The sequence below is a fragment of the Kluyvera sp. genome (genome assembly GCF_047971185.1).
Taxonomy (GTDB): Bacteria; Pseudomonadota; Gammaproteobacteria; order Enterobacterales; family Enterobacteriaceae; genus Kluyvera.
The window spans coordinates 1-56,777 of record NZ_JBKDZH010000057.1 but is presented as its reverse complement, the minus strand read 5'-3'; the positions used below and the strand labels follow the sequence as shown (position 1 = coordinate 56,777).

Here is a 56,777-nt window from a genome sequence, read left to right as displayed (position 1 = left end):
CGACAAAAACATTCTTTTTTTGTGGTTATTAAATGGATGGGGCGGATTAGCGTTTTTATACCCTACAGACGGAACAAAACCATATAAACAAGGAGGATATGACGGCAGATCGGCTGGCGAATAAATGTTTATTCTCAAGCTACCTGCAGCAATATTAAGTTAATAAGAGAGCAATCATGAAATCACAATTCCGCATTATGGCATGCGTTATCGCCGCTCTGGCATCCGGCGCAGCAGTCGCGTCCGTGTCCACCAACCCAGGTTCTGAAGCAGGTACGCAGGGCACTGGCGGCCAGGTGAAATTTACCGGTTCAATCACCGACTCTTCTTGCAACGTGGATAGCACCACCGCGAACCAGACCGTTGACCTCGGCAAATGGGCGAAAAGCTATTTTACCGGCGCTGGCACTGAAACCACAAAAACCGCTTTCCATATCAAAGTAAAAGACTGTCCGACCTCCGTTGAACAGGTCGCAGTCCTGTTTGATGGCGATAAAGACACCAACAATAGCTCACTTCTGGCCGTGAAGTCAGGCGCGACCGGCGTGGGCATCAAGCTGTATGAAGATGACCAGGCGAAACAGATAGTTCCGGGCCATGTCTCTGAAATGCATGACATTGTTAAAGATGACGATCAGGACACCGGTGCAGCCGATCTGACTTTCTACGCGGATTACACCGCCACTGGCGCGACGGTAACCACGGGTGCCGCGAACGGCGTCGCTGATTTTAATATGGTTTACAACTAATTAAACCGTGAGCAGAAGGAAACTTCTGCTCCATCTCCGTTTTATTTAAAATGCTGGTTACTCCTATGAATCGATTTATCGCAAGCATAGCTCTTTCTTTATTCGTTTTATCAGCCACGGCTCAGGCTGGTATCGTCATGGGAGGAACCCGCGTAATTTATGAGGAAGGAAAACGAGAAGCCTCTATTTCGGTGACCAATGCCGATAGCGCTACACCCTATTTGGTACAATCGTGGGTCGAGAATTTCTCCCCAACGGATAAAAGCCAGCCGCCTTTTATTGTTACGCCTCCACTATTTCGTCTGGATGCGGAGCAAAAAAACATCCTGCGTATTAACTACACCGGTGCAAACCTGCCCCGCGATCGTGAGTCGGTATTTTGGCTGAACGTAAAAAGTATCGCACCGTCGAAAAAGAATGACGACAATAAATTACAGGTCAATATTAAGTCGAAATTTAAGATTTTCTATCGGCCAAAGGGCCTGGTGGGGGAATCCGCCGAGGCCTGGAAAGCCGTGACCTTCCGTCCTACCGGTTCCGGCATCGCTGCGCATAACCCGACGCCCTATTTTGTCTCCTTTTTCTCTATCTCGGTCGGCGGGCAGGAGCTGGACTCGCCGGGCATGATTGCGCCGTTTAGCGATAAATCCTGGTCGGTAAATCGCGCAGGCGTTGTGAAATGGCGTGCGATTAATGACTTTGGCGGCGTGACCGACTTCGCTCAACGGTAATTTTGCGGGCGCTTATCGTGAAAACGAACACCTCAAATACCCGGACCGATGATGTCGCGGCCGGCGTCAGCGTGCTGCTGGCCTGCGTACCGACCGCGCTATTCGCGCTATGCTATACCCATTCTTCCTGGGCCGATGACTACTTCGACCCGGCTGCCGTTGAGCTATCGGACCCGCAGCAGAAGACCGCTGATTTGCACTATTTTGCAAAGTCCGGTGGGCAGCAGCCAGGAAGCTACCCCGTCACTATCTGGGTCAACAACCAGCAGGTTGCCCAGCAAACCGTGGAATTTGTTGACGACGATGGCGAGCTGTTGCCGGTGCTTACGGCCGCGAAATTAGCGGATTATGGCGTCAATGTCAGCGCCTTCCCGGCGTTCGACACGCTGCACGATGGCGAAACGCTCACCCATATAGAGCGCTTTATCCCCGACGCCCGCAGCCAGTTTGATTTCACCCAGCAGCGCCTGAATCTCAGTATTCCGCAGGCGGCGATGAATCTGAAAAGCCACGGCTATGTCGATCCCTCCCGCTGGGATGATGGTATTCCCGCCGCATTCGTTGACTATAACCTGACCGGCGCGCAGTCGCGGCAGGAGAACAGCAATACGCGCACCAGCTACCTCAACCTGCGCAGCGGCCTCAATCTTGGCGGCTGGCGGCTGCGCAACATTGCCTCCATGCAGTATGACAAAACGCGTCGCTGGCGTTCGCAAAGTACCTATCTTCAGCACGACGTACGTGCGCTAAAAAGCCAGCTGCGCATCGGTGATACCTACACCAGCGGCGACGTCTTCGATAGCGTGCAGTTTCGCGGCGCGCAGCTGATGTCGGAAGAAGAGATGCTGCCGGACAGCCAGCGCGGTTTTGCGCCGGTGATCCGCGGCATGGCGCACAGCAATGCCAGAGTGACGGTTTCGCAGCACGGTTATGTGATTTACGAAACCTACGTGGCCCCCGGCGCGTTCGCGATTAAAGACCTTTACCCCACCTCCCAGAGCGGCGACCTGGAGGTGACGGTGAAAGAGAGCGACGGCTCGGAACGCACCTTTACTCAGCCGTTCTCCGCCGTGCCGTTTATGCTACGCCAGGGACGACTGAAATACAGCGTCAGCGCCGGGCGATTTTATTCCACGCAGCCGCAAATTCGCGAACCCCAGTTTGTGCAGTCGACGCTGTTTTACGGCCTGCCTGCCGACATTACCTTCTACGGCGGCACGCAGATGGCGGAGGATTATCAGTCCTGGTCCGCGGGGCTGGGGCACGGTTTTGGCGAGCTGGGATCGCTGGGGGTGGATTACACCAGCGCGGTGACGCGCACGCCGTCGAAACAGCGCTTTCACGGTAACTCCGCGCGCATCCAGTATCAGAAAGAGTTCGCCAGTATCGGCACCTCGCTCAGCCTGGCAAGCTATCGCTACTCCTCCAGCGGCTATTACGATTTCAGCGAAGCCAACGCGCTGGAAAGCGACTACGGCGTGGCGGATAACAAACGCGCTCGTGAAGAGATCTCATTGTCACAAACGCTGGGCAGCATCGGCAGCTTATCGGCTTCAGCCTGGACCCAGACCTATTGGCACGCTCAGGGGCATGATGAGACGGTTCACGTTGGCTTTTATAGCGCCTGGAAAGGCGTCTCCTGGGGCGTTGGTTACTACTTCAGCGAGTCCTCCGAGCATAGCAAAAGCGACCGTTCTTTCTCGTTCAACCTGAATATCCCGCTGGGCAAAATGCTGCCAGACAGTTCAGTCAGCTACAGCATGACGACGGACAACGCGGGCTATACCTCGCAGCAGGCTTCGCTGTACGGCTCGGCGCTGGAGAAAAACAATCTCTTCTACACCGTACAGCAGGGGTACGGCAACCGGGGGCAGGGGAGCAACAGCGGCGCGTCGCTGGATTATCGCGGTGGCTATGGTGAAGCGCAGGTTGGCTATCAGCACGATAACGTCAGCAATCAGGTGACCTGGGGCGCGTCGGGCTCGATCGTGGCGCATCCCCACGGCGTGACCTTCGGGCAGTATACCGGCGACAGTTTTGCAATCGTCCGCGCGCCCGGCGCTGACAACGTCGAGATCCAGAACGGCACCAACGTGCATACCGACTGGCGCGGCTACGCTATCGTCCCGACGCTGACCACCTACCGCAAAAATGATATCAGCCTGGATACCGAAACGATCCCGGACAACGCCGATGTAGAGCTGCTGGGGCAAACGGTGATCCCTGGCGGTGGGGCGATCGTTGAGGCCGATTATCAGACGCATATCGGTCACCGCGTCTTGTTTACCCTGCGTGGACGCGGCCGTCCGCTGCCGTTTGGCGCTAGCGTGCGGGTGAAAAATGCCGATGGCGCAGCCTCCGGAATGGTGGCCGAGCAGGGGCAGGTGTACCTGAGCGGCGTACCGGATGACGGCATGCTTGAAGTGCGCTGGGATGACCGTCACGCCGCGCAAACCTGCGTTGCTCACTTCCATCTTCCTGACAATCCGCAGCGTCAGCCGGTGCAAACCGTCAGCGCGGTGTGTTTATAAAAGGTCGCGAAAAATGAACAGATATTTTCCCCTCATCTGCTGGTTGATCTTGCTGGTGGCAGGCGTTAGCAGCCATCGCGTATGGGCTGAGAGCTGCAATAGCACCGTCGGTGAAATGACCATCAATACCCAGAACGTGCAGTATCTGCCATCACTGCCGGTCAATTCGCAGATGTCGCATTCGCTGGCCGATAACGGCAGCGGGATCCACTTTACCTGCGATCTCCAGGCGCCGGCCTCCGGCTGGAAACGGATTGTTTATCAGCAGGTTGATACCGGCGGCGCGGCCGTGGCGGTTAACGGCGTGCACATCTTCGCGACAAAGCTTGATGGGCTAGGCTACTCGCTTGGCTTCCAGTGCAACGGCGGGGCGGTGCACTATATCGATGGCAGTTCATCGCCGGCGGGAAAAAAGTCCGTCACCGTTTGCGACAGCGCCGATCTGCCTCCGCTACTGTCCGAGCGTGAGATTATCGTGAAGGCGTTTGTGACCTTCTACAAGACCGGGGAAGTGCAGCTCAGCGGCGGCAACCATACCAACGTTGAAGCGCAGGCGCAGGTGGGGAAACTGTTTCTGGAACAGCAGGGTACCTCGGGAAGCGGTGCCGTCGATTCGTCACCGACCTTTCTCGATTTGTCGGCGCTGAACGTCGATATTGGCGCCAGCGGCAGCTGCCAGGTGACGACGTCGACCATCAATGTGGCGTTGGGCTCGGTGAACAAATCTGAGTTTAAAGGGGTGAATACCACCGGCGGTAGCGCGAAAAACTTTGCGATTCCGGTGTATTGCTCGGAGCCGACGGACGTGCGCATCGGTTTCTTTGGCCTCGAGGCGGATGCCGGCCAGCCGGATACGCTGGCGTTAACCCGGGGGGACGGTGCGGCCAGCGGCGTAGGCATTAAACTGAGCTATGGGAGTAATGACGCTCCCGCCCCTGAGGCCGGAACGCCGGTGAAGCTTAACGAAGCGGCGAATCTGCCGGTACTGAAAAACGTCAAGGCCACTAACGCTGCCAATGCTGAACGCATCAACTTTACCGCCCAGTACGTGCAGACGGGCGGCACCGTCGGCGCGGGGATGGCGAATAGTATGGCGACCTTTACCCTGATCTATAACTGATTGGCTGGCGGCAAAAAAACGCCCGATGTGGCCATCGGGCGTGGGGGTAAAGCGTGGGAGAGACGTTATTCGCTGACTTTTCTCTCAAGGTCAGCGGCACCTTCTTTGGTTTTATCCCAGCCTTCCTGCGCGCCTTTTTTCGTCGCGTTCCAGCCTTTCTGGCTGGTCTCCTTGGTTTTATCCCAGCCTTTCTGCGCGCCTTCTTTGGTCGCATTCCAGCCTTTTTCCGTGCCTTCTTTGGTTTTATTCCAGGTTTTCTGCGCGCCTTCGCTCACCTGGCTACCCACGCTGTCGCTTTTACCTTCAGCGGCGTGCTTAGACTTCAGCTTCAGCTCTTCACCCTGATTTTGTGCCTGATGCAGCTTTTCTTTCGCGGTGTTGGCGTTTTCCTGTGCGGCGGCGACCGTCTCATCAGTTGCGTGTGTGGTTGCGGCAAAAACCGGCGAAGCCAGCATAAGAACGGATAATGCAATCATTGTCTTTTTCATAAATTCCTCATCTAACAATCTCAGTGTTATGAGCACGAATAAGCTTGCCACACCGGATATTATGCGTCTCCAGGAATAAACTGGAAGTTAATCAACGGGGTTTTCAGATTATTCGCCATTATTAAACACATAACCTCCGTCTTTGTGTGTGTATTCATTTTTTCTAACTCGATCACACTCCCTAAACGTTTCTGTTGTGAGCGGAAACATTTCAGAGTGATGATGAATTTGATTCATTTTTTTCAGGAGCAGGACGGGGCAGTATTTGCTGTGCCAGAGTATTGCTAACCGTATTTGTCATGCGCTCTCAGGCGTTTTAATAAAAAAAGATGACGGGAAAAGGGCTCTACTTATGCGTAAAGGAAAAATATTTGTCGCGCTTGCCGCGCTGGGCGCGGCGTTTGCCGTACAGGCCGAAAAAATCACTATCTGGTCATGGGACCCGCATTATAACGTCGCCATTATGAAAGATGCGGCAGATATTTATCAGAAAACCCATCCTGATGTGACCTTTGATATTGTTGATTTAGCCAAAGCCGACCTTGAACAAAAGCTGCAAACCATGCTCGCCTCTGGAATGACGAAGGCGCTGCCGGATATCGTGCTGGTTGAGGATTACAATGCCCCAAAATATCTACGGGCATTCCCCGGCGCCTTTGCCCCGCTGAATGGCAAAATAGATTTTACGCGCTTTGCGAAATATAAAGTCGACCTGATGACCGTAGAAGGTAAAACCTACGGCGTGCCGTTCGATACCGGCGTGACCGTGTGGTATTACCGCCAGGATCTGCTGCAACAAGCGGGCTATACCGACAAAGATCTGCAGGATATTAGCTGGGATAAATTTATCGAAATCGGTAAAAAGGTGCAGGAAAAAACCGGTAAGAAGATGATGGCAATTGACCCGAACGATGCCGGGTTAATTCGTATCATGATGCAGTCGGCCGGGCGCTGGTATTTTGATAAAGACGGCAAGCTGGATATCGCCAATAATCCGGCGCTGAAAGAAGCGCTGGAAACGCAGGTGAAGCTCAACGCCGCCGGGATCGTTAAACCGGTGATCGGCTGGGCCGAGTGGGTGGGGGCGTTTAACCGCGGCGACGTGGCGAGCGTCGTCACCGGCGTGTGGGCGACCGGCTCCATCAAAGCCGAACCCAAACAGTCCGGGCTGTGGCGCGTCGCCCCGATCCCGGCGCTGTCGGTGAAGGGCGCGACTCATGCCTCTAACCTTGGCGGCTCCAGCTGGTACGTGCTGGAGAGCAGCCCGGAGAAAGAACAAGCTATTCAGTTCCTTAACGACATCTACGTCAACAACATTGATTTCTATCAGCAAATTTTGCAGAAGAACGGCGCGATGGGCTCTAACCTGCTGTCGCGCGAAGGGGCGGCCTACAAGCAGCCGGATCCGTACTTCGGCAATGCGCCTATCTGGAGCACCTTTAGCGACTGGCTGAAGGTTATCCCGGCGGTGAACTACGGCATGTACACCTACGAAGCCGATGCTGCGGTTGGCGCGCAGCTGCCCGCGCTGAAGGACGGTGCGCCGGTGGAGCAGGTGCTGAAGAATATCGAACAGCAGGTTAACACTCAGATTCAATAAGGCTCATTCGGGCGAGGAAGGCCTCGCCCAAAATTTGAGGTGCTGTCGATGACCAACTTGCGAGCGAAGCGCGCCTTCTCGATTAATAGCTGGGGATTTGTCCTGCCCGCGTTGCTATTAGTGGCGGCGTTTATTCTCTACCCGGTGGTGAAGTCGCTGTGGTTCTCGTTTCACTCCGGCCAGGGGGCGATGATGAAATTTGTCGGCCTCGGCAATTTTCTCCGCCTGACCTACGATCCGGTCTTTCATAAAGCGCTCAGTAATACCCTGATCTTCCTGATTGTGCAGGTGCCAATCATGATATTGCTGGCATTAGTACTGGCTTCGGCGCTGAATATGCCGGGATTACGCGCGCGTGGTTTCTGGCGCACGGCGATATTTCTGCCCTGTGTAACCTCGCTGGTGGCCTATTCGGTGCTGTTCAAAAGTATGTTTTCCTACGATGGCGTGGTTAACCATTTGCTGGTTGGCATGGGCGTCATGGATGAACCCATTGCGTGGCTGACGGATCCTTTCTGGGCAAAGGTAGTGATTATTGTCGCTATTACCTGGCGATGGACCGGATATAACATGATCTTCTATCTGGCGGCGCTGCAAAATATCGATAAATCGATCTACGAAGCGGCCCGTATCGACGGTATTTCACCAACGAAGCAGTTTTTCTCGATCACCATTCCGATGCTTAAGCCGGTTATTCTGTTTACCACGGTGACTTCTACCATTGGTACGCTCCAGCTTTTCGACGAGCCGATGAATATTACCCTTGGCGGCCCGGCGGACAGTACCCTGACGCTGTCGATGTATATTTATAATTTGTCGTTTAAATTTATGCCTAACTTTGGTTACGCCACCACGGTTTCTTATTTCATCGTCTTTATGGTCGCGATTCTGGCGGTCATTCAGTTCTGGCTCGCCCGGGAGCGTAACGTATGATTCGCCTGCGCACGCTGAGAATGGCGGTGACTTATTGCCTGCTCGCCATTACCGCTTTTATCTCTATTTTCCCGTTTATCTGGATGGCGATTGGCGCCACCAATGAGAGCGTAGATATTGTGAAGGGCCGGCTGTTCTTTGGCACGGCGCTGCTGGATAACTACGTTAAATTCAGCCAGACCTTTGACGTTGGGCAACTGTTCTGGAATACCGGCAAAATTGCCATCGTCGGCACGCTGCTGACTCTGCTGGTTTCCTCGATGGCGGGCTACGGCTTTGAGATGTTCCGATCGGCGTTTAAGGAGCGGATCTATCAGGGGCTGCTGTTGACCATGATGATCCCCTTTGCCGCGATGATGATCCCGCTGTTTATTCTGATGGCGACTTTCGATCTGGTGGATACGCATATGGCGGTGATCCTGCCGACCATAGCATCGGTGTATCTGATCTTCTATTTCCGCCAAAGCTCGAAAGCTTTTCCCGCCGATCTGCGTGATGCCGCGCGAGTGGACGGCCTGAAAGAGTGGAAAATTTTTCTGTTTGTCTACGTGCCGGTGATGCGTTCGACCTATGCGGCGGCCTTTATTATTGCGTTTATGACCGCCTGGAATAGCTATCTATGGCCATTAATAATCCTGCAATCCAATGAACAAAAAACATTCACGCTGGCCCTCTCGTCGCTGGGCTCTGCCTATGTGCCGGATTTTGGCGTCATTATGCTGGCGGCGATTCTGGCCACGCTGCCGACGCTGGTGGTGTTCTTCGCCATGCAAAAACAGTTCGTGCAGGGCATGTTGGGGTCGGTGAAATAATGCAAGGAGTGAGTCATGGCTGAAGTCAGACTGGCCGGGGTAAAAAAGTCGTTTGGAAAAATCGACATCATTAAGGGCGTGGATCTGACCATCAACGACGGCGAGTTTGTGGTTTTCGTTGGCCCGTCGGGCTGCGGGAAATCGACGCTGTTGCGGATGATCTCCGGGCTGGAGGATCTCAGCGCGGGCGAATTGACCATCGACGGCGTGCGTATGAACGACGCGGAACCTTCCCAGCGCGGCATCGCGATGGTGTTTCAGACCTACGCGCTGTATCCGCACATGACCGTGCGCGACAACATGGCGTTTGCTCTCAAGCACGCGGGTGTGGCGAAAGAGGTGATTGAACGCAAGGTGATGGCGGCGGCGAAAGCGCTGGAGCTGGAGCATCTGCTCACGCGCAAGCCGAAAGCGCTCTCCGGCGGCCAGCGCCAGCGCGTGGCCATTGGACGGGCTATTGTCCGCGATCCGAAGGTGTTTTTGTTCGATGAACCGCTCTCTAACCTGGACGCGGAGCTGCGCGTGCAGATGCGTATCGAAATCGCGCGCCTGCACCGGGAGCTGAAAAGCACCACCGTGTACGTGACCCACGATCAGGTCGAAGCGATGACGCTGGCGGACAAAATCGTGGTGCTGCGCGCCGGCGTCATTGAGCAGATAGGCTCGCCGCTCGAGCTCTACGACAACCCGGCGAACCTGTTTGTCGCCGGGTTTATCGGCTCGCCGCGGATGAATTTTATCAACGCGATTGTGGTGTGGCAGAACGAGCAGGGGATCCGCGTGCGTTTACCGGAGTTTGACGACGCGCTGCTGGAGGTGCCGATTCGCCGCGCGGTGGCCCCGGGCAGCCGGGTGAAACTGGGGATTCGGCCCAAGCAGTTCCGCGAAAGCGGCGACGGTGCGTTGACGGTGACCATTGACCTGCTGGAACAGCTGGGCAGCGAAACCTTTGCCTACGCCCGCGGCGCGCAGGGCGGCACGTTGACGATTGAGACTCGACACGGCCGCGATCTGGTGGTGGGCGCGGAGTACCGCGCGCACTTTTCCAGCCGCGACGTGCTGGTCTTTGGCGAGGACGAGCAGCGCATTAACTGAATTCGGCCCGGTACACGGCTATCTGTCGAGGACGATCAGCGGCGCGTCATCATCAGCATGCGCGACGGAAATCTCCGCCTGGTAAAGGTTGCGCAGCGCCGATTCGGTCAGCACCTCCTGCGGCGCGCCGTTATCCACCACCTGTCCCTTTTCCAGCAGGATAATGCGGTCGGCGTAGCGCGCGGCCAGGTTGAGGTCGTGCAACACGCAGCAGACATTAAACTGACGCTCCTCTACCAGCTGGCGCAGCAGGCGGAACAAATGCTGCTGGTGATGAATATCCAGCGCCGAGGTCGGCTCATCCAGAAACAGCCATTTGGGCGACGGTTCCGGTTCCCAGAGCTGGACTAACAGCCGCGCCAGCTGTACCCGTTGCTGCTCGCCGCCGGAGAGGTGGCGGTAGTCGCGCGACGCCAGCTCGCGACAGCCGCACAACGCCATAATCTGCTCGCTCTCATCGCGCGGGTTACGGGTGCGGTGCGGGTGGCGGCCCATGCGAATCACTTCCATCACGCTGAACGGAAACGCCATGTGGCTGTTCTGGCGCATGACCGCGCGCGTCTTCGCCAGCTCTGCCGTTGGCCAGTCGGTTAACGGCCGCCCGAACAGCGAACAGCGGCCGCTGTCCGGTTGCAGATAGCCGGTAAGCTGGCGCAGCAACGTCGATTTGCCCGCGCCGTTAGGCCCCAGAATCGCCACGATTTCGCCGCCGGGCAGCGTCAGCGAAACGTTATTGGTCAGGCGACGCCCGTTAAGGCTGTAGGTCAGGTTCTGGGCGTTAATCATAGTGCTCTCCGGGTGCGCAGGATTAGCCATAAAAAGTACGGCCCGCCAATCAGGCTGGTTAGCAGACCAACCGGCATTTCAGCAGGCTGTACCAGCGTGCGGGCCAGCGTATCGGCCACCAGCAGCAGGCAGGCACCGGCGAGGGTTGAGCAGGGGATCAGCCAGCGGTGATCGGCGCCGATAGTCATGCGAATCAGATGGGGGATCACCAGGCCAATAAAGCCGATAACGCCGCTGACCGAGACGGCGGCGCCGACCAGCAGCGAGCTGAGTAAAAGCAGCAGCTGGCGCTGACGCTTCACGTTCACGCCGAGGTAGTGCGCCTCTTCGTCGCCCAGCTGGAGCAGATTGAGGGTGGTGGCCAGCCAGCCAGTGGCCACCATCGCCGGGAGGGCAAACGAGGCGGCGACCAGCAGCGTTGGCCACTGTGCCTGCCCGAGGCTGCCCATCATCCACAGGGTCAGCTGGCGTAGCTGCTGTTCATCGCCAACGTAGCTCAGTACGCCAATCGCCGCGCCGCACAGCGCGTTGATGGCGATACCGGCCAGCAGCAGCTGCATCATGCCGCCGTGAATGTGGCGCAGGCTAATCAGGAAAATAACCGCGCAGACCACCAGACTCCCGGCGACGGCGAAGATCATCTGCTCGTACAGCATCACCACCGCCGGTAACGAGATCGGGAAGATAATCGCCACGCCGACCATCAGCGCCGAGCCGCTGCTGACGCCGAGCAGGCCGGGGTCGGCCATCGGGTTGCGAAACAGCCCCTGCATAATCACCCCCGCCGTCGCCAGCGCGCCGCCGACTAGCACCGCCAGCAGCACGCGCGGCAGGCGAATATTGAGCCAGATATCGCGATACTGTTCATCCAGCAGGGAAGCCAGGGTTATTTTTAGCGCCCCCTGGCTGGCGCCGACCAGCACGAGGGTCGCCAGCATCAGCAGCAGGCCGATAAAAACGCTGAAGGAAGAGAGTGAATCCTTAAACACGCGAATCTCCATAACATCATTGCGGCGCTGACGGGCAGCGCCGCGAAGGGATTAAGCCGGTTTGAGGCCCGGCTCAACCAGGCTGTAGACCTGATGGCCCAGCGCTGGCTTGGCGGCCAGCGCCTGAATGTGCGCGGCAACGTCGGCACGCTGCACAAAACCGTGCACTTCCTGCTGCTGGAAGCGCTGCGCGTTGCCGGTAGCCTCGCCGCTCAGCAGCCCGCCGGGACGCAAAATGGCATAATCAAGTGCGCTGGTTTGCAGCCAGCTTTCCGCCAGGGTTTTCTCCCTTACCGCCTGACCAAACGCCGCTTTGGCGCGATCGGAAAGGTACGGCCAGCTGTCGCCGCAGCCCAGCGATGAGACGAGGATCATGCGGCGAATACCCGCTTTTTCCGCCTCATCAATCACCGTGCGGTGCGCCAGATAGTCTTGCGCGCCGCCCATCGAGGAAATGACCGTTGCCGTCGGGCCCGCCGCCTGGCAGGCCAGCGCCACGCGTTCGGCATAGCAGGCGTCGCCGATCACCACCTGAACGCCCCTGGCTTCCAGGCGAAGCGCGGCTTCTGGCTTGCGCACCAGCGCGACCACCGGGCGCTTTTCCGCCAGCGCGCGCTCAACCGTCAGCGCGCCAACGCCCTTGCCGCCCGCGCCGAAAATCAGCCATGGGCTCATCAGGCTTCCCCTTTCAGCGCAGCGGCCAGGGTGCGGAAGGCGTCAACCTGTTCGCTCAGCAGTTGGCGGTGGTCGTCACGGCCGAGGAAAATTTTGAACATCGCGCTGCCCGCCGCGTTGAAGAACAGAATGGAGGCGGTGTCCATGGCCATGAATTTGCGCTCAACGAGGGCAATATGGGTGCAGTTTTCGGCCTTGATGTGGCCGGTCATGCCTTTTTTACCGCGCAGGTTAAAGTAGCCGTGGCGGTGGAAGCCGGACGGCAGCTCGCCGGTAAATTCCAGAATAACGTCGGCGGTATGAACCAGCGTGGTGACTTTGCCCCATTCACAGACGGTATCCCAGACGGTGTCAAACTTGTCGCCGGTGACCAGGGTATGCGACGGCACGTTTTTCACTACCTCCAGCAGGGTGGTGTTGTATTGCCCGGCGATGGCTTCCAGGGTGCCGTCAGGCTCGGTTTTTAAAAAGTCCTGCAGTGAGATATTGCTCATCATTAACTCCTGTTATGGGGTTTCTACCGCAATGCGCGGTGCGTTAAGCTCCTGAATTAACTCATCAAGAGACTGTAAAATGTTGCTTGCCCAGAAGCGTCCTTCGTTGGTCAGGCGCAGGCAGGTGGACGCATCGCGGGTGAGCCCGGCGCGGTGCCATTGCGCCAGCAGCGGGGCAAGGCGCGCGGCGTGCGGCGTGAGCGCATCTAGCGGTACACGGGCGGTTTCCACGCCGGACTGCAGCGTATGACGCCATTGGAAGCCGCGATCGGCGGTGCGCATCATCATCATCAGCGGCTTTTTGCCCGCGGCGATCGATTCATGCCAACGATTCAGGTCGCGTTCCACCATCCACGAATAGCCGTTTACCGAGCCGCCGGCACCGGACCCCAGCGCCAGGCAGTCGGCGCCTTGCTTAATCAGCAGGTTATAGAGGTTGCGTTCGCGGGTAGTGCGCGCCCAGTGGCTGTTGCTGATGCAGCGCCAGCCCGCCTGGTCCATAAAATCACAGCCCTGAAGGTAGAGATCGCGACGTTCCGCGGGTTGCGGTACCTGCGTACGGCCATTTTCGACGGCCTTGCCGAGCGGGGTGTTCGGCAGTAGGTTGAGGGCATAGAGGTCGACGCCGTCCAGCCCGATATCGCGGGCGATCGCCAGGTCTTCGCCCCACAGCCTGGCGTCCTGCCCCGGCAGGCCAAACAGCAGGTCGCAGACCACCGCCGCACGATCGCGGCGCACCAGCCCTTCCATAAAAGTGATGGCCGTAGGGCCGTCGGAGGTGCGGGCCATTTTTTTACGAATTTTGCTGTTAAATGACTGAATACCGATAGAAAAACGGTTGGCCCCCGCGTCCAGACAGGCGTCGATGCGCGCGTCGTCGAAGTTCAGCACCCGTCCTTCAATGGTGATTTCACAGTCCGGCGCCAGCGGCAGGCGCGCGCGCAGGGCGGTGATAATACGCGCCAGGTCGCCCGCCGAGAGTGCGGACGGCGTACCGCCGCCAAAGTAGACCGCGTGGATCGGCGCGGACTGATGCAGCACGCTGTCGGCTTCCATCTCGATTTCGCGCAGCAGCGCATCGGTGTAGCGCGCGCAGCGATCTTCTTCATAGCGGTTCTGATAAAAACCGCAGAAGGTGCAGTGGGTGGCGCAAAACGGAATATGCAGATACAGCAGGCGCTTACGCGGCGGCGTGGCGTGGCTTAGCACCTCCAGCCAGGTGTGCGCCAGCTGCTCTTTAGCAATGGGGATAGCGCCACGCCAGGGCATGGTGGCCCGGCGGTCTTTGAAGGGCTGACCGCCCTCCAGCGCAAAATGCGGGGTGAGATCCAGCTCGTTTGTCGTATTCAGCATAACGGGTATTTCAACGTCCTTTAGTTTGGCCAGAACTGGCGGTGCAGCGTTTCAACGGCGTCGGCGACGCGCGGCCCCATCCCCAGGATCAGCGCCTGATCGAGAATGACGATCCGCTTGTTTTTCCACGCCGCGGTGCGGGTAATGCCGGCGATGGTGCTCAGGCGGTTGATGTCGCCTTCCACCATCTGTGAGGTGACGACTATTACCTGCGGATTGGCGGCAATCAGCGCCTCGGCGCTGTAGCTGCGATATTGCGGGTGCTGCGCCACGTTTTGTGCGCCCGCGAGCGTCATAATGGCGTCGGCGACGCTACCCTGGCCCGCCACCTGCGGCGCGCTGCCGCCCGCGCTGAGGATAAACAGCGCTTTCACCGGCGCCGGTTTGCTGGCGCTGCTCTGCGCCACCTTCTCCAGACGCTGACGGATATCGTCAACCAGCGCATTCCCCTGGTCCTCTACGCCCAGCGTTTTCGCGAGCGCGTGGATGTTGGCGTACATCTGGTCGACGGTGGCCGGCACGCGGGGCAGGGTGACAACGTCAACCTTCTGCGAGCGCAGCTGCTCTAACACCAGCTGCGGCCCCGCGTCCTGCCAGGTAATAAAACGGCTCGGGCGCAGCGACAAAATGCCTTCGCTGCTGAGCTGCTTCCAGTAGCCAATGTGCGGCAGCGCGGCGGTTTCCGGGGGATAAGAGGTGGTTTCATCCACCCCAACCACGCTGCTACCCGCGCCCATGGCATAAATCAGTTCGGTGAGCGAGCCGCCCGCCACCACAATGCGCTCGGCGGCCTGCGTGCTTAGCGCGCAGGTGAGCGCCAGGAGTCCAATCGCCAGTTTTTTTATCATCAGAAGTTCCATGCAAAGCCGATAGCCGCGTTAAAGCCCGCCGCAGGAATGGATTCGTGCGCCGTGCGGTAGCGTTTATCGGTGAGGTTATTCAGGGCCAGATTGACCTGATACTGGTCTTCAGCACCAAATTCGGTGTTAACCGCCAGGTTTAGCGTGGCCCAGCCTGGAGTGCGGACTTCTTTGCTGCCGGTGTCATCTTTGGCGCTGGAAGCCGCACGGATGTAGATATCCGAGGTCACGTTGGCCTGATTCAGCATCAGCGTGTGTTTTACCCCGATACGACCGTTGACGCTGGGTTCGCCGGTATTGGTGGTTTTTAGCGTCTGGCCTTCGTACTGACGGCGGATCAGGTTGCCGCTGACGTAAGGGGAAACGATCCAACCGTTGTACTCCGCGCTCAGCTCCATGCCCCAGGTTTTGGCGCGGTCGATATTGTCGTAGTAGTAATATCCGCCGCGCGAGGAGGAGGTGTTGCCGTTGCACTGAGACTGGCCGGAACAGGCGATACTGGCAATGTAGTCTTTCGCTTCCGAGTAGTAGACGGCCCCGTCCACCAGCCACAGGTTGCCGTTATAGCGGGCGCCCAGCTCGACGTTGTTGGAGTGCTCGGCTTCCAGATCCGGGTTGCCGTAGGTGGTTCCGCCGCCCGCTGACGTCTGCATAAACAGCTGCGAGAGCGTGGGGAAGACGTAGCCCTGGGCGAAGGCGGCACGCAGCTCAATGTTGTCGAAGCCGGAGTAGCGCAGGCTGGTGGAGGTGACCAGTTCGCGGTCGTTGGTGGATGAGGTTGGGATGGACGTATCGCTAATGACGCCAGCGGTCGCGGACTGACCATCGCCGCGGGTCAGCTTTGAGGAGAGCCAGTACTGGCGCGCGCCCAGCGTCCATGTCCAGTTATCCGCAAAGCGCCAGTCGTTCTGTGCAAACAGTGAGGTATTGCTCTGCTCGGACTCATAGTAGGAACGGGTTTGGGTGGCGGTATTGATCAGCCCGGTGGCGGATTGGCTCGTGGTATTACCGTTCGAGGTCTGGGAGACGCGATCGCGCTTATACTGCGCGCCAAGCACCAGTTCATTGTTGGCCGGCAGGGAGAAATTGCTCTGCAGCGTGATGCCCTGAGTGTACTGCTTATCATGGGTCTGAGTCTGGTTATGAACGGTCAGCACCTGAATCATCGGGCTTGGAATAGGCTGCGTCGTTTTTACTTCATTCTCAAACTGGCGCTCAATGGTCTGCTGATAGGCGTCAATGTGGATTTTCTTCAGGTAGTCGCCGTTGACGTCCACGTCGTAGAACAGGCCGACTTTCTCACGTTCCAGTTTTGGCAGCTTGACGCTGAAGGCATCGTACTCACCGTCCGGATCTTCAAAATAGGTCTGCGTAGCGAGCCGGTAGCGGTCGAGCGACAGCCCAACATGCTGGTTATCGAGGTTGTAGCCCAGCCACAGGGCCTGGCTGTTATTGCGGTTGTGGGTATTGGGCAGACGGCCATCCGGCGTTTTGCGATCGCCCTGATCGGAGTAGCTGCCGTTGATGCGGTAATCAAACTGACCGATGCTGCCCCAGGCAGCGGCAGACTCTTCCCAGCCGGCGGTAGAGGAGTTGTAGACCGCTTTTACGGTGCCAGCGATCGGCTTATCGCCGCTTTTTTTGGTGATAAAATTCACTACGCCGCCGATGGCCTGTGAGCCGTACAGGACGGAGTAGGGACCTTTCACCACCTCAATACGCTCCAGCGCCGACTCGTCAATCAGCAGGCCAACGCCATAGTTATCGCCGGCGCGTTGGTAGGTGACCTCCTGACCGTCGATCAGTATCAGCACGCGCGAAGAGGCTTCGCCGCGAATACGAATCTGCTTGCGCCCGGCCAGCGCGTTATCGGTGACCTCAACGCCGGGGATATCCTGGAGATCGTCAGCAATCGAGGTGCTGGTGGAATTTTGCAACGTCTGATGATCGATGACCTGAATGGTCGCCGGGCTTTCCCAGAGGTGACTTTCCGAGCGGTTCGCCGTGACGACGAGAGTCTCTTCTTTGCTGGTTTTGTGTTGAGCTGTGTGGGCTGTGGCAGCGGAAACGGCACCTGCGATAAACAGCGGCAGGGCGGAGAGTACGAATGACCCTCGAGTCAGTGTGTTACGCATCATTAACCTATAAATAAGTATGAGTATGATAATAATAATTACTATCAATTACATTTGCATATGAAGGTGTGCGTCGTCCAGCCTTGAAGATTCAAACAAAATACATCTTTGATTTGTGTCAATTTACACCGGGTGGGAAGGGGGGGATGGCGTGAAAAATGCCCACAGACGCCAGTCTGTGGGCGGTATGACGTTACGCGGTAGTGGGAACGAATCGGGTGCCAAAGTGTGTCCATCGAGGCAGGATGGCAAAGATAACCGCAAACAGCAGGCACGACAGGTTAAACAGCGTAAAGGGCATATAGTCCAGCGTGGCTACGCCCAGCGTTTTCGCCATAAACATGCCGGAGATGGTCCACGGAAACAGGCCTTCAAGCAGCGTCGCGCCGGACTCCATTGCGCGCGACATATTGACCATATGCAGCTTTTTCTCTTTGTAGCAGGGGTCATACATACTCTTGACGATAAAAAAGCTGATCACCGCGTTGCCGGTACAGGCCACCAGCACCGAACTGGTGACAATAGTGGCGAGCACGGTGCGCGTAATGGTGTGCAGCTTTTTGACCAGGCTGCTGAGAATGACCGCCAGCGCCCCCGAAACCTCGAGCGCGCTGGCAAAAATAAACGCGCACAGCATGACGACGATCGGGCTGACCATGGAATACATGCCGCCGCGATTGAGCAGCACGTTGATATTTCTGGCCGTGGCTTCATCCATCGCTATAGCCTGTAATCCCGGGAGCATCGTCGACTTAAAGCCGTTGATGGCCGCGGCGATCGTGTCAGCGAGTACGATATCCTGAAACAGGACGGCGAGCACAATGCCGGACAGCGCCGAAGCAACCAGAACCAGCACCGAGTCCCATTTGCGAACTGCGCCAGCAAATACCAGCAGCGCCGGACACAGCAGCAACGGGTTCAGCCAGAACGCGCCCCGCAGCGCCGATTTCATCACCTCTATTGCCTGCAACTGCTCAGGTGTGCCTGCCTGCAGATGATTACCGAGCAGGTAAAACCCGATACAGGCGACCACAAACGCCGGCAGCGCGGTATAGAGCATATTGCGGATGCTCTGGTAGAGATCCGCTTCAGCGGCGATGGCGGCCATATTGGTGGTGTCAGAGAGGGGAGAAAGCTTGTCGCCAAAATAGGCCCCTGAAATGACGGCGCCCGCGGTAATGGGCAGTGAGACGTCCATTGCCGTGGCAACGGCGATCAGCGCGACGCCGATGGTACCCGCGGTGCCCCACGAGGTGCCGGTAAAGGTCGAAATACAGACGGTCACCAGGAAGGCGGTAAGATACAGATAGGCAGGGTTAATCACTTCCAGGCCATAAAGTACCATCAGCGGGATGGTGCCGGAAACCATCCAGCAGCCTATCAGCATGCCGATAGAAAGCAGGATCAGCATCGCCGGCACCGCGTCCTTAATTTTCCCGACCAGCGCGTTCATCACCTGTTTCCAGCTACCGCCGTATAAGCGTGCGTAAAAGCTGGTAACAATGGTGATACAGATTAGCGTGAACTCTACCGGGTAGTTCAGCAGACCGATGCCGACGGCAAAAATGATAAAGATGACCGCAAGAAGCAATAACGCCGAGGTAAACGTTGGTTTTTTCTGCGTATGCATTGGATTAGCCTCTCATTCCGGCGATAGCGGTAAAGGCGCGATCCAGATCGGCAATCAGCAGTTCCGGGCTTTCCTGCCCAATCGACAGGCGAATAAGCCCCGGCGCAATGTTATGGGCTGCCAGCGCTTCCTCGTTGTAGCCGCGGTTTGGCGAGATGATTAAGCTTTCATATCCACCCCAGCTACAGCCAATCTTGAACAGACGACAGTTGTCGATAAAGCCTTTTACCTGCGCAAAATCGCCGTCTTTAATCTCAAACGCAAACAGGCCGGAGAACCCCATCATCTGCCGACGGATAATCTCCTGCTGCTGCCCATTGGCCAGCGCCGGGTGACGAATATTTTCGACTTCCGGCCGGGTTTTGAGATAGTCGATGATCTGTAGCACGTTCTCCTGGTGGCGCTGCATACGCACCGGCAGCGTGCGCAGGCCGCGTAGCAGTAGCCAGGCGGCGAACGGCGACAGTACGGCGCCCAGTAGCTGGTGGGAGAAGTCGCGGATCTCCGTCATGCGGTCGTGTGAGGTAATCACCGCGCCCGCGATCAGATCGCTGTGGCCGCCGAGATACTTAGTGCAGGAGTGGATCACGATATCGAAACCCAGCGTCAGCGGCTTCTGAAAGAGCGGCGTCGCCCAGGTGTTGTCAATCATCGTGGTAATACCGCGCGCCTTCGCCAGCGCGGCGATGGCGGAGAGATCGACAATATTCATGGTCATCGTGCCGGGCGATTCGGTGTAGATAACGCGCGTCGTGGGGCGGATATGACGTTCAATTTCGGCTATGTTGCCATCCAGCACAATGTCGTAGCTGATGTCATATCGGCTCGCCATCTGTTTAACCAGAGCTAGCGCTGGTCCGTAGACGTTATTGACGAAGATAATATGATCCTGGCTACGCAGGTTGGCCAGCAGCGCGGCGCTAATTGCCCCCATTCCTGAAGCGAAACAGCGGCAGGACTCCCCTCGTTCAAGCTTTGCCAGCTTCTCTTCAACCATCTGCACCGTAGGGTTTAAGCCGCGTGAGTAGATAAAGCGCTCCGCCTCGCACAGCATGTCATCGCAGTAGGATTGGTAGTCTTTCTGGACAAACAGGCTGGTCTGAACGATTGGCGCGCTGACTGCGCCAAAGTAGCGTTCATGGTGCTCGTCCTGTCCGGAGCAGGCGATTTGGTCGTCATGAAGATAGCGGTCATGGTGCAAAAAGAAGTGGCGAGTTTCCATGGAAAAATTCCTTATGTGTATGAGGTAAGGGTGAATGCCCTGGCCGCATCATGAAACGTTGTGTTCTTAAAAACTGTTATTAACTTCATATAAATTCAAGTATCCCTTGAATTGATGTGGTTAAAGTTGAAGATGGATCCGGGCCAGGGAGGGATAATTTAGGCTGGTGAAGCGAAACTGGGCCGTTGCGGTGATTGGTAAAAGATTAAAGATCGCGAGGATTAATGCAGATCTCAAGCAGGCGGAGCTGGGCGTGGCGGCGGGGCTGGATGAGGAGTCGGCGAGCGCACGTATTAGCTCTTACGAAAACGAGGTGCACGCGCCTGATTTTCGTCTGGTCTGTAAACTCGCCGCCGTGCTGGATGTGCCGGAGGCCTATTTTTACGCGGTGGAGGATGAGCTGGCGGAGTTGATTTTGCAGTACCATCGCTATCGAAAGCGCGGTTGGTAGCGGGATAACGGGAATGCCCCCCTGTTACGGCCATCAATATCGCTATCAGATTATTCTGCTAATACAGCGGGTTGCGGTTTTAAAACCGCCCACTATTATTGGGGGTTGGTGGTAAATATTCAGGAAACATATCCTTTTGTCGAACGACAAAAATAACAAAGAGTGACTAAGAGGGGCGACAGTGCGTCATTTATATTCTGGGATGGTAGTTGGACTCGCGTTACTGGCATCAGCGTGTGCGCCGGGGCCGGTGGGCACAAAACGTTATGAGCCGTATACCGGGCAAGATGCTGCGGTGGTTTACACTCAGCTCAACGAGCAGCACCAGGGGCTGATTTATTTCCAGCGTTTTGCGAAGGAAGGCGATTGCTACAAAGATCAGGAGCTGATTTATATCAGCAATAATCTTATGGAAGGCAAGGTGAACCGTTTTTATGAAAGCCGCATTCGCCCCAATACTCACTGGTCGCTATACGTGATGAACAATTCCAGCGGACATCAAATCACCACGCAAACCGCGTTTATTCCTGAAGCGGGCAAACATTATGTTGCTATCCCCTATCAGGGCGTCGTGGAAGTTCCACAGGATCTGAAGCTGTCCGGGAGCGATAACCTGGATAAAATTTATGAACAATACAAAGATAAACCCGCGCAGACATGGAATGTGCGTAATGGCGTTTGTAAGTTCTGGTTCGCGAAAATGATGGGCGCATAAGGTTAGCTTCGTTCGCGGGGGATAGGGCGCATTACGCACTAAAAGTATGGATTTTCCATCGGCAGCGTCCTATCCTGAGTGCAAACATACGAGGTTATCATTATGAAAGATGTTGTTGATAAGTGCAGTACTAAAGGGTGTGCGATCGATATTGGCACAATTATTGAAAATGACGATTGTACCTGTCCGATCGAGCGCGTTTTTCCGACGAAAAATGAAGCTGAGCTAGCGGTCGCGAAAATCAAGAAACTGGCTGCTGCTGCTGCCTCGGGCGAAGACGCTGAGGTTGTGTACCAGATTCAGAACGTTGGCAACGAGGCGAAGCTGGACGCGTCCGTGACGTTTTCTTGCCAGGCGGAAAAGATCATTTTTGAACTGTCATTAAGATCGGCATTCTGAGAATAAGTGCGCCTGCCGATGTTCAGTTGATGAACGGAGGCAGGCGTATTGTTATGTCGTGACTCTCAACGCCAGCCCGGTGGTAGCAGACCGCCCGTGGGGGGAGTTTGTCTTGGCATTGCCGGGTTTCCATCGTTTTAGGCACCTTAAGCTTTATGAGGTGCCTAAAAGGTTCGGATTTAATTAGTTGTCTTCGGATTTCGCCGCAAAAATTGAAGGCACAAAAAAGCCCGCAGGGCTTGCGCCGTGCGGGCTCTTAGGACTTCATCGGATGACTCTGGTAATCACCGATGGAGAATTTTGGGCTGGCGTCCCTGTGTTTTATTTTACACTTATATGATTTTTATGGTTATTTTTGTATCGTTATTAATTAAGGGTTCATTAAAGGGTCCTAAAAAAGGCGTCATCACTGATTTTACTTATTCCAGAGCTAAAATCTTAGATACTGCACGTTTAGGAGTTGAACTCACGAAACATAGCCTTTCCTCTCCAGAGGCTATTTCCCGTATGCAAAATCTTACCTCCAACTAAGTCTTCTCAAAGTGTTAAACAAGGATTATAAAGAGGAATAGTACAGAATTAAATCATGAATAATTTAAATCATTGATAAATAACTATTTATTAAAAAAACTTAAATAGACCAGAAAAATAGCACTTTTTGCAGAAGTCCTCCTAAGCCTATGCTGGCTTGCTTTCAAAATACTCTTCATAAATCTGACTAAAAAAACACCACCCCTTGATCAATTCGTGCTTTTTGATAGTTGATCGCCATAAGCGATCTGAAGATACTGCATCCATCAAAACAACAATGGAGAAATGTATGACAGAAAGAAAAAGATTTATCCGTATGCCTGAAGTGTTGGAAAGAACCGGATTTTGTAAAGCTTGGATTTATCGATTGATTAGTCGTGGTCAATTCCCTGCACCTATAAAACTAGGTGATCGAGCAATCAGGTTCGTAGAAAGTGAAGTTGATGAGTGGATCGACCAAATGATTTACGCGTCACGTAATAAAGCAGCATGATAATATTTTTATAAATGAAGTTAGGAGGTCATATATAATAAATATATAGGCCTGTGTTTGAATATAACGATCCCTTTAATAAAAATACATGAAAGTGTGGGGGGATATTTACTTAACGATTAAATAAGGAACCAAAAATGAAAAAAGAAAATAAATGTAATAGTCAGAACTCAGCAGAACTTACAGCATTGCTAGAATACTCTCGCTTTACCAAGAAAGTGCTTGCGAAGCCTGCTAATGAAGTATTCGATCTATTTACCGACAAATATTATATGGAAACCGTTTACGATGATATTATTGATAAAACGAAGAAGAGTATTGATCAAAGTCAGCATAGATACATAGATTTTGAAGAGGTTAGAATAAATATAATGTGCATGCATACAGAGGCCATTATGATTTGTTATATGTGAAAATAAAATAGCTCAAAATGGATTGTATAGCGTTTAGAGATTTTATATGAATAGTATTGATATCTTAAGCAAAAGGTCAGATATATTTCTGACCTTTATTAGGTTTTGCTATCATTAATCAATAATGATTTTGTGAAATATTTTATTTGTTTCTCTTGACTATTAAAATATAAGTCTTATAAAAAATAAAGATACAAAAAAAGCCAGATGATAAATCTGACTTTTTAAGGACTAAAAAAGTCAGCGAAAACTTTTTAAGTCTTGTAATCAGTTAGAGGATTAACGTGATTACAAATATAATAAAGTATTAAATAATATTTTCATATTTGTCAAATCTAAATCTGAGCTTTTTACAAGTCTTTTAAATACCACTTCCAGAAGCTTTAATGTCCTCGAAAGCAATCAAATTATAAACCTTTGTATCAGGTCTGCATATGTGGAGCAATTGAGCGCGAGTCGCTAATAAGAGATGTCCGTATGTTTTGTTGGTTGTAGGTATAGAAGGGGAAGCGACGTAATACCAACCCGAAGCGAAGTTCTAAACAGATAAGTGAAGTTGTATATGGAATAGCTATGAGAAAGCCCTACCTTTGTTGACAGCATTAATAGGGGATAACAATACATTAATCTGCATGAACGAATCTGGGGGTGTCGTAGGGTGTCCTACATTGGAAACGATGTAGAGCTTTAAGCCAGATCAACTTGGGTGAAGTCATATTTTTCATCTTGGTTTTCGCCAATCTTGATAGATTTTCAACAAAATAAGTTGAAAATTTCAGGAGGCGAAGCCTTGGATGAAGTCCCCTTTTCGGGGGCGAACACAAGGCAGTATATAACTCTCAGTAAGGCTGTTTTTATTTATAGCAAAGGTGCCTTGTTTTATGGCACCAATAAAATATAAAGTAGAACTAGATCTAAAAAAGATATAGGGCGAAGCCTAATAAAATAAAAAGAAAACCATATCTAAAAAATATAAGAAAAAAGTCTCGCGCCAGATATCCCGCCATAGAACTTTTCACGTTGTTATCCCTTCAAGATCCAAATCCTAAACAGAAAATGATCGGTATAAAAGATCGATATGTCAATATCGATAGTTTTTATCAATCAAAAGGTGCTAAATCGATCGTTGTTAATTGTTTTAAACGATCGATTATCATAATGTGATAGTTTTAGACTATCATGGTGCATTTTTTCGATCGGTACAAACGATATGACTAGACATAAAAATAATTGAATTCTAAGGCGTTTACAGATCAATCGTAGGTCTGTGCTATTGGTGAAGGAAAAGTTATGCGCAAATTTATGTTAGCGGCAGGTCTTGCCGTCCTGCTGTCGGGTTGTGGCGATGATGGCATCTATGGCAGCTACGTTAATCAACAATACGGTGTCAGGCTTGATGTTCAGAAAGATGTGATCAAGTTCAGAAATGGCGTTTTTACTGTTAAAAGCTGGGATGAAAGCCAAAAGCCTGTTTATATCGCAAGAACTCAAAACAAAGATCTTGGTTCTTGGACTTTTAAAATAGAAAAAGTCAAAGGCGGTGTAGTTTACCAAGGTGCGGTTTTTAAGAAAGATTAGAGGATTAGGAAATGGAAAACAATATCATTCAATGTCCCTACTGTCTAAAAGAAAGTCAGAAAGGGGTTCACGTATGCACGGGATGTCAAGCAACTATATTATACGGTGCTCCTCCGGGTTGGTGTGTTTTTTTAGTTATACTTGGCACTTTTATAATGTCTATTTTGATCGGGCTGAGTGCAGGGATAGTTGCATTTAATATAAGTTTGTTTGTCATTGCAATTTTTGGATTTATTATTAGCAAGTTGGCTTTTTCTGAACGGATTTCTTTTAGACGAAGGATGTAAAACTGCCCTGTCTTTCAAGGTGATGGCTCGCAGTGCGAACCATCACCTATCTAAAGTTTATTTCCTTCATTGCGTCATCAAGTAATAAATCGGAACCCACTGACATATAAGCCGTCAGCGGGACCCCGCGATCTATTACTTGACGACCTGACCCTCGCTGCAAATTTTACGCAAAGCTACCTATTACGCACAGATACCAGAAAGACAATATATTATTCATCCTATCTTTTATTTGCATTTAATTTGTCGTGCAGTGTATTTATTTATGTAGCCGCTATTGACTAGATCTTATTATCGGTTATTTATTTAAATATAGGTGTAGTTCAGCTTTGTTTTTTGTTTTTCGGAAACTGAGGCAAGGTGTAATAGCGTATCCGCTATTTACCCAATCCTTCGGATTGCCCCCACGCGCTACGCTTGGAGGGTTGTTAAAAAATCTACCCTTCCACCAATTCCCCTTATCAAAGGGGAGGCGGTAAATCAAACCCCAAAGATTTACTTTGGATATTATAAATAATATTAGGAGTTATAGATATGTCGCACGATTTTAGTATTGAAAGAAAAAAAGATGAAAAAATAGCTTTCTTCTTTGGTTATGCTGGTGCTGTTTTTTATAAGAGTTTTCATTGTGAAGAATATGATAATCATTTTTCAGGTAGTAATGAAGGTAAAACAATAAGTAAAAAGGGAGCAGAAAACGCATTGAATAAAATAATAAATAGTGAGGAAATCAAGAACTATCCAGATCCTGAACGTATCAATGACATTAAAGATTTTTATAATAATGTTGTTTTGAAATCAAAAGAAGAAGATGAGTTTTATATTCATTTTAGTTGAGGAAATTAATATATGATTATAGCAATAGCAATGATGTTTCTTTGTATAATGCTTGGCGGCTTCATGATCCGTAGTTGTATGGGTAAAAAAGACTCTTCAAGCGAAGCAAAGCAATCAATATCAGATGTTAGAAAAATGATAGATAAAAAAGCACTGATTAAATATAAGAGGAGGCATAGAGTGTGAATAGGGATGACATAGAGAAACAAATGAGCCAAAAAATGAACGTTGAATTGTTAGCACGATTTTTTTACTACATTGAACAAGATAAAGATATATCTTTTTGTGAAATAAATAGTGATGAACAAAGGTTGTGCTATTTTGTGGCTCATAGATATATACAAGAAAATAAAGCTGATGACCTTCTAGAATCGTTGATTGATGAAAATGATGAAGACTATATAAAAGCTATAAGAGATTATATGTTTACAGGTGGATAATAAATATGGATACAGATAGAAAGAGAGGACGTATAGAATTGAATCACGAAGAACGCAGAGATATCTCTATACAGTTTAGAGTAAACAAAGCAGAGTTTGAATATTTAAAATCCTTAGTGGAAGCCTCTGGACTTGAAAGAGGCCATTACATACGAAGAGAAATATTAAAATCTGAACCTGTTGTAAGAAGAAAAATGCCAGAAGTTAACCAGAAAACATATATTCAGCTTTCAGCTATTGGTAATAATATAAATCAATCAACTAAAAAACTAAATAGCAATGAGTATTTTGATAAAAATGAAGTTGATAAACTTATGTTTAATATAAAGCAAGTTAGCAGAAGGATATTAGAAATAAACAAGGATCTAAATTATGAAGGGATACGTGGCTAAATCAGGTAAATCATTTAAAAATAGAGTTAAGTATATATTGAAAGATGATCATGATTTCATTTGTAGCAATATGTCAGCAGATAAAAATAATGTTAGTGATTTAACTGATGAGTTTAAAGCTGTTAGCAGTTTTAGGCAAGATATAAAAAAAACTGTTTTTCATGCGTTTTTATCTCTTCCAAAAGATGAGAAGCTCACAGATGAACAATGGCAAGAGATAGCAAAAGACTATTTGAAAGAAATGAATATCGATATAGACAAACATCAATATATTTGTGTGCGTCATAAAGATACTGATAAAGACCATATCCATATAGTAGCGAATCGTGTCGGCCTTGATGGTTCTGTATGGCACGGTCAGCACTCAGCATTTAATACAATAACAGCTTGTGAACGTTTAGAAGTAAAACACGGCTTAACCATTACACAGGGACTTAAAGGTCAAAAATCAGACGTATCAGCACCAACCAAGAACGAGATCGAGCAAGCTCTTCGTACAGGTGAAAAACCAGCTCGTATCGTGCTACAGAACGCCTTACAGGCGGCTATGACAGGAAAACCTCACTTAGAGACGTTCGTAGAACGTCTGCAGGCCGTAGGCATTGAACCAAGGTTCAATGTTGCCAGCACTGGCAACGTGGCGGGGGGTTCATTCAGTGTAAATGACATAGCGTTTAAGGGATCTTCTTTAGGCAAAAAATTTAGCTGGAACACTATTAAAAAAAAGGTGAAATATGACAAAAATAGAGATGATGAACTCGTTAGAAGTTTCTCAGCAAGAAAAGATGATGAACCAAATAGTATTGGACGATCACTTATTGAACCAAATATCAATGACAGTAGAGCCACTGACCGAATCGATGATGATATTATCAGAATCAGTCAGCACAGCATTGAATCAGACACAGCAGACACTAACAAGGCTGAACAACTCGTTAGAAACAACAACAACAGCTTTAAACTCAGCGAAAAATATAATAGACCAACAAGCCCTAAAGTTAGAAGAACAACACAAAAAGCTGCACAAATACTCAACAGAGTTAAAAAACAATACAATAAAGAATCAATCAAAACTTATACTAAAAGTAGCCTCAATAGTTGGAGTCCTAAATTTAGCGGCGGTTCTATCAGTAGGATACTTGATCATGCAGAAACAGCCAACGCAGCCACAAATAAATTTAGACTCAAAAGCCGTGTCAAAATCAATAGTAGAGCAACTAAGATCGAAGAAATAAGAGATCGTTTAGGTATTAAAAAACCAGTTATTCAGCCAAAGAACAAAGAGAAAACTATTCATGAGGAAATAAAGAAAAAGCCAGCTTATTTAGCTGAGAATGAAATTAGATTTAAATCGAAGTTAAAATCAAGAATGAAAATTGAGATATCAAAATCATCACAACAAGAAGATGAACAGATTATTGAGCGCCAAGTTTTTAAGCCAAGATAAAAGAGATGTTATTTGGTTTTTATGAGTATTAAAGTAGGAAGATGGATTTTAAGTGGCCTATGTCAGACAGCCACTTAATCTGAAATATAAACATCGATAGGTAATTAAAATCTATTCTTCTTAAGAAGAGTTTTATGACGTTCAACTTCTTTTAAATACCATTTGAGACTCCATGCCCAACTCTCCTCTCTTGGTTTACAATCCGCGCATTTATCACAATTTGATTGTTTGAAGCTATTACCAAAATCATAACTGCCAGTACTGTCATATAATTGGCTTAATAAATTTCCTGTTCCTTGAGCATGTCCGTGTTTTAAGCAGATTAAGAGATGCATCCCGCCGAGAGAGTGCATTCTCAATGATTGGGCAAATATTCCTCCGGGGCGATAATGAACGAATAAATGCTCACAGTTTTTCATTATATTTGTGGGATCATAATTAGCAAATCCAATTTTAAGGAACTCATGATGTTCTCCTTGTGGGTCATCAGGGTCCATTCCTAGATTTTTGGCCATACTCAAGAAGTATTCTTTTTGCTCTTCAGTTGTAAGATCATAAAAATCTTTTTGACTGTCAAGACTGATAACATGATTTTCTATTTCTGTTAGGGCTTTCTCAAAATCAGGAAAAGTTGAAAGAATCATTTTCCGATGGGGTTGGGTTGCTTTAGGATTTTGTTTTAGTAAGGTGGCAGTAAGGAAGTATAATTTTTCAATTTTTTCAATATCTTTTGATAATACACAATATGTCATTACTAATAATGACATTCTTTCATACCAATCATCTAGAAAATCAATGGATTCCTTAGAACCTCGTGCTTCATGGATTCCTTTGAATATTAAAATTGATGCATAGATATCAACAAAAAAATCTGAGAGTATGTGATATTGCTGATCTCTTGTCATACGATTACATAACTCAATGATCTTTTGTAGGGAGATACAACAATCTCTATACATTATTTGAGTTTGATCATTGTAAATATAACGCTCTAAAGATTTTTCTTCGAAGTGATTGACTGAATGATGACTTGCATGAAGCTGATCCAGCTGAGCCTTAAATTTTGCTTTCCTTGATTTTCCTAAAGCAATTAATCTGTGAATCCGACTTTTTTGCTCTCTGGCTAATAGTATCAAATGCTGGCAAATATGAAAATTTTCTCTGTAAACTTCTCTCTTGATATTAGTATAAGGAGAAATTTGGAATGCTTGCAAATAATATAATACTGCGATAAATCTATCTTTTGCTGGAACTATTGGTGAATTGCTTATTTCGGTAGAACGTTCAAAAACAGAGTCATATTTTCTTTCAGATAAAAGATTATCCAGCTGCTGGTGATACGCTTTATATAATGCTTCACCTATATCTTCAATTTTCTTATCGAGTGATGACGGACTAATGATAGGATATCTGACAACAGAATCCTTAAGCCCCTTAATATTCAAGTGATCCCAACAATCCATGACAGCATCTAATATTTTATTTGCTGAAGCAATATCTTTTCTTACTAACGTATTCTCAATTGGGATATGAACTTGAATGGTTTCATTTTGATTAGATTTTGATGCCTTTTCTCTTAATATTTCATTGTTAGTTAAGGGTAGCCAAAATATTTTCTCAGAGGTGATTTCTACTACAGCTAAAATAACAGGCACTTTAAATTCAAAGTAATATCTCAAACGCTCTGTTTTCAGGGTAAATGATAATAAGCTATTATCATGAATAAAAGTTGAGTTCTCTTCACCCTTAATCTGAACTTTGAAAACACTCTCTTTTCCAAGAGCTTTGCCACTACCATCTTTGAGTTCAATTTCTCCATCAATACCAAAATCATTTTGATCTTCTTGGCTTCGGAAAATCCAATGGCTTGGTAAGTTGTATTCAAAAATACGTCCGGCTTCAGTTCCAATCTCTCCAGCGTTCATCAGGCCTCTCAATCTTGCTCTTCGTATAATTTCCTCTTTTTATATAATACCATTTTCAAGCGATAACATAGCGATGGACCTAAAATCATTGCTTGAAGTTTGAACCATAACAACGTGGCAAGAGGAAATCAGTAAACATTTTCTATTGTAAAATCATGTGCTGTAGAAAAATACAGCACTATTGTTGTTGCCATCATCAATCTACTTTCATGCTGCCATAGCTCTACGCTTCTGCGCCTGAACGTAATCTCCCCACCACTGCATCAACTGTGTTCTTTCAGCAAGATACTCAGCACGATTGTAAGCGGCTATGATTTCATTGTTCTTGGTATGAGCTAAGGCTGATTCAAGCACCTCTGTTCTAAATTTACCACTTTCTTCAGCAGCCGTTCTTGCTATAGAACGCATTCCGTGAGCTACCAGTTCACCACCGAATCCCATTCGGATGATTGCAGCATTAGCTGTTTGCTCATGCATGTGATTAAGCGGGGCTTTGATACTTGGGAAAACCCACTCTCTATGACCACTGATTGGTCTGATTAACTCAAGGATGCGCATAGCCTCTTTGCTCAGCGGAATCTTGTGAGGGCGCTTCATCTTCATAAACTCACCGGGGATGTTCCAGAATCGATTATCTTCGTCAATATCATTCCACCGAGCACGGACAGCTTCTCCCGGACGAACCCACGTAAGGAGTTGCCACTCAATTAGAAGACGTGTTTCGAGCCGTATAGACGCGTTAGATAGAGCAATTAAGAATCGGGGTAAATCATCTGGTGGTAAAGCTGGCATATTTTGCTTTTTGGGTTTGCTAAATCTCTGGCCGAGATTGTCAGCAGGATTAAACTCAATAAGTTCTTCTGTCGCAGCCCAACGGAAGATTTCATTTAGACGTGAAATGATACGGCGTAGGGTTTCCAATACGCCTCGTTGTTCTATGGGGTCAAGATGTTGTTTTAAGAGCTTGGGACGGATCTCTTTGATAGGAACGTTGCCTAAACCGGGGAAAATATTTCGTTCAAGGCTCCGCCAGATGTCTTCTGCGTGGTCTGGAGAGATACCAGAGGTCTTAACCTTTTCATCTAACCATTTCCTAGCAACCGCTTGTAGCGTGTGCTCAGTGGCATCCTTAAGAGCATTAGCTTTATCGTTGTTGTGGATCTGCGGATCGATACCATTTGCCAGCAGCGACAAGTATTCATCACGTAAAGCCCGTGCCTTGGCAAGTGTGAGATGAGGATAGGTTCCTAAGCTCATCTTTGTTCGCTTCTTACTTACTGGCACTGCATACCTGAAATACCAATTTTTCTTACCACCCTTTGATAGGGGAGCGATTCGTAGTATCAGGCCATCACCGTCAAAAAGGTTGATTTCCTTTTCTGCTGGCTTGGTATTTTTGATTTCAGTGTCAGTGAGTTTCTTAGCGATTTTTGCCATTTTTAGGACCCTCGATTTTGAGACCCTTTGCGCTGGGTCCCAAAAAGGGTGCCACAAGGAGTAGCTTCTAGCAAATTTCAGTAGACTTCTGTAGACATAAAAAAGCCCGCAAGGCTGGTTCCATGCGGGCTTAGTAGACTTCAGTATACTTCAAACAACTAAAAAGTGGTGGAGCTGGCGGGAGTTGAACCCGCGTCCGAAATTCCTACATCCTCGGTACTACATGCTTAGTTCGTCTTTACATTCGCCTGGCACCTGCGGACGGACACGCCACTACCAGACTAGCCTGATTAGTTTTAACGCTTCAACCCCAGGCAGGGCTTCCACGCGATCTCTTTTGGGTTTGACCTCTCTTTGATCCCCGTCTTAAGAGCGGAAGCTAGGGAGAGAGGGCTCAGAGCAGGTTATTAAGCTGCTAAAGCGTAGTTTTCGTCGTTTGCGACTATTTTTTGCGGCTTTTTACGAGGCCAACCGCCCCTCGGCATGCACCTTGGGTTTCGCAAATCCCGTCGAATCCAGAATCAGCCCCAATAGTGTTGTGATGAGTATAACAGAGTTGCGTAGAGGGTTGCCAGTAAAAAACGTGTCTCAACAAGCTGTTGGCTGAGCGTTTCTCGTGCAAATGGCGGTGTTGAGGAAGGATAACGGGCTGATAATGCAACTATCCCCGTGAGCCGGGGATAGTTGTTGAGGCTGGAGATGCGTCTGGCTTAGCGGCCGGCATGTTTCATAATGCGGGCTTTATCGAGCTGCCATTCACGATCTTTCAGGTCGGAACGTTTGTCGTGCTGTTTCTTACCTTTGGCGACGCCGATCTTCACTTTACACCAGGCGTTCTTCCAGTACAGGGACAGCGCCACGACGGTGTAGCCTTCACGGTTGATGCGCCCGTAAAGAGAGTCCAGCTCGCGTTGGTTGAGCAGCAGCTTACGCGTGCGGGTAGGGTCGCAAACGTAATGCGTGGACGCCACGGCCATAGGGGTAAAGTTGGCGCCGAACAGGAACGCTTCTCCGTCCTTCAGGATGACGTAGCTGTCGCCGATGTTGGCTTTACCTGCGCGCAGGGATTTCACTTCCCAGCCCTGGAGGGCCAGACCCGCCTCAAATTCTTCTTCGATAAAGTATTCGTGGCGGGCGCGTTTATTCAGCGCAATCGTGGCCGATCCAGGTTTGTGTGCTTTTTTCTTTGTCATAATATCCTGAAATTATCGCTAATCTGATAAGCCTAGCCTCAAGCTCCCGCGAGGCGTAATGCGTTATCTTAGCACGATATAGCCTGCGTCCGTTTTTTTTAACCGTAGATAAATGATACTATTTACGCCGTGTTCGATCATGGAAATTGCTATGCCTCAGATTAGCCGTACTGCGCTGGTTCCCTACAGCGCGGAGCAAATGTATCAACTGGTTAATGATGTGAATGCCTATCCGGATTTTCTTCCCGGTTGTACGGGCAGCCGCGTTCTGGAGTCTGGACCGACGCAAATGACGGCGGCGGTTGATGTCGCGAAAGCGGGTATCAGTAAGACCTTTACCACGCGTAATACGTTAACCGATAACCAGAGTATCCTGATGCATCTGGTCGATGGGCCGTTTAAAAAGCTGATTGGCGGCTGGAAGTTTACGCCGTTAAGTCAGGACGCCTGTAAGATTGAATTTCATCTTGATTTTGAGTTTACCAATAAGCTCATTGAGCTGGCATTTGGCCGCATCTTTAAAGAGCTGGCGCTGAATATGGTTCAGGCGTTTACGATGCGTGCCAGAGAGGTTTACCGTGTCGGGTAAGATTGCCGTGGAAGTGGCTTACGCGCTGCCGCAAAAGCAGTATGTGCAGCGCGTTACGCTGGAACAAGGGGCCACGATTGAGCAGGCGATCCAGGCAAGCGGCCTGCTAGCGCTGCGTGATGATATCGACCTGAGCAAAAATAAGGTCGGTATTTATAGCCGTCCGGCTAAGCTGCAGGATGAAGTTCATGACGGCGATCGGGTTGAGATTTATCGCCCGCTGATTGCCGACCCGAAAGAGCTACGTCGCCAACGGGCGGAAAAGTCGGCGCAGAATAAGGGCTAGCCCACTCTACGGCTTACAGATAATAAAAAAGCGCTCATTGAGCGCTTTTTTTTCGTTGCTGCTGGCTTATTTAGTCAGCGCTGGTTTGTTATCGATGTTGGTCAGCACACCGCTGCTGTTGAAGGTCAGCGTCAGCGTCTGCTGGGTGGCCTTTTCATGCCCCGGCTGCTGGCGGAAAACATAGAACCAGGTGTTGGTGCCGAACGGATCGGTCATCATCGGGGTACCTAAGGTGTAGGCGACCTGTTGCTGGGTCATGCCAGGACGAATTTTGGCTACATCGTTAGGTGCCAGGTAGTTCCCCTGACTAATATCAGGACGGTAAACCACTCGCTCCAGAGTGGAACAGCCTGCAGTCATCATCAGAAGAACCGCTGCGGCAGCAGTCAGCGTTTTACAGCGCATAGTGATTTGATTCCTTTTCGGGCCCGAGCAGTACGCGGCTCATATGTCATGTGCCGATGATAATAGACCTGAGGTAAGTTGGAAACCTTTGATATCAGGTCTTACGGCGTTTTTATTGTGAACTCAGACTCTGAGAAATCAAAAAAGTTTATGCGGCCAGCAACTCTTTCGCATTCGCCAGCGTATTACGGGTGACTTCACTGCCTCCCAGCAGCCGCGCCAGCTCTTGCAGGCGGGCGCGTTTATCCAGCGGCTGCATGTGGGTTTCGGTCATTGCGCCGTCGGTCTCTTTGCTGACGTAGAAGTGGTGGTGACCACAGCCCGCGACCTGCGGCAGGTGGGTCACGCACATCACCTGGGTCGATTCACCCAGCTGGCGCAGCAGTTTGCCGACGACCGCTGCCGTTGGGCCGCTGATCCCCACGTCCACTTCATCGAAAATCAGCGCCGGAGTTTCCATTTTACGTGCCGTGATCACCTGAATAGCCAGTGCAATACGCGACAGCTCGCCGCCGGAGGCCACTTTGGCGATCGCCTGCAGCGGCTGACCCGGGTTGGTGGTGACGCGGAACTCAATGCGGTCTGCGCCTTCAGCGGTCAGATGCTGCTCCTCAAAGCAGACGTCGATATCAAACAGGCCGTGCGGCATGGAGAGCATATGCATGCTGTCGGTAATCAGCTGCGCCAGCTCCTGTGCGCTGGCCTGACGCTGAGCGTGTAGCTGGCGCGCGGTGTCCAGTGCCAGCTGGTGATAGCGAGATACCGCCAGCTTAAGCGTTTCGAGCGAGTCTGTCTGGTCGTCGAGCTGCTGCTGTTCATCCAGCAGAGACTGATAGTATTCCGGCAGCGCTTCCGGCGAGATTTGGTGCTTACGCGCCAGTGAAATCTGTTTTGACAGGCGCTGTTCCAGCTCAAACAGACGGTTAGGGTCGAGATCCATCCGGTCGCAGTAATGACGCAGTTCGTCACTGGCTTCACTTAGCTGGATCGCCGCTTCTTCCAGCATATCGAGTACGCCGGAAAGCTTGCCGTCCATGCTGACCAGTTCGCCTGCCAACTGGCGGGCAGTGTAGAGCTGGCTTTGCAGGTTAACGTCATCGCCGTCTGCCAGGATGGCGAGCGCATGCTGGCTGGTGGAGAGCAACTGGCCGCTGTTGGCGAGGCGCTTGTACTCTTCATCAATCTGCTCGTATTCGCCGGGCTGCGGATTGAACTCGATCAGCTCTTTCAACTGGTATTGCAGCAGCTCGGCGCGGGCGGCGCGCTCCTGGCTTTGCTGCTGGTGGGTCGCCAGATCGCGGCAGCTCTGATGCCAGAGACGGTAGTTCTCCGCCATCTGTCGTGCGAGCCCGGACTCGCCCGCGTAGGCGTCCAGCAGCGTTTTCTGGTGGTCGGATTTGACTAGCTGCTGGTGCGCATGCTGGCCGTGGATCTGGATCAGCAGCTGGCCGAGTTCGCGAAGCTGGGAAAGCGGTACGGCAGTACCGTTAATAAAGCCACGGGAGCGGCCGTCGCTGCTGATGACGCGACGCAGCAGGCACTCACGGCCATCCTCCAGCTGGTTTTCTTCCAGCCAGCGCAGGGCCGCTGGGGTGTCTTTCAGCGCGAAGCGGGCACAGAGATCGGCGCGGCTGGCGCCGACGCGTACCATGTCGGCCTCTGCTCGACCGCCCAGGCACAGCCCGAGGGCATCAATTGCAATGGACTTACCGGCGCCGGTTTCCCCGGTGATGGCCGTCATGCCGCTGTTGAAGTCGATCTCAAGTTCACGAACGATTGCAAAATTGCTGATGGTCAGTTGTGCCAACATAGCCGCTTTCCTGTATGAAAACCCATAACTGTGTTTTCATACAGTATAGACTGGTTTTTTATCCAGTAAAGAGGTGGCGATAAAATTAGAACAACTTTTTTGACCAGCCGAGCTTGGTGCTTAATGTGTTGAAATAGCTGTAGTCTTTCGGGTGAATCAGATTCAGGTGATAGTCGCTGCGGCGAATCAATACGTCTTCACCTTCCTGGATAGGCAGCGCAATCTGGCTGTCGCAGCTGATCTCGAGGTCGCTGCGTCGGTGCGAGAAGCGCAGGCGGATGGTGCTGTTGCTGTTAATCACCAGCGGGCGCGCGGAGAGCGTATGCGGGAACATCGGCACCAGGGTAATCGCGTCCAGCGAAGGCGTCAGAATCGGGCCGCCGGCGGAGAGCGAGTAGGCGGTAGAACCGGTGGGCGTGGAGATAATCAGGCCGTCGGAGCGCTGGGAGAAGGCAAAGGTCTCGTCGATATACACTTCAAACTCAATCATGTGCGCCACTTTGCCCGGGTGTAGCACCACTTCGTTGATGGCGGTACTGATGCGCTTCTGGCAGTTCTGCTGGCACACCTGGGCTTCCAGCAGGAAGCGTTTTTCGGCAATGTAGTTGCCGTCCAGCACGTCGGCAAGCTGCTGATGAGCGTTGTCCGGGTCGAGGTCCGTCAGGAAGCCGAGGTTGCCGCGGTTAATACCGATCACGCTGATGTCGTAGCGGGCGAGGGTGCGCGCCGCGCCGAGCATATTGCCGTCGCCGCCCACCACCACCGCCAGGTCCGCTTTCTGACCAATTTCTGCCAGGGTCCCGGTTTTCACATTATCGAGCTTCAGTTCTTTGGCTATCTGGCGCTCAACAATAACATCGAGGCCTTTGGTGTTCAGCCAGCGATAGAGCATTTCATGTGTCGTCAGGGCCGTCGGATGACGAGGGTGTCCTACAATACCGATACACTTGAAATGATTGTTCATTTTCTGAATGTCCTTGTGCCGAAGATGGGTGACAATGTGAGAGCTTCCCTTGAAACCCGGAATCTGATCCCCATAATAAGCGAAGTTAGCGAGATGATTGCGAAAAAAACGCGGAGAAATTCATGAGCAGTAAAGAACAGAAAACGCCTGAGGGGCAATCCCCGGAAGAAATTATCATGGAACAGCACGAAGAAGTTGAGGCGGTTGAACCAAACGCTTCTGCTGAGCAGGTGGATCCGCGCGACGAAAAAATTGCGAACCTTGAATCGCAGTTAGCGGAAGCCGAGACCCGCGAGCGCGAAAGCGTGCTGCGCGTGAAGGCAGAGATGGAAAACCTGCGTCGTCGCACTGAAATTGACGTTGAGAAGGCGCACAAGTTTGCGCTGGAAAAATTCGTCAACGAGCTGCTGCCGGTGCTCGATAGCCTGGACCGCGCGCTGGAAGTGGCCAACAAAGACAGCGACGCGATGGCGGCGATGATCGAAGGTATCGAACTGACCCGTAAGTCGATGCTGGATGTGGTGGCGAAATTTGGCGTGCAGGTTGTTGCGGATATCGACGTACCGATGGACCCGAACGTTCACCAGGCGATTGCGATGGTGGAATCTGATGAGGTTGCCGCCGGCAACGTGCTGATGGTGATGCAGAAAGGGTATACCCTGAACGGGCGTACCATTCGCGCGGCGATGGTGTCTGTCGCGAAAGCGAAGGCATAAGCTTCGCTTTACCCTCTCCCCGTCAGGGGAGAGGGGTATCATTAATCCTGCACGCTTTCCCGAAGCGGTTTCACCGGGTTCACCTGAACCTGCTTAATCACGTTATCCTGCACGTCGAGAATATCGATATCATACTGGGCGATACGCACGCGCGTGCCCGCCGCCGGGATCTCTTCCAGCGCTTCGACAATCATCCCGTTCATCGTTCGCGCTTCGTCTTCCGGCAGGTGCCAGTTAAAGGCTTTATTCAGCTCGCGCACGTTGGCGCTGCCGTCGATAATCACCGAGCCGTCGTTCTGCGGGTTAACTTCCTCAGCCAGCGACGGTGACATGGAGGTGGTAAAGTCGCCGACGATCTCTTCAAGAATGTCTTCTACCGTCACCAGCCCCTGAATATCGCCATATTCGTCGACCACCAGGCCCACTTTCTTCTTATTGCGCTGGAACTTAACCAGCTGGGTGCTGAGCGGCGTTCCTTCCGGCACGAAGTAAATTTCATCGGCGGCGCGCAGCATCACCTCTTTGGTGAACTCTTTTTTCTCGGTCATCAGGCGATAGGCTTCGCGTACGCGCAGCATGCTGATGGCGTCGTCGAGCGTGTCGCGATACAGCACGATGCGGCCGTGCGGCGAGTGGGTAAGTTGACGGACGATCGATTTCCAGTCGTCGTTGATGTTAATGCCGACGATTTCATTGCGCGGCACCATGATGTCGTCCACGCTGACCTTTTCCAGATCCAGCACCGACAGCAGCATGTCCTGGTTGCGGCGTGAAATCTGCGAGCGGGATTCATTCACGATGGTGCGTAGCTCGTCTTTGCTCAGCGCGCTGCTCATCGTGATATCGGTCTTAATCCCCATCATACGCATCAGAATGCGGGTAATGAGGTTAAGCAGCCAGACCAGCGGCATCATCAGAATTTGCAGCGGCGCCAGCAGGAAGCTGCTGGGGTAGGCGACCTTTTCCGGGTACAGCGCGGCGATTGTTTTCGGCAGAACTTCTGCGAAGACCAGCACCACAAAGGTCAGCACGCCGGTGGCGATGGCGACGCCCATATCGCCGTACAGACGCATGCCGACAATAGTACCGAGCGCGGAGGCCAGAATGTTGACGAGGTTGTTGCCAATCAGCACCAGGCTGATAAGGCGGTCAGGTTTTTTCAGCAGCTTTTCGACGCGCCGCGCCGATTTGTCGCCCTGTTTTGCCAGATGACGCAGCCGATAGCGGTTTAGCGTCATCATGCCGGTTTCAGAGCCAGAAAAATAAGCGGAAATGACCACCATGATGATCAGCGTCACGATCAGCGTGGTGGTAGAGATATGTTCCAAGAGAATTCCTTAGTACTTAGCCTACGAATTGTTGAATCACGCGGCTACCGAAATAGGCGAGCGTCAGGATGCCCGCGCCCGCTACGTTAAACCAGACCACCCGGCGGCCTCGCCACCCTTCATGATAGTGGCCCCATAACAACACGATATAGACGAACCAGGCGATGATGGAAAGGACGGCCTTGTCGATATTTTCCATGCTGAAGAGGTTATGCATGTAAAACAGGCCGGTACACAGCGTGAGCGTGAGCAGCACCACGCCAACCTGAGTGATGTGAAACATTTTGCGTTCAATCACCATCAGCGGCGGCATCTCATGGTTGAACGCCAGCTTTTTATTCTTGAGCTGATAGTCAATCCACGCCAGCTGCAGCGCGTACAGGGCGGCGATAATCAGCGTCGCGTAGGAGAACAGCGACAGGCCGATATGCACCATCATCCCCGGCGTGGCTTCCAGATGGGTGATGAATTCGTTGGGCATAAAGGTGGCGAAGGCGAGGTTGATCAGCGCAAACGCATACACGATGGGCAGCAGCAGCCAGCCGCGATTACGCGAGGCGACAATGGTCATCACCGTACAGATCATCAGGCTGACCAGCGAGCCGACGTTTAACAGGCTGAGATTCTGCCCGCTGTCACCGCCCGGCAGGATGCGGGCTTCCAGCGCAAACGCATGGCACACCAGCGCCACGGTGGCGGAGAGAATCGCCATACGCCGCCAGCCGCTGTTTTTTTGCAGCAGGCCGGGAATGATCAGCGCCAGGCTGATGGAGTAGGCAACAAGCGCGAGCAGGGCAAACACAGGCATAAAGAATCGGCAGTCGTCAAATAGAAGAAAGAGAAGCAGTATATACGCAAAATCCTTCGAGTTGTATCAGGCCGCACAGGCGGTGTGAAGGCGGCGGCGTCACGTTACGTGATATCAGCGCCCACCGTGGCCTCACAACTCGCCCGGTGTCGTGTTATACTGCCGCAAATTTCCGTTTTTTTGTCGCGTGAGCGACTCACCGTTTCCACCCCAGGCGAGAGACAATGTTTGATAATTTAACCGATCGTTTGTCGCGCACGCTGCGCAATATCAGTGGCCGTGGACGCCTTACTGAAGACAACGTAAAAGAGACGCTGCGCGAAGTGCGCATGGCGCTGCTGGAGGCTGACGTTGCGCTGCCGGTAGTGCGTGATTTTATCAATCGCGTAAAAGAAAAAGCGGTTGGTCATGAAGTTAACAAAAGCCTGACCCCGGGTCAGGAGTTCGTCAAAATCGTCCGTAGCGAACTGGTTTCGGCGATGGGCGAAGAGAACCAAACGCTGAACCTGGCCGCGCAGCCGCCGGCCGTGGTGCTGATGGCGGGCCTGCAGGGTGCGGGTAAAACCACCAGCGTCGGTAAGCTGGGTAAATTCCTGCGCGAGAAGCACAAGAAGAAAGTGCTGGTCGTGTCTGCCGACGTTTATCGCCCGGCGGCGATCAAACAGCTGGAAACTCTGGCCGAGCAGGTGGGCGTTGACTTCTTCCCGTCCGACGTGGGCCAGAAACCGATCGACATCGTTAACGCGGCGCTGAAAGAAGCGAAGCTGAAGTTCTACGACGTGCTGCTGGTGGATACCGCCGGCCGTCTGCACGTTGACGAAGCCATGATGGACGAAATTAAACAGGTTCATGCGGCCATTAAGCCGGTAGAAACGCTGTTTGTGGTCGATGCGATGACCGGCCAGGATGCGGCGAATACCGCCAAAGCCTTCAACGAAGCGCTGCCGCTGACCGGCGTGGTGCTGACCAAGGTCGACGGCGATGCGCGCGGCGGTGCGGCGCTCTCTATTCGTCACATTACCGGCAAACCGATTAAATTCCTCGGCGTCGGTGAAAAAACCGAAGCGCTGGAGCCGTTCCACCCGGATCGTATCGCTTCCCGTATCCTCGGCATGGGCGACGTGCTGTCGCTGATTGAAGATATCGAAAGCAAGGTTGACCGCGCGCAGGCCGAAAAACTGGCCACCAAGCTGAAGAAGGGCGACGGTTTCGACCTCAACGACTTCCTGGAACAGCTCAAGCAGATGAAAAACATGGGCGGCATGGCAAGCCTGATGGGCAAACTGCCGGGCATGGGCCAGATTCCGGACAACGTCAAATCGCAGATGGATGACAAAGTGCTGGTGCGTATGGAAGCGATCATCAACTCGATGACCCTGAAAGAGCGCGCTAAGCCGGAAATCATCAAGGGTTCCCGCAAGCGTCGTATCGCCCAGGGCTGCGGCCTGCAGGTGCAGGACGTTAACCGTCTGCTCAAGCAGTTCGACGACATGCAGCGCATGATGAAGAAGATGAAGTCGAAAGGCGGCATGATGAAAATGATGCGCGGAATGAAGGGTATGATGCCCCCAGGATTCCCTGGCCGTTAATCTCTTTGCCGAAGTGCGCGGGTTATCGTCGCGCGCTTCGGTAACGACGAACACGCCGACTTCATGCTGTCTATGATGATAACGCCCCGGTTATCGTGCGGTAAAAGACAGATGTTGATTGCATTTCCCCCAAAAATGAGTAAAATTTTCGGGCTTTTAATATGACACCGGGCCCCTTCCCTCGATGGGGCCCGGTTGTTCTATTCACACAAGAGGATGTTATGGTAACTATTCGTTTAGCACGTCACGGCGCTAAAAAGCGTCCGTTCTACCAGGTTGTTGTTACTGACAGCCGTAACGCACGTAACGGTCGCTTCATCGAGCGCGTTGGTTTCTTCAACCCGATCGCTTCTGGCGCGGAAGAAGGCACCCGTCTGGATCTGGACCGTATCGCACACTGGGTTGGCCAGGGCGCAACTATCTCTGATCGCGTATCTGCGCTGATCAAAGAAGCTAAAAAAGCAGCTTAATCTGTCACGGTGGTCATGATGAGCAAGCAACACACCGCACAAGCACCTGTTGATCCGATCGTATTGGGGAAAATGGGTTCTTCCTACGGTATCCGTGGTTGGCTCAGAGTGTTTTCCTCCACCGAAGACGCCGAAAGCATTTTTGACTATCAGCCCTGGTTAATCCAGAAGGCGGGTCAGTGGCAGACCGTTGAGCTGGAAAGCTGGCGCTACCACAATCAGGATATCGTCATCAAGCTGAAAGGCGTTGACGATCGCGATGCCGCGAATCTGCTGACGAACTGCGAAATTATCGTGGATTCCTCGCAGCTGCCGGCGCTGGAAGATGGAAGCTATTACTGGAAAGACCTGATGGGCTGCCAGGTAGTGACCACGGAAGGCTACGGTCTCGGTAAAGTCATCGATATGATGGAAACCGGGTCGAATGACGTTCTCGTCATTAAGGCAAACCTGAAAGATGCATTTGGTATCAAGGAGCGGCTGGTTCCGTTCCTCGATGGGCAGGTTATCAAGAAAGTCGATCTCGCTACTCGTACTATCGAAGTAGATTGGGATCCTGGTTTTTAAACCACCGGATAAACGGTAAAAGACGGCGCTATGTGGATTGGCATAATTAGCCTGTTTCCTGAAATGTTCCGCGCAATTACCGATTACGGGGTAACTGGCCGGGCAGTAAAAAATGGCCTGCTGAGCATCCAGAGCTGGAGTCCTCGTGACTTCACGCATGACCGGCACCGTACCGTGGACGATCGTCCTTACGGCGGCGGACCGGGGATGTTAATGATGGTGCAACCCTTGCGGGACGCCATTCATGCAGCAAAAGCCGCGGCAGGTGAAGGCGCAAAGGTGATTTATCTGTCACCTCAGGGACGCAAGCTTGATCAAGCAGGCGTCAGCGAACTGGCCACGAATCAAAAGCTGATTCTGGTATGTGGTCGCTACGAAGGTATCGATGAGCGCGTGATTCAGACCGAGATTGACGAAGAATGGTCTATCGGCGATTACGTTCTCAGTGGTGGAGAGTTACCGGCAATGACGCTGATCGACTCCGTTTCCCGGTTTATTCCGGGGGTGCTGGGTCATGAAGCATCGGCAATCGAAGATTCGTTTGCTGACGGGTTGCTGGACTGTCCGCACTATACCCGCCCTGAAGTGTTGGAAGGAATGGAAGTACCGCCGGTTCTGCTGTCGGGAAACCATGCCGAGATACGTCGCTGGCGTTTGAAGCAGTCGCTGGGCCGCTCCTGGCTTAGAAGACCTGAACTTCTGGAAAACCTGGCTCTGACTGAAGAGCAAGCAAGGTTGCTGGCGGAGTTCAAACAGGAACACGCACAACAGCAGCATAAACATGATGGGCTGGTCTAAGACCCCCAAATATCAGTTTACCCAGGATAAGAGATTAAATTATGAGCAACATTATTAAGCAACTTGAACAAGAACAGATGAAGCAGGACGTACCTTCCTTCCGTCCGGGTGATACCGTGGAAGTGAAAGTATGGGTTGTTGAAGGTTCCAAAAAACGTCTGCAGGCATTTGAGGGCGTGGTTATCGCTATTCGTAGCCGCGGTCTGCACTCTGCATTCACTGTTCGTAAAATTTCCAACGGCGAAGGCGTTGAGCGTGTCTTCCAGACTCACTCTCCGGTAGTTGACAGCATTGCTGTTAAACGTCGTGGTGCTGTACGTAAAGCTAAACTGTACTACCTGCGTGAGCGCACTGGTAAGTCTGCTCGTATCAAAGAGCGTCTTAACTAAGATTCGCGCAAGCGACATCCTGTTAGAAAGGGCTGGCCGAATGGCTGGCCCTTTTTTTATCTTCAAACGCACCATGCGTTAACATTTGGTTGTTAAATCATTTACAATGCCCTCATTCATTGGAGGGTAGCGTGAGCGGCAGAGCATCCAACATCACAGCGCTGAGACAGTGGGCCGCCAGGCTTGCGCTGTTGGCTATGGCGCTGATTATCTTTGCTCCGCTGGTTTCCATTTCGTTACAGCAGTCGCCGATGAGCGCGATGCCCGGTATGCATCATGAGATGACCATGCCGATGCCTGCCCACCATTCCATGCCGGACACGATGCCCATCGACCACGGTGAGGCCTGCGGCTACTGCGTGCTGCTGGCCCATGTTCCCGGCATGATGCTAGCGCTGTGCGTGCTGCTATGTGCGCTGCTGCTCCGGGTGACGATCGCGTCTTTCCCGCCGCGGGTGACCCACTGGCGCTATTTCCCCTGGCTATTCCCCGATACTCGTGCGCCGCCGCGTTGAGTTGCCTGATAACGATAGCGATGCAAATCTGCTTGCGCATGTTGCATTGACTCCGGGTATTTCCCGGCGTCGCTGCGCTCGGCCGGGCTACCTTGCTTTGCATCTACGTATATTTTGTTATGCAAGCACGAAGGAAGAGTATGACAACCTGCACCTCGCGGGCGGCATGGGTACACCTGTTACGCCGTCTGCACTTTTTTATCGGCCTGTTCGTCGGGCCTTTTATTTTCGTGGCGGCGCTGACGGGGACGCTGTATGTGGCCACCCCACAGCTGGAAAACCTGCTGTATCACGATACGCTCCATGGCACCATTGACGGTGAGCGCCAGCCCATTGCCGCGCAGATTGCCGTGGCGGAACGCGCGCTGGATGCGCCGCTGACGCTGAGCGCGGTACGCCCGGCGCTGGAAGCGGGTGAAACCACGCGGGTGATGTTCGCCGACCCGACGCTTCAGGCCTCGGAAAACCGCGCTATCTTTGTTGATCCGGTGACGCTGGCGGTAAAAGGCGATATGACGGTCTACGGCACCAGCGGTATTTTGCCGCTGCGGCAGTGGATTGATTATGCGCATCGCTCGCTGCTGCTGGGGGATATGGGGCGTTTGTACAGCGAGCTGGCGGCCTCGTGGATGTGGGTTGCGGCGCTGGGAGGCATTGTCCTGTGGGGCTTTACTCGTCCCAAGCGGCGCATCAAAAACCGTCTGCAAAATACGCGCCGCGTTCACGTCACTCTTGGCTGGTGTCTGCTGGCGGGAATGCTGCTGTTCTCCGCCACCGGCTTAACCTGGTCGCAGTGGGCCGGTGGTAACGTCGATAAGCTGCGCGCTGGATTGGGGTGGCTAACACCGCAGGTCAATACCCAGCTGCACGGCGGCGAGATGATGGCGATGGATCCTCACGCGGAGCATCGCGGTCATGCCGGTGGGATGATGCAGCACGTCTCGCCGATCGCCTGGGATCGGATCGATGCCGTCCTGAACGTTGCCCAGCGCGGCGGTATCGATGCGACGCATCTGGAGATCCGCCCGCCGCGCAGCGCCGATCGTGCGTGGACGGTGACTGAGCTCGACCGACGCTGGCCGACGCAGGTGGATGCCGTGGCGGTCGATCCGCAGTCGCTGACGATTGTCGATTACACGCAGTTTGCTGATTTCCCACTGATGGCGAAGCTGACGCGCTGGGGTGTTGATTTCCATATGGGCGTTCTGTTCGGTTTGCCGAACCAGCTGCTGTTGATTGTCTTTGGTCTGGCGCTGTGCGTGGCGATCGCGATGGGTTATCGCCTGTGGTGGATTAAGCGTCCTGCCCAGCCACTGGTCAGCCCACTGCAAACGCTCACGCAAAGCTGGCTGGCCCTGACGCTGCCCGCGCGCGTTGTGACGCTGGTTGTCGCCGTGGCGATCGGCATGGCGCTGCCGGTGATGGGGGCAAGCCTGTTGCTGTTTATGGCGATCGACTGGCTACGCTGGCGCAGCGCGGTAACGCAGTCGTTATCGCGGGCGGCGGAATAAGGTGATTTATCCAGGGCGAACGATGACGGTTCGCCCTTTTTTATGTACTTTCATTAGAGTGTAATGATTTATGTACGCATAAAGGCGAAATATTTTGCCTGAAATAGGGTGGTGTAAATAATAATTTGCGGATTTTGGATTGATATCTTTACTCGTTATGGTATTGTGAGTCCACCTCATTGAGGAAACAACTATCGCAAACGAGCCATAACAGGTAATGCCATCATGCAAAAAGACGCGCTGAACAACGTAAATATCGCCGATGAACAGGTATTGATCACCCCGGATCAGCTGAAAGCTGAATTCCCGCTCACCGTTGAGCAGGAAGCGCAAATCGCCCAGTCACGTACAACGATTTCTGACATTATCGCCGGTCGCGATCCGCGCCTGCTGGTAGTGTGCGGGCCTTGCTCCATTCACGATCCTGAAGCTGCCATCGAATATGCGCGTCGATTTAAAACACTGGCGGAAGAGGTCAGCGATAGCCTCTACCTGGTGATGCGCGTCTATATTGAAAAGCCGCGTACGACCGTCGGATGGAAAGGGCTTATCAACGATCCGCACATGGATGGCTCGTTTGATGTGGAAAGCGGTCTGAAAATTGCCCGTCGTCTGTTGGTTGAGCTGGTCAGCATGGGTCTGCCGCTGGCAACGGAAGCACTGGATCCAAACAGCCCGCAGTACCTGGGCGATCTGTTCAGCTGGTCGGCAATTGGCGCCCGTACCACTGAATCGCAGACGCACCGTGAGATGGCTTCCGGTCTGTCGATGCCGGTCGGTTTCAAAAACGGCACCGACGGCTCGCTGGCGACCGCCATCAACGCCATGCGCGCGGCCGCCATGCCGCACCGTTTCGTGGGTATCAATCAGGCCGGCCAGGTCTGCCTGCTGCGCACCCAGGGCAACCCGGACGGTCATGTGATTCTGCGCGGTGGTAAAAAGCCGAACTACGGCCCGGAAGATGTGGCGCAGTGTGAAAAAGAGATGGAACAGGCGGGACTGCGCGCGTCGCTGATGGTAGATTGCAGTCATGGTAATTCCAATAAAGACTACCGCCGTCAGCCTGCGGTGGCGGAATCCGTTGTCGCGCAGATCAAGGACGGTAACCGTTCAATTATTGGTCTGATGATTGAAAGTAATATTCACGAAGGCAATCAGTCTTCCGAGCAGCCGCGCTGTGAGATGAAGTACGGCGTGTCGGTGACCGATGCGTGCATTAGTTGGGAAGCCACCGATGCGCTGCTGCGTGAGCTCGACAAGGATTTACGCGGCCATCTGGCGGCTCGTCTGGCGTAAGAGGATTGTATGGTTGCTGAACTGACCGCGTTACGCGATCAAATTGATGAAGTCGATAAGGCGCTACTCAGCCTGCTGGCGAAGCGTCTGGAGCTGGTGGCGGAAGTGGGCGAAGTGAAAAGCCAGTATGGCCTGCCGATTTACGTCCCGGAGCGCGAGGCCGCAATGCTGGCTTCTCGCCGTCAGGAAGCGGCGGCGCTCGGCGTGCCGCCCGATTTGATTGAAGACGTGCTGCGCCGCGTGATGCGCGAATCCTACTCCAGCGAAAACGACAAAGGCTTTAAAACGCTGTGTCCGTCGCTGCGTCCGGTGGTGATTGTCGGTGGCGGTGGTCAGATGGGGCGGCTGTTTGAAAAAATGCTGAACCTGTCTGGTTATCAGGTGCGGACGCTGGAAAAAGAAGACTGGGCGAAAGCGCCGGAGATGGTGGCGGATGCGGGCATGGTGATTGTCAGCGTGCCTATTCACGTCACCGAGCAGGTGATAGCGAAGCTGCCGCCGTTGCCAGCGGACTGTATTCTGGTGGATCTGGCGTCGGTGAAAGCCGGGCCGCTGCAGGCGATGCTGTCGGCACACGCGGGGCCTGTTGTCGGGCTGCATCCGATGTTCGGCCCGGACAGTGGCAGCCTGGCCAAGCAGGTGGTGGTGTACTGCGATGGCCGCCAGCCGGAAGCGTATCAGTGGTTCCTTGAGCAGATTCAGGTCTGGGGCGCGCGTCTGCACCGCATTAGCGCGGTAGAGCACGACCAGAACATGGCGTTTATCCAGGCGCTGCGTCACTTTGCGACTTTCGCCTACGGTCTGCATCTGGCGGAAGAGAACGTGCAGCTGGAACAGCTGCTGGCGCTCTCTTCACCCATCTACCGTCTGGAGCTGGCGATGGTTGGGCGTCTGTTTGCCCAGGATCCGCAGCTGTACGCCGATATTATTATGTCGTCCGGCAACAATCTGGCGCTGATCAAGCGTTACTACCAGCGTTTTGGCGAAGCGATTGGCCTGCTGGAGCAGGGCAATAAGCAGGCGTTTATCGACAGCTTCCGCAAGGTAGAGCACTGGTTCGGCGACTATGCGCAGCGTTTCCAGAGTGAGAGCCGCGTCCTGTTGCGCCAGGCGAATGACAGTCGGCAGTAAACGAAAACTGTATATACTTGAAAGCCAGGGGAAATCCTCTGGCTTTTTTTATGGGATAAAGACGATGGCTGACGCAAACCTGCTGTTTGATTACACCGGACATCTGCCGGAATGCCCGACCTGGAGCGACGCCGAGCAGGCGCTGTACTGGGCGGATATCATGGAGTGTGAAATTCACCGCTACGTGCCCGCGACGGGCGATCACCAGGTGCTGCAGTTTCCGGAAGAGGTGGGCTGCTTTGCGCTGCGGGAAAAGGGCGGTTTTATTGTCGCGCTGCGCAGCGCCATCTGGCTTGCCGACAGCCGTGGTCTGTTACAGCATAAAATCTGCGATAACCCGAGCAACCCGCAGCTGGCGCGCTTCAACGACGGCGGTACCGATCGCGATGGCCGTTTTTATGCCGGTACCTTCTGGGGGCCGGGTGACTACAACGGTGCGCTGCTGGTCCGGGTGGATAATCAACTGAAGCCGAAAGTGATCCAGTGTGATATTCACGGTGCGAACGGGCTGGCCTTCAGCGAGGACAAACGCTGGATGTACACCTCAGATACGCCAAACGGAGTGATTTATCGTACGCCGCTGGACGCCGACGGCGAGCCGGGAACGCGTGAGGTTTTCCGCTTGTTTAAAGACGGTGAGGGGATCCCGGACGGGGCGGCCATTGATGAGGAAGGCTGCTACTGGAGCGCGATGTTTGACGGCTGGCGGGTGGCGCGTTTCTCGCCTGAGGGGGAACAGCTTGCTGAGTACCGTCTGCCGGTGCGTTGCCCGACGATGGTTTGCTTCGGTGGGGCGGATATGCGCACGCTATTTATCACTACCACCCGCGAGAATATGTCGGTGGAGGAGGTGGCTCAGTATCCGCTCTCCGGGGCGATCTTCACCCTGCCGGTGGCGGTGGCAGGAATGAAGAAGCGGCCCTTTATCGAACGTTAAACCGGATCAACCGGCACCACGTTCTCGCTCGGGTAGCAGCCCAGCACCTTCATGGATCGGGTAATGCCGGAGAGCTCTTTCAGCGCCTTTTGCATCGGCAGCGCGTCCAGGTTCGCCTGGACGTCGAGATAAAACATCTCTTCCCACGGGTTGCCGTGAATCGGGCGCGATTCAAGCTTGGTCATAATCAGGTTGTGGTTACGCAGTACCAGCAGCGCTTCTACCAGCGCACCGGCCTGCTGCCCGGTGGCGATCAGCAGGGTGGTTTTCGCCGGGACCTGGTCAGAGACGTTGACTGCCTTGCGCGCCAGCACCAGGAAACGGGTGATGTTTTGCGTCTGGTTGGCCTGGCAATGCTCCAGCACCTGCAAACCATACAGCTTGCCGCCGGCTTCGCTGCCCAGCGCCGCGACGGCCGGTGAGTTGGCCTGCGCGACTTTCTCCATCGCCGCCGAGGTGCTCTCGGTGTACTCAATTTTCCACTGCGGATAATGGCTCAGGAACTGGCTGCACTGCTGGAACGGTTGCGGGTGGCTATACACCGTTTCAATGGCCTCAAGCGAGGTTGTGCCGTTCACCAGCACGCAGTGGTCGATGGGCACCGTCATTTCGCCGACGATTGACAGGCTGGTGTGCTGCAACAGGTCATAGACGTCGTTAATCCCGCCGGAGCTGGTGTTTTCAATCGGCACCACGGCGTAGTCGGCCTGGCCGGTTTCCACCTGGTTGAAGATATCGGCAAACTTCAGACAGCCGCTTTCGATGAACTGCTCGAAGTGGCGAGCGGCGTACTGGCGGGCCGCCAGGTGCGAATAGGAACCTTTTGGGCCCAGGAAGGCGATACGCGCCGAGTGCGGGTTAATCTTATTCAGATGCTGCTGCAGCAGCGTCTGCTGGGTAAGGACGGAATCTTCGATGATAAGCTGGAACAGACGGGTGATGTAGTGGGCGTCAAGCTGGTGGGTTTTGCCCAGCGTAATCAGGCGCTCCAGCAGGTCGCGCTCGCGATCGATGTCGCGCACCGGGCGGTGAGATGCCAGCTTGGCTTTGCCAACCTCAATGGCCAGGCCACGACGTTCAGCCAGCAGGCTCACTAATTTCTCATCGAGGGCGCTTATCTTATCGCGTATCGCCAGTAACGGGTTTTCCGAAGTCATTATGTTTGCCTTTCTTGTTATCAATAAAAAAGGCCCCCCGGTGTGGGAGGCCTTATTGTTCGTCTTCGCATTCTTTATCGCACGACGAAACGCCTCCCATTCAGGGGAAGGTAAAAAAGAATGCGAAGAAAAACGGTAGCAGTTTCACTGTCTGGCTAAATCCTTAGCGTAATGAGGTTTTACAGTACTCGTTCTGTTTTCGTTCTGTCAATAAAAAACGCGCCCGAAGGCGCGTTGGCGATACACATTAAAGTACAAAGTTCAGTTTACTCTTCCTCAACTTCTTCCACGAAGCTTGCGTCTTTCACCGACGTTGCGGCGCGACGGGCTTCCCCTTTGTGTTGCACCTTATTGAGCTGCCGTTCCAGCTTGTTGATCAATTCGTTAATGGCGGTGTACATATCTTCATGTTTCGCACTGGCGACCAGATGCCCGTTCGGGGTATTCATCGTGGCGTCCGCTACAAATCCCTGTGGCTCTTTAGACAGAATGATATGCGGGTTGATTAAGTGGGTTTGCCATTTTTCCAATTTTGCGAGACGGTCTGCGACATGCTGGCGAATAGCCGGAGTAATTTCCATTTGTTTACTGGTAATGTTCATTGTCATAAATTTTACCTCTTGTCTTTCCGTCTTGGTGATTCCAGCATACCTCGGATTTGGTTAAAATGTGTGATAAAGATCACATTATTTTGTCGCTTTTTGTCAGTGCATCCATTTTGTGAGTCAGGACAGGAAGAAGGGATTTTTTACTTGTCGGTTCGCGAAAATACAGCCATATTTGATAGGATGACCTGGCGCTAAACCGCTTCAGCAAATCATTAAACCGAATAAAAAAACGGCAGCCATCGGGCTGCCGTTTTGCTTTCTGAAAGTTTGAATCAGGACTGCGTGCTTTTGCCGTTGGCGGCAATGATTTTTGCCACTTTGTCAGCCTGCGCCGTCATCTGCATTTCACGGTAGGCGTTTTCCATCTTCGGCAGGGCGTCGCGAGTCGCCTGGGTATCCGGGAAGTTACGCATCATATTTTCAACGCGGTTCACCACGGCAACCCACGCGCCGCGGGCGGTGTAGTAATCAACAACGGAAAGTTCATACTTCGCCAGACGGTCTTTCAGGAAGATCAGACGCTTGTTGGCATCGGTGACGTATTGACTGTTCGGGTAGCCGCGCACCAGCTTCGAGAAGTCGTTGAATGCGTCACGGGCGTGCTGCGGGTCGCGGTCGGAGCGATCGACGCCGAAGAAACCTTGCAGCGCGCTATCGTCCAGCGCCATGTTGGTTAAGCCGCGCATGTACATCACGTAGTCGATGTTCGGGTGCGTCGGGTTCAGGCGAATGAAACGGTCAATGGCGGCCTGAGCCAGCGGCAGATCGGCATTTTTGTAGTATGCGTAGATCAGATCCAGCTGTACCTGCTGAGAATATGGCCCGAACGGATAGCGATTATCCAACGCTTCCAGTTGCGTTATTGCCTGTTTCCAGTTACCGTCCTGCAGCTTTTGCTGAGCAGTTGCGTAGATTTCATTAGGCGGACTATCAGGAACCTCTTCCTTTGAACCAGAGCACCCCGCCAAAGCCAGGCTCAACGTGGCCGCTGCCACCAGATATTTCATGCGCGTCATGACGTTTTGACTTTCCTCAAAATGTTTATACGGGATATTCACAGTTCCTGTTCCCGATTAAGACCAGCTACAATAGCACACTATATTAAACGGCGAAGCCGTAAAAACCCAACGTTAACGAAGAAGCTGTATATGGCACAACGAGTACAACTCACCGCAACGGTGTCCGAGTCACAACTCGGTCAACGCTTAGATCAGGCTTTGGCCGAAATGTTCCCTGATTATTCGCGATCGCGCATAAAAGAGTGGATCCTCGACCAGCGCGTTCAGGTCAACGGCAAAGTTTCAGACAAGCCGAAAGAAAAAGTCATGGGTGGCGAGTCCGTCGCTATCGATGCGGAAATCGACGAAGAGATCCGCTTTGAAGCGCAGGATATCCCACTCGATATTGTATATGAAGATGAAGATATTCTCGTCATCAACAAGCCGCGCGATCTGGTGGTTCACCCGGGCGCCGGTAACCCGGATGGCACGGTGCTGAATGCGCTGCTGCACTACTATCCGCCGATTGCAGATGTACCGCGCGCGGGCATCGTCCATCGTCTGGATAAAGACACCACCGGGCTGATGGTGGTAGCGAAAACCGTTCCGGCGCAAACGCGTCTGGTTGAATCGCTGCAGCTGCGTGAGATCACCCGCGAGTATGAAGCGGTGGCGATTGGTCATATGACGGCGGGCGGTACCGTTGAGGAACCGATTAGCCGTCACCCCACCAAGCGTACGCACATGGCGGTTCACCCGATGGGCAAACCGGCGGTAACGCACTATCGCATTATGGAACACTTCCGTGTGCACACGCGTCTGCGACTGCGTCTGGAAACCGGGCGTACGCACCAGATCCGCGTGCACATGGCGCACATCACCCATCCGCTGGTGGGCGACCAGGTCTACGGTGGTCGTCCGCGTCCGCCAAAAGGCGCATCTGATGCGTTCATCTCCGCACTGCGTAAGTTTGATCGCCAGGCGCTGCATGCCACCATGCTGCGCCTCTATCACCCGATCTCGGGGATTGAAATGGAGTGGCACGCGCCTATCCCGCAGGATATGGTCGATTTGATCGCTGAGATGCGCGCCGACTTTGAAGAACATAAGGATGACGTAGACTGGCTATGACCAAAATCATTGTCCCGGAATGGCCGCTGCCGCAAGGCGTGGCCGCCTGTAGTTCAACGCGCGTCGGCGGAGTCAGCGAAGGCGCGTGGGATTCGCTGAATCTCGGCGCGCACTGTGGCGATAACCTTGAGCACGTTGAAGAGAACCGCAAGCGCATGTTCGCGGCGGGCAAGCTGCCGTCGAAACCGGTATGGCTGGAACAGGTGCACGGCAAAGATGTGCTGCACCTGACCGGCGAGCCGTATGCTTCGAAACGCGCTGATGCCTCATACAGTAATACCCCCGGGACCGTGTGTGCGGTGATGACAGCCGATTGTTTACCGGTGTTATTCTGCAACCGTGCGGGCAGCGAAGTGGCGGCAGCCCATGCCGGCTGGCGCGGCCTGTGCGACGGCGTGCTGGAAGAGACCGTAGCCTGCTTCAAAGACAGCCCGGATAACATCATGGCCTGGCTTGGCCCGGCGATTGGCCCACAGGCGTTTGAAGTGGGCCCGGAGGTGCGCGAAGCGTTTATGGCGAAAGACGCCAACGCTGAACGCGCGTTCCGCCCGGTGGGAGAGAAATACTTCGCCGATATTTATCAGCTCGCGCGTCAGCGTCTGGCTAACGTCGGCGTCACCGCGATATACGGCGGGGACCGCTGTACTCTCAGCGAAAAGGATGATTTCTTCTCATATCGCCGCGACCGTATTACGGGTCGTATGGCAAGTTTCATCTGGCTGATATAACCTATAGAATCAAGACGATCCAGAAGGCAGATATTTTTTTCTCATAGACCAGGTCATTTAACCTTGAATAATTGAGGGATGACCTCATTTAATCTCCTGTAGCAAAATTGACCTATATATGGGAGGAGTCATGCGTCTGGATCGTCTTACCAATAAATTCCAGCTTGCTCTTGCCGATGCTCAGTCACTCGCACTGGGGCACGACAACCAATTTATCGAACCTCTTCATTTAATGAGCGCCTTGCTGAATCAGGAAGGGGGCTCGGTACGTCCTTTATTAACGTCCGCGGGCATTAACGCCGGCCAGCTACGCACGGCTATCGATCAGGCGCTGAGCCGTTTACCTCAGGTGGAAGGCACCGGGGGAGACGTGCAGCCGTCTCAGGATCTGATGCGCGTGCTGAATCTGTGCGACAAGCTGGCGCAAAAACGCGGCGATAACTTTATTTCGTCGGAACTGTTCGTTCTGGCGGCGCTTGAGTCTCGTGGCACTCTGACCGACCTGCTGAAAACTGCAGGCGCAACTACCGCCAATATCACTCAGGCCATTGAACAGATGCGCGGAGGTGAAAGCGTGAACGACCAGGGTGCCGAAGACCAACGTCAGGCATTGAAAAAATACACTGTCGATCTGACCGAGCGTGCCGAGCAGGGCAAGCTCGACCCGGTTATCGGCCGTGATGAAGAAATTCGCCGTACCATTCAGGTACTGCAACGTCGTACCAAAAACAACCCGGTATTGATCGGTGAGCCGGGAGTCGGTAAAACCGCCATCGTCGAAGGGCTGGCGCAGCGCATTATTAACGGTGAAGTACCGGAAGGCCTGAAAGGCCGTCGCGTGCTGGCGCTGGATATGGGCGCGCTGGTGGCCGGGGCGAAATACCGCGGTGAGTTTGAAGAGCGCCTGAAAGGCGTGCTGAACGATCTGGCCAAACAGGAAGGCAACGTCATCCTGTTTATCGACGAGCTGCACACCATGGTTGGCGCGGGTAAAGCCGACGGCGCAATGGATGCCGGCAACATGCTGAAACCGGCGCTGGCGCGTGGGGAGCTGCACTGCGTAGGGGCGACCACGCTGGATGAATATCGTCAGTACATTGAAAAAGATGCCGCGCTGGAACGTCGATTCCAGAAAGTGTTCGTCGTAGAGCCTTCGGTGGAAGATACCATCGCTATTCTGCGTGGCCTGAAAGAGCGCTATGAGCTGCACCACCATGTGCAGATCACCGACCCGGCAATTGTCGCGGCAGCGACGCTGTCTCACCGCTATATTGCTGACCGTCAGCTGCCGGATAAAGCCATCGACCTGATCGATGAAGCGGCGTCCAGCATTCGTATGCAGATTGACTCCAAGCCGGAAGAGCTGGACCGACTTGACCGCCGTATTATCCAGCTGAAGCTGGAACAGCAGGCGCTGATGAAAGAGTCTGACGAGGCGAGTAAAAAACGTCTCGATATGCTGAACGATGAGCTGAACGACAAAGAACGTCAGTACTCTGAGCTAGAAGAAGAGTGGAAAGCGGAAAAAGCGTCGCTCTCCGGTACGCAGACAATTAAGGCCGAGCTGGAGCAGGCGAAGATCGCCATTGAGCAGGCGCGTCGCGTTGGCGACCTGGCGCGGATGTCCGAGCTGCAGTACGGCAAAATCCCTGAGCTGGAAAAACAGCTGGAAGCTGCGACCCAGTCGGAAGGCAAAACCATGCGTCTGTTGCGTAATAAAGTGACGGATGCGGAAATTGCCGAAGTGCTGGCGCGCTGGACCGGTATTCCGGTGGCCCGCATGCTGGAAGGTGAGCGTGAGAAGCTGCTGCGTATGGAGCAGGATCTGCACAGCCGCGTGATTGGCCAGAACGAAGCGGTAGAAGCGGTATCGAACGCGATTCGCCGTAGCCGTGCCGGGCTGTCTGACCCGAATCGCCCAATCGGTTCATTCCTGTTCCTGGGGCCAACCGGGGTAGGTAAAACCGAACTGTGTAAAGCGCTGGCTAACTTTATGTTCGACAGCGACGACGCGATGGTGCGTATCGATATGTCCGAGTTTATGGAGAAACACTCCGTGTCTCGCCTGGTCGGTGCGCCTCCGGGATACGTTGGCTATGAAGAAGGCGGCTATCTGACAGAAGCGGTACGTCGTCGCCCTTACTCCGTGATTCTGCTGGATGAGGTGGAGAAAGCGCATCCGGATGTCTTCAACATTCTGTTGCAGGTGCTGGACGACGGTCGTCTGACCGACGGGCAGGGGAGAACGGTCGATTTCCGTAACACGGTGGTGATCATGACTTCGAACCTCGGTTCGGATCTGATTCAGGAGCGTTTTGGCGAGCTGGATTACGGCCATATGAAAGATCTGGTGCTGGGCGTGGTGAGCCACAGCTTCCGTCCAGAGTTCATTAACCGTATCGATGAAGTTGTTGTGTTCCATCCGTTGGGCGAAACACATATCGCGTCGATTGCCCAGATTCAGCTGCAACGACTGTATCAGCGTCTGGAAGAACGTGGCTATGAAACCACTATTTCCGATGAGGCGCTGCAGCTGCTAAGTAAAAATGGTTACGATCCGGTGTACGGGGCGCGTCCGCTGAAACGTGCTATCCAGCAGCAGATTGAAAACCCGCTGGCGCAGCAAATCTTGTCAGGCGAACTGCTGCCGGGCAAAACTATCCGCCTGGAAGTGAAAGACGACCAGATTGTGGCAGTGCAGTAAGTCACAAAAAGAAGAAAACGAGCCCCTCGGGGCTCGTTTTTGTTTAAAAACCAGGCAAAAATAAGAGGGTTGGATGAAAAATAGGCGAACGAAAAGTTTTTTCTATTTTATGCTTGCGGCTTCTCATTTTCTCCCTATAATGCGCCTCCACTGACACGGAACAACGGCAAGCAAGCCGCCGGGTCAGCGAGGTTCTCCTGAGAACTTCGGCGAAGAAAGCAAATTAAACGCTTGACTTCGTAGCAGGGTGGCGTAATATTCACACCCCGCGCCGCTGAGAAAAAGCGAAGCGGCACCGCTCTTTAACAATTTATCAGACAATCTGTGTGGGCACTCATAGTGACATGGATTCTTAATGTCGTCGGACAATAAATGAATACCAAGTCTCTGAGTGAACACGTAATTCCTTACGAAGTTTAATTCACGAGCATCAAACTTATATTGAAGAGTTTGATCATGGCTCAGATTGAACGCTGGCGGCAGGCCTAACACATGCAAGTCGAACGGTAACAGGAAGCAGCTTGCTGCTTCGCTGACGAGTGGCGGACGGGTGAGTAATGTCTGGGAAACTGCCCGATGGAGGGGGATAACTACTGGAAAC

56 protein-coding genes, 1 rRNA gene, 1 other RNA gene, 1 pseudogene and 1 other annotated feature are annotated in these 56,777 nt (G+C 52.6%); of the genes and pseudogenes, 36 read left to right on the top strand and 23 right to left on the bottom strand.

Annotated features, from left to right (window positions below):
- Window positions 1–176: 176 nt before the first annotated feature.
- The 4 genes from ACK5JN_RS16600 (at window position 177) to ACK5JN_RS16585 (ending at window position 5,131) form a co-directional block, all read left to right on the top strand.
- Window positions 177–749, top strand: a complete 573-nt coding sequence (locus ACK5JN_RS16600) for a fimbrial protein (protein ID WP_416871170.1) — start codon at window positions 177–179, stop codon at window positions 747–749.
- 65 nt (window positions 750–814) lie between these two features.
- Window positions 815–1,480: a molecular chaperone gene (locus ACK5JN_RS16595; RefSeq protein WP_416871169.1), complete on the top strand. Its 666-nt coding sequence runs from the start codon at window positions 815–817 to the stop codon at window positions 1,478–1,480.
- 17 nt (window positions 1,481–1,497) lie between these two features.
- On the top strand, window positions 1,498–4,011 hold the full coding sequence (locus ACK5JN_RS16590) for a fimbria/pilus outer membrane usher protein (protein ID WP_416871168.1): 2,514 nt from the start codon (window positions 1,498–1,500) through the stop codon (window positions 4,009–4,011).
- A 13-nt stretch (window positions 4,012–4,024) separates the two neighbouring features.
- On the top strand, window positions 4,025–5,131 hold the full coding sequence (locus ACK5JN_RS16585; RefSeq protein WP_416871167.1) for a fimbrial protein: 1,107 nt from the start codon (window positions 4,025–4,027) through the stop codon (window positions 5,129–5,131).
- Window positions 5,132–5,196: 65 nt separating this feature from the next.
- On the opposite strand, the gene ACK5JN_RS16580 is transcribed toward ACK5JN_RS16585, so the two are convergent.
- Entirely contained in the window at window positions 5,197–5,619 is a 423-nt protein-coding gene (locus tag ACK5JN_RS16580) for a hypothetical protein (RefSeq protein WP_416871166.1), read from the bottom strand.
- A 352-nt stretch (window positions 5,620–5,971) separates the two neighbouring features.
- Here ACK5JN_RS16580 and ACK5JN_RS16575 point away from each other — a divergent pair, with 352 nt between their 5' ends.
- The 4 genes from ACK5JN_RS16575 to ACK5JN_RS16560 are packed head-to-tail and all read left to right on the top strand — an operon-like array spanning window position 5,972 to window position 10,059.
- A complete protein-coding gene (locus ACK5JN_RS16575; RefSeq protein WP_416871165.1) occupies window positions 5,972–7,219 on the top strand; it encodes an ABC transporter substrate-binding protein in 1,248 nt (415 codons plus the stop codon).
- Between the two features lie 48 nt (window positions 7,220–7,267).
- Window positions 7,268–8,152: a carbohydrate ABC transporter permease gene (locus ACK5JN_RS16570; protein ID WP_416871164.1), complete on the top strand. Its 885-nt coding sequence runs from the start codon at window positions 7,268–7,270 to the stop codon at window positions 8,150–8,152.
- Window positions 8,149–8,964, top strand: coding sequence for a carbohydrate ABC transporter permease (locus ACK5JN_RS16565; protein WP_416871163.1), 816 nt, complete (start codon window positions 8,149–8,151; stop codon window positions 8,962–8,964). The genes ACK5JN_RS16570 and ACK5JN_RS16565 overlap by 4 nt, the downstream gene beginning before the upstream one ends.
- Window positions 8,965–8,979: 15 nt before the next feature.
- Window positions 8,980–10,059, top strand: coding sequence for an ABC transporter ATP-binding protein (locus ACK5JN_RS16560; RefSeq protein ID WP_416871162.1), 1,080 nt, complete (start codon window positions 8,980–8,982; stop codon window positions 10,057–10,059).
- Window positions 10,060–10,077: 18 nt separating this feature from the next.
- Here ACK5JN_RS16560 and ACK5JN_RS16555 read toward each other — a convergent pair whose 3' ends face one another.
- The 9 genes from ACK5JN_RS16555 to ACK5JN_RS16515 all read right to left on the bottom strand — a co-directional run bounded on the left by ACK5JN_RS16555 (window position 10,078) and on the right by ACK5JN_RS16515 (window position 20,203).
- Window positions 10,078–10,845 (bottom strand): heme ABC transporter ATP-binding protein, encoded by a 768-nt coding sequence (locus tag ACK5JN_RS16555; RefSeq protein ID WP_416871161.1) that lies wholly within the window; start codon window positions 10,843–10,845, stop codon window positions 10,078–10,080.
- Window positions 10,842–11,834, bottom strand: coding sequence for a FecCD family ABC transporter permease (locus tag ACK5JN_RS16550; protein ID WP_416871160.1), 993 nt, complete (start codon window positions 11,832–11,834; stop codon window positions 10,842–10,844). The genes ACK5JN_RS16555 and ACK5JN_RS16550 overlap by 4 nt, the downstream gene beginning before the upstream one ends.
- A 51-nt stretch (window positions 11,835–11,885) precedes the next feature.
- Window positions 11,886–12,509 (bottom strand): SDR family oxidoreductase, encoded by a 624-nt coding sequence (locus ACK5JN_RS16545; RefSeq protein WP_416871159.1) that lies wholly within the window; start codon window positions 12,507–12,509, stop codon window positions 11,886–11,888.
- Window positions 12,509–13,003, bottom strand: coding sequence for a heme utilization cystosolic carrier protein HutX (gene hutX, locus ACK5JN_RS16540; RefSeq protein WP_416871158.1), 495 nt, complete (start codon window positions 13,001–13,003; stop codon window positions 12,509–12,511). Before hutX ends, ACK5JN_RS16545 begins: the two co-directional genes overlap by 1 nt.
- Before the next feature lie 12 nt (window positions 13,004–13,015).
- Entirely contained in the window at window positions 13,016–14,353 is a 1,338-nt protein-coding gene (gene hutW / locus ACK5JN_RS16535; protein WP_416871186.1) for a heme anaerobic degradation radical SAM methyltransferase ChuW/HutW, read from the bottom strand.
- Window positions 14,354–14,376: 23 nt separating this feature from the next.
- Window positions 14,377–15,216 carry a heme/hemin ABC transporter substrate-binding protein gene (locus ACK5JN_RS16530; RefSeq protein ID WP_416871157.1) on the bottom strand — a complete coding sequence of 280 codons (840 nt, stop codon included), beginning with the start codon at window positions 15,214–15,216 and terminating at the stop codon, window positions 14,377–14,379.
- A complete protein-coding gene (locus tag ACK5JN_RS16525; RefSeq protein WP_416871185.1) occupies window positions 15,204–17,351 on the bottom strand; it encodes a TonB-dependent receptor plug domain-containing protein in 2,148 nt (715 codons plus the stop codon). Before ACK5JN_RS16525 ends, ACK5JN_RS16530 begins: the two co-directional genes overlap by 13 nt.
- Before the next feature lie 193 nt (window positions 17,352–17,544).
- The gene (nhaC, locus tag ACK5JN_RS16520; protein ID WP_416871156.1) at window positions 17,545–18,981 is read right to left on the bottom strand and encodes a Na+/H+ antiporter NhaC; all 1,437 of its coding nucleotides are present in this window, start codon (window positions 18,979–18,981) and stop codon (window positions 17,545–17,547) included.
- Window positions 18,982–18,985: 4 nt separating this feature from the next.
- Entirely contained in the window at window positions 18,986–20,203 is a 1,218-nt protein-coding gene (locus ACK5JN_RS16515; RefSeq protein ID WP_416871155.1) for a trans-sulfuration enzyme family protein, read from the bottom strand.
- Between the two features lie 116 nt (window positions 20,204–20,319).
- Here ACK5JN_RS16515 and ACK5JN_RS16510 point away from each other — a divergent pair.
- The 11 genes and pseudogenes from ACK5JN_RS16510 (at window position 20,320) to ACK5JN_RS16460 (ending at window position 28,186) form a co-directional block, all read left to right on the top strand.
- Window positions 20,320–20,654 (top strand): annotated as a pseudogene (locus tag ACK5JN_RS16510) (helix-turn-helix domain-containing protein).
- A gap of 250 nt (window positions 20,655–20,904) precedes the next feature.
- Complete coding sequence (locus ACK5JN_RS16505; RefSeq protein ID WP_416871154.1) at window positions 20,905–21,369, top strand: hypothetical protein; 465 nt, start codon at window positions 20,905–20,907, stop codon at window positions 21,367–21,369.
- Between the two features lie 102 nt (window positions 21,370–21,471).
- Window positions 21,472–21,768 carry a DUF406 domain-containing protein gene (locus ACK5JN_RS16500; protein ID WP_416871153.1) on the top strand — a complete coding sequence of 99 codons (297 nt, stop codon included), beginning with the start codon at window positions 21,472–21,474 and terminating at the stop codon, window positions 21,766–21,768.
- An 820-nt stretch (window positions 21,769–22,588) separates the two neighbouring features.
- Window positions 22,589–22,792, top strand: coding sequence for a helix-turn-helix transcriptional regulator (locus ACK5JN_RS16495; RefSeq protein ID WP_044695395.1), 204 nt, complete (start codon window positions 22,589–22,591; stop codon window positions 22,790–22,792).
- A gap of 137 nt (window positions 22,793–22,929) precedes the next feature.
- On the top strand, window positions 22,930–23,205 hold the full coding sequence (locus ACK5JN_RS16490; RefSeq protein WP_061155636.1) for a hypothetical protein: 276 nt from the start codon (window positions 22,930–22,932) through the stop codon (window positions 23,203–23,205).
- A 1,290-nt stretch (window positions 23,206–24,495) separates the two neighbouring features.
- On the top strand, window positions 24,496–24,783 hold the full coding sequence (locus tag ACK5JN_RS16485; RefSeq protein ID WP_185219591.1) for a hypothetical protein: 288 nt from the start codon (window positions 24,496–24,498) through the stop codon (window positions 24,781–24,783).
- Window positions 24,784–24,794: 11 nt separating this feature from the next.
- On the top strand, window positions 24,795–25,070 hold the full coding sequence (locus tag ACK5JN_RS16480) for a hypothetical protein (RefSeq protein ID WP_071839117.1): 276 nt from the start codon (window positions 24,795–24,797) through the stop codon (window positions 25,068–25,070).
- A gap of 534 nt (window positions 25,071–25,604) precedes the next feature.
- Window positions 25,605–25,907 (top strand): hypothetical protein, encoded by a 303-nt coding sequence (locus ACK5JN_RS16475; protein ID WP_416871152.1) that lies wholly within the window; start codon window positions 25,605–25,607, stop codon window positions 25,905–25,907.
- 182 nt (window positions 25,908–26,089) lie between these two features.
- Window positions 26,090–26,347, top strand: a complete 258-nt coding sequence (locus ACK5JN_RS16470) for a hypothetical protein (protein ID WP_416871151.1) — start codon at window positions 26,090–26,092, stop codon at window positions 26,345–26,347.
- Between the two features lie 5 nt (window positions 26,348–26,352).
- Window positions 26,353–26,739: a MobC family plasmid mobilization relaxosome protein gene (locus ACK5JN_RS16465; RefSeq protein ID WP_262941628.1), complete on the top strand. Its 387-nt coding sequence runs from the start codon at window positions 26,353–26,355 to the stop codon at window positions 26,737–26,739.
- Complete coding sequence (locus tag ACK5JN_RS16460) at window positions 26,720–28,186, top strand: relaxase/mobilization nuclease domain-containing protein (protein WP_416871150.1); 1,467 nt, start codon at window positions 26,720–26,722, stop codon at window positions 28,184–28,186. The genes ACK5JN_RS16465 and ACK5JN_RS16460 overlap by 20 nt, the downstream gene beginning before the upstream one ends.
- Window positions 28,187–28,290: 104 nt before the next feature.
- Here the strand turns inward: ACK5JN_RS16460 and ACK5JN_RS16455 are convergent, their stop codons facing one another.
- The 4 genes from ACK5JN_RS16455 to smpB all read right to left on the bottom strand — a co-directional run bounded on the left by ACK5JN_RS16455 (window position 28,291) and on the right by smpB (window position 32,741).
- Window positions 28,291–30,111 (bottom strand): DUF4365 domain-containing protein, encoded by a 1,821-nt coding sequence (locus tag ACK5JN_RS16455; protein WP_416871149.1) that lies wholly within the window; start codon window positions 30,109–30,111, stop codon window positions 28,291–28,293.
- Between the two features lie 207 nt (window positions 30,112–30,318).
- Window positions 30,319–31,548 (bottom strand): integrase domain-containing protein, encoded by a 1,230-nt coding sequence (locus ACK5JN_RS16450; RefSeq protein ID WP_416871148.1) that lies wholly within the window; start codon window positions 31,546–31,548, stop codon window positions 30,319–30,321.
- Window positions 31,549–31,714: 166 nt separating this feature from the next.
- Window positions 31,715–32,077: a transfer-messenger RNA gene (ssrA, locus tag ACK5JN_RS16445) on the bottom strand.
- A gap of 181 nt (window positions 32,078–32,258) precedes the next feature.
- On the bottom strand, window positions 32,259–32,741 hold the full coding sequence (gene smpB, locus ACK5JN_RS16440) for an SsrA-binding protein SmpB (RefSeq protein ID WP_064543348.1): 483 nt from the start codon (window positions 32,739–32,741) through the stop codon (window positions 32,259–32,261).
- Between the two features lie 151 nt (window positions 32,742–32,892).
- Here smpB and ACK5JN_RS16435 point away from each other — a divergent pair, with 151 nt between their 5' ends.
- Both ACK5JN_RS16435 and ACK5JN_RS16430 read left to right on the top strand, forming a co-directional pair.
- Window positions 32,893–33,330, top strand: a complete 438-nt coding sequence (locus tag ACK5JN_RS16435; protein ID WP_064543350.1) for a type II toxin-antitoxin system RatA family toxin — start codon at window positions 32,893–32,895, stop codon at window positions 33,328–33,330.
- Window positions 33,320–33,616, top strand: a complete 297-nt coding sequence (locus tag ACK5JN_RS16430; protein ID WP_416871147.1) for an RnfH family protein — start codon at window positions 33,320–33,322, stop codon at window positions 33,614–33,616. Before ACK5JN_RS16435 ends, ACK5JN_RS16430 begins: the two co-directional genes overlap by 11 nt.
- A gap of 66 nt (window positions 33,617–33,682) precedes the next feature.
- Here the strand turns inward: ACK5JN_RS16430 and bamE are convergent, their stop codons facing one another.
- The 3 genes from bamE to nadK all read right to left on the bottom strand — a co-directional run bounded on the left by bamE (window position 33,683) and on the right by nadK (window position 36,795).
- A complete protein-coding gene (gene bamE, locus ACK5JN_RS16425) occupies window positions 33,683–34,021 on the bottom strand; it encodes an outer membrane protein assembly factor BamE (RefSeq protein ID WP_064543353.1) in 339 nt (112 codons plus the stop codon).
- Between the two features lie 148 nt (window positions 34,022–34,169).
- A complete protein-coding gene (recN, locus tag ACK5JN_RS16420) occupies window positions 34,170–35,831 on the bottom strand; it encodes a DNA repair protein RecN (RefSeq protein ID WP_416871146.1) in 1,662 nt (553 codons plus the stop codon).
- Window positions 35,832–35,916: 85 nt separating this feature from the next.
- A complete protein-coding gene (gene nadK / locus ACK5JN_RS16415) occupies window positions 35,917–36,795 on the bottom strand; it encodes an NAD(+) kinase (RefSeq protein ID WP_416871145.1) in 879 nt (292 codons plus the stop codon).
- A 122-nt stretch (window positions 36,796–36,917) separates the two neighbouring features.
- On the opposite strand from nadK, the gene grpE reads away from it, so the two are divergent.
- Window positions 36,918–37,511 carry a nucleotide exchange factor GrpE gene (gene grpE / locus ACK5JN_RS16410; RefSeq protein ID WP_416871144.1) on the top strand — a complete coding sequence of 198 codons (594 nt, stop codon included), beginning with the start codon at window positions 36,918–36,920 and terminating at the stop codon, window positions 37,509–37,511.
- A 41-nt stretch (window positions 37,512–37,552) separates the two neighbouring features.
- Here the strand turns inward: grpE and ACK5JN_RS16405 are convergent, their stop codons facing one another.
- Entirely contained in the window at window positions 37,553–38,839 is a 1,287-nt protein-coding gene (locus ACK5JN_RS16405) for an HlyC/CorC family transporter (RefSeq protein ID WP_416871143.1), read from the bottom strand.
- Window positions 38,840–38,855: 16 nt separating this feature from the next.
- Entirely contained in the window at window positions 38,856–39,647 is a 792-nt protein-coding gene (locus ACK5JN_RS16400) for a cytochrome C assembly family protein (protein ID WP_163448355.1), read from the bottom strand.
- Window positions 39,648–39,871: 224 nt separating this feature from the next.
- Between ACK5JN_RS16400 and ffh the strand changes: the two genes are divergently transcribed.
- The 10 genes from ffh to ACK5JN_RS16350 all read left to right on the top strand — a co-directional run bounded on the left by ffh (window position 39,872) and on the right by ACK5JN_RS16350 (window position 48,850).
- Window positions 39,872–41,236, top strand: a complete 1,365-nt coding sequence (ffh, locus tag ACK5JN_RS16395; RefSeq protein ID WP_064543362.1) for a signal recognition particle protein — start codon at window positions 39,872–39,874, stop codon at window positions 41,234–41,236.
- A 221-nt stretch (window positions 41,237–41,457) separates the two neighbouring features.
- The gene (rpsP, locus tag ACK5JN_RS16390) at window positions 41,458–41,706 is read left to right on the top strand and encodes a 30S ribosomal protein S16 (protein ID WP_064543364.1); all 249 of its coding nucleotides are present in this window, start codon (window positions 41,458–41,460) and stop codon (window positions 41,704–41,706) included.
- An 18-nt stretch (window positions 41,707–41,724) separates the two neighbouring features.
- A complete protein-coding gene (rimM, locus tag ACK5JN_RS16385) occupies window positions 41,725–42,273 on the top strand; it encodes a ribosome maturation factor RimM (protein ID WP_035894946.1) in 549 nt (182 codons plus the stop codon).
- A gap of 30 nt (window positions 42,274–42,303) precedes the next feature.
- Window positions 42,304–43,071, top strand: coding sequence for a tRNA (guanosine(37)-N1)-methyltransferase TrmD (gene trmD, locus ACK5JN_RS16380; RefSeq protein ID WP_064543366.1), 768 nt, complete (start codon window positions 42,304–42,306; stop codon window positions 43,069–43,071).
- Window positions 43,072–43,112: 41 nt separating this feature from the next.
- Window positions 43,113–43,460, top strand: coding sequence for a 50S ribosomal protein L19 (gene rplS / locus ACK5JN_RS16375; RefSeq protein WP_006687325.1), 348 nt, complete (start codon window positions 43,113–43,115; stop codon window positions 43,458–43,460).
- A 131-nt stretch (window positions 43,461–43,591) separates the two neighbouring features.
- Window positions 43,592–43,975 carry a DUF2946 domain-containing protein gene (locus tag ACK5JN_RS16370; RefSeq protein WP_416871142.1) on the top strand — a complete coding sequence of 128 codons (384 nt, stop codon included), beginning with the start codon at window positions 43,592–43,594 and terminating at the stop codon, window positions 43,973–43,975.
- A gap of 140 nt (window positions 43,976–44,115) precedes the next feature.
- Window positions 44,116–45,486: a PepSY-associated TM helix domain-containing protein gene (locus ACK5JN_RS16365; protein WP_416871141.1), complete on the top strand. Its 1,371-nt coding sequence runs from the start codon at window positions 44,116–44,118 to the stop codon at window positions 45,484–45,486.
- Between the two features lie 225 nt (window positions 45,487–45,711).
- On the top strand, window positions 45,712–46,782 hold the full coding sequence (gene aroF, locus ACK5JN_RS16360; RefSeq protein WP_416871140.1) for a 3-deoxy-7-phosphoheptulonate synthase AroF: 1,071 nt from the start codon (window positions 45,712–45,714) through the stop codon (window positions 46,780–46,782).
- 9 nt (window positions 46,783–46,791) lie between these two features.
- The gene (gene tyrA / locus ACK5JN_RS16355; RefSeq protein ID WP_416871139.1) at window positions 46,792–47,913 is read left to right on the top strand and encodes a bifunctional chorismate mutase/prephenate dehydrogenase; all 1,122 of its coding nucleotides are present in this window, start codon (window positions 46,792–46,794) and stop codon (window positions 47,911–47,913) included.
- Between the two features lie 64 nt (window positions 47,914–47,977).
- On the top strand, window positions 47,978–48,850 hold the full coding sequence (locus ACK5JN_RS16350; protein ID WP_416871138.1) for an SMP-30/gluconolactonase/LRE family protein: 873 nt from the start codon (window positions 47,978–47,980) through the stop codon (window positions 48,848–48,850).
- Here ACK5JN_RS16350 and pheA read toward each other — a convergent pair.
- The 4 genes from pheA to bamD form a co-directional block, all read right to left on the bottom strand.
- The gene (gene pheA, locus ACK5JN_RS16345) at window positions 48,847–50,007 is read right to left on the bottom strand and encodes a bifunctional chorismate mutase/prephenate dehydratase (RefSeq protein WP_416871137.1); all 1,161 of its coding nucleotides are present in this window, start codon (window positions 50,005–50,007) and stop codon (window positions 48,847–48,849) included. The two genes, ACK5JN_RS16350 and pheA, sit on opposite strands and share 4 nt — an antisense overlap.
- Window positions 50,008–50,030: 23 nt before the next feature.
- Window positions 50,031–50,156, bottom strand: a sequence feature (Phe leader region).
- Window positions 50,108–50,155, bottom strand: coding sequence for a pheA operon leader peptide PheL (pheL, locus tag ACK5JN_RS16340; RefSeq protein WP_121497579.1), 48 nt, complete (start codon window positions 50,153–50,155; stop codon window positions 50,108–50,110). Its footprint overlaps the feature before it by 48 nt.
- Window positions 50,157–50,273: 117 nt before the next feature.
- The gene (gene raiA / locus ACK5JN_RS16335) at window positions 50,274–50,615 is read right to left on the bottom strand and encodes a ribosome-associated translation inhibitor RaiA (protein ID WP_064543378.1); all 342 of its coding nucleotides are present in this window, start codon (window positions 50,613–50,615) and stop codon (window positions 50,274–50,276) included.
- Between the two features lie 272 nt (window positions 50,616–50,887).
- Window positions 50,888–51,631, bottom strand: coding sequence for an outer membrane protein assembly factor BamD (gene bamD / locus ACK5JN_RS16330; RefSeq protein ID WP_416871136.1), 744 nt, complete (start codon window positions 51,629–51,631; stop codon window positions 50,888–50,890).
- A gap of 132 nt (window positions 51,632–51,763) precedes the next feature.
- On the opposite strand from bamD, the gene rluD reads away from it, so the two are divergent.
- From rluD to ACK5JN_RS16310, 4 genes are all read left to right on the top strand, one after another.
- Window positions 51,764–52,744 (top strand): 23S rRNA pseudouridine(1911/1915/1917) synthase RluD, encoded by a 981-nt coding sequence (rluD, locus tag ACK5JN_RS16325; protein WP_416871135.1) that lies wholly within the window; start codon window positions 51,764–51,766, stop codon window positions 52,742–52,744.
- Window positions 52,741–53,472, top strand: a complete 732-nt coding sequence (yfiH, locus tag ACK5JN_RS16320; protein WP_416871134.1) for a purine nucleoside phosphorylase YfiH — start codon at window positions 52,741–52,743, stop codon at window positions 53,470–53,472. The genes rluD and yfiH overlap by 4 nt, the downstream gene beginning before the upstream one ends.
- Before the next feature lie 130 nt (window positions 53,473–53,602).
- Window positions 53,603–56,176, top strand: a complete 2,574-nt coding sequence (gene clpB / locus ACK5JN_RS16315; protein ID WP_416871133.1) for an ATP-dependent chaperone ClpB — start codon at window positions 53,603–53,605, stop codon at window positions 56,174–56,176.
- Between the two features lie 438 nt (window positions 56,177–56,614).
- Window positions 56,615–56,777, top strand: a 16S ribosomal RNA gene (locus ACK5JN_RS16310); the annotation flags it as partial.

Bases quoted from the DNA above. Each gene is read 5' to 3' on its own strand.
- ACK5JN_RS16600 (WP_416871170.1), top strand. From the start codon at position 177: ATGAAATCACAATTCCGCATTATGGCATGCGTTATCGCCGCTCTGGCA.
- ACK5JN_RS16595 (WP_416871169.1), top strand. From the start codon at position 815: ATGAATCGATTTATCGCAAGCATAGCTCTTTCTTTATTCGTTTTATCA.
- ACK5JN_RS16585 (WP_416871167.1), top strand. From the start codon at position 4,025: ATGAACAGATATTTTCCCCTCATCTGCTGGTTGATCTTGCTGGTGGCA.
- ACK5JN_RS16580 (WP_416871166.1), bottom strand. From the start codon at position 5,619: ATGAAAAAGACAATGATTGCATTATCCGTTCTTATGCTGGCTTCGCCG.
- ACK5JN_RS16575 (WP_416871165.1), top strand. From the start codon at position 5,972: ATGCGTAAAGGAAAAATATTTGTCGCGCTTGCCGCGCTGGGCGCGGCG.
- ACK5JN_RS16570 (WP_416871164.1), top strand. From the start codon at position 7,268: ATGACCAACTTGCGAGCGAAGCGCGCCTTCTCGATTAATAGCTGGGGA.
- ACK5JN_RS16565 (WP_416871163.1), top strand. From the start codon at position 8,149: ATGATTCGCCTGCGCACGCTGAGAATGGCGGTGACTTATTGCCTGCTC.
- ACK5JN_RS16560 (WP_416871162.1), top strand. From the start codon at position 8,980: ATGGCTGAAGTCAGACTGGCCGGGGTAAAAAAGTCGTTTGGAAAAATC.
- ACK5JN_RS16555 (WP_416871161.1), bottom strand. From the start codon at position 10,845: ATGATTAACGCCCAGAACCTGACCTACAGCCTTAACGGGCGTCGCCTG.
- ACK5JN_RS16545 (WP_416871159.1), bottom strand. From the start codon at position 12,509: ATGAGCCCATGGCTGATTTTCGGCGCGGGCGGCAAGGGCGTTGGCGCG.
- hutX (WP_416871158.1), bottom strand. From the start codon at position 13,003: ATGAGCAATATCTCACTGCAGGACTTTTTAAAAACCGAGCCTGACGGC.
- ACK5JN_RS16530 (WP_416871157.1), bottom strand. From the start codon at position 15,216: ATGGAACTTCTGATGATAAAAAAACTGGCGATTGGACTCCTGGCGCTC.
- ACK5JN_RS16525 (WP_416871185.1), bottom strand. From the start codon at position 17,351: ATGCGTAACACACTGACTCGAGGGTCATTCGTACTCTCCGCCCTGCCG.
- nhaC (WP_416871156.1), bottom strand. From the start codon at position 18,981: ATGCATACGCAGAAAAAACCAACGTTTACCTCGGCGTTATTGCTTCTT.
- ACK5JN_RS16515 (WP_416871155.1), bottom strand. From the start codon at position 20,203: ATGGAAACTCGCCACTTCTTTTTGCACCATGACCGCTATCTTCATGAC.
- ACK5JN_RS16500 (WP_416871153.1), top strand. From the start codon at position 21,472: ATGAAAGATGTTGTTGATAAGTGCAGTACTAAAGGGTGTGCGATCGAT.
- ACK5JN_RS16495 (WP_044695395.1), top strand. From the start codon at position 22,589: ATGACAGAAAGAAAAAGATTTATCCGTATGCCTGAAGTGTTGGAAAGA.
- ACK5JN_RS16490 (WP_061155636.1), top strand. From the start codon at position 22,930: ATGAAAAAAGAAAATAAATGTAATAGTCAGAACTCAGCAGAACTTACA.
- ACK5JN_RS16485 (WP_185219591.1), top strand. From the start codon at position 24,496: ATGCGCAAATTTATGTTAGCGGCAGGTCTTGCCGTCCTGCTGTCGGGT.
- ACK5JN_RS16480 (WP_071839117.1), top strand. From the start codon at position 24,795: ATGGAAAACAATATCATTCAATGTCCCTACTGTCTAAAAGAAAGTCAG.
- ACK5JN_RS16475 (WP_416871152.1), top strand. From the start codon at position 25,605: ATGTCGCACGATTTTAGTATTGAAAGAAAAAAAGATGAAAAAATAGCT.
- ACK5JN_RS16465 (WP_262941628.1), top strand. From the start codon at position 26,353: ATGGATACAGATAGAAAGAGAGGACGTATAGAATTGAATCACGAAGAA.
- ACK5JN_RS16460 (WP_416871150.1), top strand. From the start codon at position 26,720: ATGAAGGGATACGTGGCTAAATCAGGTAAATCATTTAAAAATAGAGTT.
- ACK5JN_RS16455 (WP_416871149.1), bottom strand. From the start codon at position 30,111: ATGAACGCTGGAGAGATTGGAACTGAAGCCGGACGTATTTTTGAATAC.
- ACK5JN_RS16450 (WP_416871148.1), bottom strand. From the start codon at position 31,548: ATGGCAAAAATCGCTAAGAAACTCACTGACACTGAAATCAAAAATACC.
- smpB (WP_064543348.1), bottom strand. From the start codon at position 32,741: ATGACAAAGAAAAAAGCACACAAACCTGGATCGGCCACGATTGCGCTG.
- ACK5JN_RS16435 (WP_064543350.1), top strand. From the start codon at position 32,893: ATGCCTCAGATTAGCCGTACTGCGCTGGTTCCCTACAGCGCGGAGCAA.
- bamE (WP_064543353.1), bottom strand. From the start codon at position 34,021: ATGCGCTGTAAAACGCTGACTGCTGCCGCAGCGGTTCTTCTGATGATG.
- recN (WP_416871146.1), bottom strand. From the start codon at position 35,831: ATGTTGGCACAACTGACCATCAGCAATTTTGCAATCGTTCGTGAACTT.
- nadK (WP_416871145.1), bottom strand. From the start codon at position 36,795: ATGAACAATCATTTCAAGTGTATCGGTATTGTAGGACACCCTCGTCAT.
- grpE (WP_416871144.1), top strand. From the start codon at position 36,918: ATGAGCAGTAAAGAACAGAAAACGCCTGAGGGGCAATCCCCGGAAGAA.
- ACK5JN_RS16400 (WP_163448355.1), bottom strand. From the start codon at position 39,647: ATGCCTGTGTTTGCCCTGCTCGCGCTTGTTGCCTACTCCATCAGCCTG.
- ffh (WP_064543362.1), top strand. From the start codon at position 39,872: ATGTTTGATAATTTAACCGATCGTTTGTCGCGCACGCTGCGCAATATC.
- rpsP (WP_064543364.1), top strand. From the start codon at position 41,458: ATGGTAACTATTCGTTTAGCACGTCACGGCGCTAAAAAGCGTCCGTTC.
- rimM (WP_035894946.1), top strand. From the start codon at position 41,725: ATGAGCAAGCAACACACCGCACAAGCACCTGTTGATCCGATCGTATTG.
- trmD (WP_064543366.1), top strand. From the start codon at position 42,304: ATGTGGATTGGCATAATTAGCCTGTTTCCTGAAATGTTCCGCGCAATT.
- rplS (WP_006687325.1), top strand. From the start codon at position 43,113: ATGAGCAACATTATTAAGCAACTTGAACAAGAACAGATGAAGCAGGAC.
- ACK5JN_RS16365 (WP_416871141.1), top strand. From the start codon at position 44,116: ATGACAACCTGCACCTCGCGGGCGGCATGGGTACACCTGTTACGCCGT.
- aroF (WP_416871140.1), top strand. From the start codon at position 45,712: ATGCAAAAAGACGCGCTGAACAACGTAAATATCGCCGATGAACAGGTA.
- tyrA (WP_416871139.1), top strand. From the start codon at position 46,792: ATGGTTGCTGAACTGACCGCGTTACGCGATCAAATTGATGAAGTCGAT.
- ACK5JN_RS16350 (WP_416871138.1), top strand. From the start codon at position 47,978: ATGGCTGACGCAAACCTGCTGTTTGATTACACCGGACATCTGCCGGAA.
- pheA (WP_416871137.1), bottom strand. From the start codon at position 50,007: ATGACTTCGGAAAACCCGTTACTGGCGATACGCGATAAGATAAGCGCC.
- raiA (WP_064543378.1), bottom strand. From the start codon at position 50,615: ATGACAATGAACATTACCAGTAAACAAATGGAAATTACTCCGGCTATT.
- bamD (WP_416871136.1), bottom strand. From the start codon at position 51,631: ATGACGCGCATGAAATATCTGGTGGCAGCGGCCACGTTGAGCCTGGCT.
- rluD (WP_416871135.1), top strand. From the start codon at position 51,764: ATGGCACAACGAGTACAACTCACCGCAACGGTGTCCGAGTCACAACTC.
- yfiH (WP_416871134.1), top strand. From the start codon at position 52,741: ATGACCAAAATCATTGTCCCGGAATGGCCGCTGCCGCAAGGCGTGGCC.
- clpB (WP_416871133.1), top strand. From the start codon at position 53,603: ATGCGTCTGGATCGTCTTACCAATAAATTCCAGCTTGCTCTTGCCGAT.